Raw genomic sequence first — 55,261 nt, 5'->3', positions numbered from 1 at the left:
CGGCCTGGCTGGGAGCCAAGCTCACCCCGCCCGACTCGCCGTTCCTCGCCACCGAGCCGAACAAGCTCGCCGCGGAGTTCGCGAACGTGATCGACCAGGGGGACAAGAGCGAGTTCTACGACAAGTTCGACAAGACCGCGCTCGCGTTCGCGAAGTCGGTGCAGGAGAGCCGCGCCACGCTGCAGCAGGCCCTCAAGGACGCGAACGCCGACACCACCTCCAGCCTGACGTTCGCAGCGACCGCCGGCCGGGAGCAGCCGGTGTCGATGTCCAGCATCGACAGCGGGGCTGTCGTTGCGGTCACCGTCGACGACTCCCAGACGATCAAGCCGACCTCGGCGGATGCCGTGATCAAGCTCGACAAGAACCCCTCGGCAAAGGCGCTCACCGGTGTCGACCAGTCGGCGACGGGCTTCGTGTCGGTGTACGGCGTGCAGCTCTTCTTCGCCGTCCCGGCACAGGGATCCGAGGGCAAGATCACGCTGCTGGCCGCGTCCCAGCAGCTCCAGAGCGTGACGGAGATCAAATGACCGAGATGTCCGCAGCGGCCCTCCGAGGCGCCGTCGACCTGTCGTCCCTGCGCAACCGGCCGCCGGCTCAGGCCCCCGGAGCGCCCGCCGCCGGAGAGGCAGGGCCGATCCCGCTCGTGGTCGACGTCACCGACGCGACCTTCGGGCAGGTGCTCGAGCTCTCGCAGAGCGTGCCGGTGGTCGTGGACCTGTGGGCCGAGTGGTGCGGCCCCTGCAAGCAGCTGAGCCCCGTACTCGAGAAGGTCGTGACCGAGCTCGCCGGCCGCGTCGTGCTCGCGAAGGTCGACGTCGACGCCAATCCGCAGCTCGCGCAGGGGTTCCGGGCCCAGTCGATCCCGATGGTGGTGGCCCTGGTCGCGGGTCAGCCCGTGCCGCTGTTCACCGGAGCGGTGCCCGAGGAGCAGGTGCGCGAGGTCTTCGCCCAGCTGCTGGAGCTCGCGGCGCAGCACGGCGTGACGGGGACCATCCCGGTCGGCGAGACCGCGGCCGACGGCGATGCCCCGGAGCCGGAGGCGCCCCCGCTGCCGCCTCTGCATCAGGAGGCGTTCGATGCGATCGAACAGGGGGACTTCGCTGCGGCGATCGACGCGTACGAACGCGCGCTGACGGAGAACCCCCGCGATGAGGAGGCCCGTGCGGGCCTCGGCCAGGTGCGTCTGCTGCACCGCACCCAGGGCCTCGACCTCACCGCGGTCCGGGCCGCGGCGGCCGCGGCGCCGGCCGACGTCGATGCCCAGTTCGCCGTCGCGGACCTCGATGTCGCGGGCGGGCACGTGGCCGACGCCTTCGATCGTCTGCTCGACCTGTTCACGGCCGTTCCCGCCGAGGACCAGGGGCGGGTGCGCGAGCGCCTGGTGGAGCTCTTCGGTCTGGTCGGGGATGCCGACCCGCGGGTGCTCGCCGCACGTCGGCGGCTGGCGACGCTGCTCTTCTGAGCTGAGGCGCAGCGTTCCCGTCAGTCCGCGGACGGGACGGCCCGAAGCCAGCGTTCCACCTCGGTGGGGCGTCCGAACCGGAGGACGGTGAGGGCGGGGTAGTCGGCGCGGACGGAGGGCATCCTCTCCCGCCACGTGTCGCGGGTCTGCGCCTGCCAGCGCAGGATGTTCTCCTCGGGGTAGCGGCGGAGCATGTGCCAGATCGGCTTCTCGCGGTTGCCGTTCCACAGCTCGGTGCGCAGCAGGCTGCGGGAGACGGTGCGCCGCAGGAGCCGGGCGCGGGCGACCGCGTACGGGTAGTCGAGCCAGATCGCCAGATCGGCACGGGGCGCGAGGATCGGATCCGTGCCCCTCCCGCTGTACTGCCATTCCGTCACCCAGCGGTCGGATGCGGCGAAGGCGCGGACGTCGTCGAGGAACGATTCGCGCGGCGTCCACTCCGGTCCGTGGAACAGCGCGTCCAGCTCGACATGCGGCAGGCCGCGTCGTGCCGCGAGCCGTCGGGCCAGCGTGGTCTTGCCGCTCCCGGTGATGCCCGCGATGAGAATGCGCTGCGCGGAGAACGGCGGCGTCGCGGGATCCACGGGCATCGGATGAGGCTAGCACCTGGAATACCCACCCGGAACATGCGGTTGAATCGATGTGTGAGCGAACCCATCTCGATCGACATCTGGTCCGACATCGCCTGCCCGTGGTGCTACATCGGCAAGCGCAACCTCGAGGCGGGGCTCGCTGCCACCGCCGAGGACGATGATGCCCCCGAGGTCAGCATCACTTTCCATTCGTTCGAGCTCTCGCCGGATACGCCGGTCGACTTCTCCGGCGACGAGGCCGACTTCCTGATGGGGCACAAGGGCATGCCGCGCGCGCAGGTCGAGCAGATGCTCGACCGTGTCACGGGCATCGCGAAGGACGCCGGCCTGGAGTACCGGTTCGACCTGCTCCAGCACACCAACACGGTCAAAGCCCATGAGCTGCTGCACCACGCCAAGGCGCAGGGTCGCCAGCACGACATGGAGGAGCGGCTCATGTCCGCGTACTTCACCGAGGGGCGGCACGTCGGACGGATCGAGGATCTGGCCGACCTGGCGGCGGAGATCGGCCTCGACCGCGATGCCGCGCTGGAGGCGCTGCAGACCGAGCGGCACCTCCAGGACGTGCGCGCCGACCAGGCGCAGGCGCAGGCCTACGGCATCCAGGGCGTGCCGTTCTTCGTGATCGACGGTCAGTACGGCGTCAGCGGCGCGCAGCCGCCGGAGGCGTTCGCCGGCGTGCTGCGGGAGCTGTGGGCCAAGCGCGGGCAGGACGCCGAAGCCGAGCCTGCCGCCGGCTGAGCCGCGACTGCTTTCAGCGAGACCGAACTCCCGTCCCGAGACCGTGCGAATATGCGCGAGTCTCGGGGCGGGAGTTCGGTCTCGTGGTCAAGAGGCGCGACTCGCCCGAGCGCGTCCGCGAGCCCGAGCGACTCGCACGAGCGCGTCAGACGAGGGCGCTCTCGATGGCGGCTACGATCTCGGGGGCGTCCGGGACCTGGCGCGGACGGAACCGCTGCACGGATCCGTCCGGGGAGACCAGGAACTTCTCGAAGTTCCACTCCACGCGTCCCGACTTGCCGTTGCCGTCCGGCGTCGTCTTGAGGGTCTTGTACAGGTCGGCCGCGCTGCGCCCGTTCACCTTGACCTTGTCGTTGATCGGGAACGAGATCCCGTAGGTCGTGGAGCAGAACTCGAGGATCTGATCCATGGAACCGGGCTCCTGACCGAAGAACTGGTTGCAGGGGAAGCCGACCACGGTGAGGCCGCGATCCCCGAAGCGCCGCTGCAGCTCCTCGAGCTGGGCGTACTGAGGGGTGAGACCGCATTTCGACGCGACGTTCACGACGAGCACAGGGCCGGTGCCGTAGTCATCGAGCGTCCGCGTGGCGCCTTCGGCGTCGGTGAAGGGGATCTGGCGCAGAGGGGTGGCAGACATGTGCACAAGCCTAGGCGCGGCGGGCATCGCGGGCGCCGGATCTGGGACAATGGAGAGGATATGACTCTCGCCCCTGCTTCCGTCCGGCCCCTGCAGATCGGCCCGCTGCGCATCGACGTCCCCGTCGTGCTCGCGCCGATGGCGGGCATCACCAACACCGCGTTCCGTCGGCTGTGCCGCGAGTACGGCGCCGGCCTGTACGTCAGCGAGATGATCACCTCGCGGGCGCTGGTCGAACGCAACGCGATCACGATGCGCCTCATCCAGCATCACGAGAGCGAGACGCCGCGATCGATCCAGCTCTACGGCGTGGATCCGGGAACGATCGCGGAGGCGGTGCGGATCATCGTCGCCGAGGACCGCGCCGACCACATCGACCTCAACTTCGGCTGCCCGGTGCCCAAGGTCACCCGCAAGGGCGGCGGTGCGGCGCTGCCCTGGAAGATCGGCCTGTTCTCCGAGATCGTCGAGCGCGCGGTGAAGGCGGCCGGCGACGTGCCGCTCACCGTGAAGATGCGCAAGGGCATCAACAAGGACCACCTGACCTTCCTCGACGCGGGGCGGGCCGCGGAGGACGCGGGCGCGGCCGCCGTGGCGCTGCACGCGCGCACCGCGGGGGAGTACTACTCCGGGCACGCGGACTGGTCGGCGATCGGCGAGCTCAAGCAGGCGGTCACCTCGATCCCGGTGCTCGGCAACGGTGACATCTGGAGTGCGGACGACGCCGTCCGGATGATGGCGGAGACCGGCTGCGACGGCGTGGTGGTGGGCCGGGGATGCCTCGGTCGCCCCTGGCTGTTCGGCGAGCTCGCCGCCGCCTTCGGCGATGAGCGCGCCGTGCAGGTCGATGCGACGCTCGGCTTCGTGAAGGACGCGTTCCGCCGGCACGCCGAACTCCTCGTCGAGTTCTTCGAGGACGAGGACCGCGGCTGCAAGGACGTCCGCAAGCACGTCGCCTGGTACTTCAAGGGCTATCCGGTCGGCGGCGACATCCGCGCGGCGCTCGCCCGTGTGTCGACCCTGCAGGAGATCGACGACATCCTCGGCACGCTCGGCGACGCGCCGTACCCCGGAGCCCCGGCGGAGGGGCAGCGGGGCCGGGCCGGGACGCCGAAGCGCACGGCGCTGCCCGACGGCTGGCTGGATTCGCGCGAGGTCGCCTCCGAGGTCACGGACATGATGCGCGGCGCCGAGGTCGAGAACAGTGGCGGCTGAGCCGGGGAGCGCGGACGTGGCGGGAGTCGCCTCCGGCTACGACGCGCATGACGCCGCGCGCTTCTTCGCCGAGACCCACCGTTCGGAGCGCGACGACTTCGCCCGGGATCGCGCCCGGGTGCTGCATTCGGCGGGGCTGCGCCGGCTCGCCGCGAAGACGCAGGTGCTGAGCCCCGCGTCGACGGCAGACTTCGCGCGGAACCGCCTCACGCACTCCCTCGAGGTCGCGCAGGTCGGGCGCGAGCTCGCCGTCGCGCTCGGCGTGTCCGCCGACGTGGTCGACACGGCGTGTCTGAGCCACGATCTCGGTCATCCGCCGTTCGGGCACAACGGCGAGCGCGCGCTCAACGACTGGGCCGCCGACATCGGCGGGTTCGAGGGCAACGCGCAGTCGCTGCGGATCCTCACCCGACTCGAGGCCAAGGTGCTCGACGATCGGGACCGCTCGGTCGGGCTCAACCTCACGAGGGCCAGCCTCGACGCCACCTGCAAATACCCGTGGACCGTGAACAGCCCCGTGCCGGATCCGGGCGGGCGCCTGAAGTTCGGCGTGTACCCGGAGGACGAGGACGTGTTCCGATGGATGCGCGAGGGCGCGCCGGGGCGGCTGCGATGCATCGAGGCCGAGATCATGGATCTCTCCGACGACATCGCCTACTCCGTGCACGACTTCGAGGACGCGATCGTCAACGGTTACCTCGACGTCGCCCAGCTCGCGGATCCGGCCGAGCACCACGCGCTCGTCGGGCGGATCCAGCAGTGGGTCGGCTACGACTACACCCGCGAGGATCTCGCCGATGCGCTCTACCGGTTGACTCGTCAGCCGATGTGGCTGACGTCGTTCGACCGTTCCCGGCGCGACCTCGCCCGTCTCAAGAACCTGACGAGCGACATGATCGGGCGCTTCGCGCGGGCAGCGGTGTCGGCAACCCGCGAGGCGTATCCGGGTCCGAGCCTCGCGCGCTACAACGCGCACGTGGTCGTGCCGAAGGTGATCGAGGCCGAGATCGCGGTGCTCAAGGGCATCATGGGGCAGGCCATCGTGACGATCGACGCCCGCCGCGGGGTCTACAAGGAGCAGCGCCGGGTGCTCAAGCGTCTCGCCGACGCGCTCTGGTCGACGGATGCGCTGTGGACGGCCGGCGCCGACGTGCTGGAGCCGGCCTTCGCCGCCGACTTCCACGACGCCGGGTCCGATGGGGAGCGCGCCCGGGTCGTCGTCGACCAGGTCGCGAGTCTCACGGACCAGACCGCGGTGGACTGGCACAACCGCCTCGTCGGCGACATCGATCCGGCCGAGGTCGGAATCTGGACGCCGCGGCACGCCAGGCCTCGTGCGGCGCACGCCGGGCGCGCCACGTCGGAGGCCCTCCTCGCGACCGACGGCGGCCGCTGATGCCGCGGATCGCACAGGCGGACGTCGACGAGGTCAAGGCCCGCACGAACATCGCCGACATCGTGGGGGAGCGCGTCTCCCTCAAGTCCGCCGGCGTCGGGTCGATGAAGGGCCTGTGCCCCTTCCACGACGAGAAGAGCCCCAGCTTCCACGTGCGACCGCAGGTCGGCTACTACCACTGCTTCGGCTGCGGGGCATCCGGCGACGTCTACTCGTTCCTGCGCGAGATGGACCATGTGAGCTTCACCGAGGCCGTGGAGCGGCTCGCCGCACGCGTCGGATACACGCTGCACTACGAGGACGGCGGACCCGCCCCCGAGACGAGCGGTCGGAGCAGGCTGTACGCGGCCAACACCGCGGCGGCGGAGTTCTTCCGGAGCCGGCTGCTCAGCCCCGAGGCGGAGTCGGCACGGGCGTTCCTCGGGCAGCGGGGATTCGACGCCGGCGCCGCGGCGCACTTCGGCGTGGGCTATGCGCCGCGCGGCTGGGACGGCATGCTCAAGGCCCTCAGCGCCCAGGGCTTCACCCGGGACGAGCTCACCGCCGCCGGCCTCGTGTCCGCTGGGCAGCGGGGCGTCTACGATCGCTTCCGCGGTCGTGTGGTCTGGCCGATCCGGGACGTCACGGGGCAGACGATCGGCTTCGGCGCGCGCAAGCTCTACGACGACGACCAGGGCCCGAAGTACCTGAACACCCCCGAGACGCCGATCTACAAGAAGGCCCAGGTGCTCTACGGCCTGGATCTGGCCAAGCGCGACATCTCCCGGGGAGACCCCAAGCGCGTCGTCGTCGTCGAGGGCTACACCGATGTGATGGCGTGTCACCTCGCCGGGGTCACCACGGCGATCGCCACCTGCGGCACGGCGTTCGGCGCGGAGCACATCAAGCTGCTGCGCCGGGTGATGGGGGATGACTCCGCGGCAGGTGAGGTGGTGTTCACCTTCGACGGAGATGAGGCGGGTCAGAAGGCGGCGCTGCGGGCGTTCACCGAGGACGACCGGTTCAATGCGCAGACCTTCGTCGCCGTGGCCCCCGACGGTCTGGATCCCTGCGATCTGCGTCTGCAGCGCGGCGATCAGGCGGTGCGCGGACTCATGTCCACCAAGGTCCCCATGTTCGAGTTCGTGATCGACCGGAAGATCGGCTCCTTCGACCTCGGCACCGCCGAGGGACGGGTGGGTGCGCTCCGCGCCGCGGCCCCGATCGTGGCCGAGATCCGGGACGCGCTGCTGCGACCCGAGTACGAGCGCATCCTGGCGCGCCGGCTGGGGATGGATCCGACCGACGTGCACGCCGAGGTGCGTCGTCACGAGCGTCGCCGCCGCGACGGCGCCGGCGCGCGCGAGCAGCAGACGACTCCCACCGCGTCGTCGTCGCCGGCCGCGAGCGAGGCGGCGACGACGGTCCCCGTGGTGACCCTGGCGACGCTGCCGCGGACCGGAGACGCGCCGCTCGAGCGGGACGCGCTGATGGGCGCCTTGCAGTACGGGCATCAGCTCGACGCGGAACTGCTGCAGCGGGCCGTCAGCGCGCCGTTCTCCGTGCCGGCGCTGGACGCGGTGCGCGAGGCCATCGGTCAGGTGCCGGACCGGCAGCGACCCGGATGGGCGCTGCAGGCGGTGGACTCTGTGCGGGAGCCCTATCGCGGGCTCGCCGGGGAACTGCTCATGGCGGCGTTCCCGGCGCGCGACGAGCAGGGAGCGAGGGCGTCGGCGACGGATCTCTGCCGACGGCTCATCGTCCGCGGTCTGGAGCGCGAGAAGAGCGAACTGCTCGGTGCGATCCAGCGCCTGCCCGCCGATTCCGACGGGGCCAGGGCGATCGCACGCAGGCTCGTCGAGATCGACTCCGAGCGGCAGCGGTACAACGAGTCCTGAGGCCCGCCGGAACCCGCTCCCCAGGTCGGGGAGGGTTCGGGCAGGATGGAGTCATGGCACGTTCGAGCGGTGATCCAGCGGCGGCGATCGTCTGCGAGGATGTCGTGATCGACCGGATCGGCCATTCCGCGCCCACGCGTGCGATCGACGGAGTGACGTTCACACTGCCTCCCGGCGAGCTGATCTGCATCGCGGGCGCGACAGGTTCGGGGAAGTCGACGCTGGTCGGTGCGCTGGCGGGTGCTCCGGACCCGTCGATACGCGTGGTCGGGGGTTCGGCGACGGTCTGCGGAGTCTCGGTGCGCCACCCTGGCCGGCGCCTTCGGGAACTGACCTACCGTGCCGGGTACCTGCCGCAGAATGCCGGGGCGCTGCTGACGCCGCAGCTGACGGTCCACGAGATCATCGCCGAACCGATCCTGCAGCGTGAGCGCAAGGTGAACGTCAAGGCGCTGTCCATCCGGGTCGCGACGCTCCTCGACGAGCTGCACCTGCCGCTGGGCCTCGCCTCCTCGTTCCCCTATGAGCTGAGCGCCGGGATGCGCCAGCGCGTCGCGATCGCGCGCTCGCTGGTGCTGGATCCGCTGGTGCTCATCGCTGACGAGCCACTCGCGAACCTCGATCTGGAGGTGCGGCCGGTGGTCTTCGACGCGATCACGCGGCGCCGCACCGGACGGGGGATGGCGGCTCTGCTGGTGAGCAACGACGCCGCCTTCGCACGCGAGCTGGGTGCGGCGACCCTGATGATCCGCGAAGGGCATGTGGTCGCACGCGGCGTCGGCGCCGATCTGCTGTGGACGCCCGGGGCGGACCACGCCGTCTGACGGGGGGCCGTGCTGCGCCCGCGCTGAGGCGAACGCATCTCGCGCCGGGAACCTCGTCCTCGCCGTGACGACCGGATGTCCGGTCTACGGGCGGATGACAGGCGGACGACTCCGCCAACGACGAAACCCCGTCACGAGGACGGGGTTTCGGGGGATTGCTCCCCGGCTTGGACTCGAACCAAGAACCTGCCGGTTAACAGCCGGCTGCTCTGCCAATTGAGCTACCGAGGAATGTCTCCCGCTGCGCGGGCAACTCGTCAACTATAGCAAACGTTCGCGGTGCTTCCCGCCTCGGGCCGGCGCCCGGGCGCGTCGCGCCGCGGCGCCTGGCGCTCAGCCTTCGAGGTTGTCGACGCCGGGCAGCCAGCGTGCGCCTGGACGGCCCCAGCCGCGCTTGCGGGAGATCTTCTGCACGGTCTTCCAGTCGCCGTCGTCCAGACGGTCGACGTACAGGATCCCGTCCAGGTGGTCGAACTCGTGCTGCATGATCCGGGCGCGCCAGCCGTCGACCTCGATGCGGACGTCGTCGCCATTGAGGTCGGTCCCGGTCACGAGGACGCGCTCGGATCGGCGCAGCGGGAAACGCTCGCCGGGGAACGACAGGCACCCCTCCGATTCGAGATCGGGGTCGGGGGAGCCGGGCTCGAGCGGCGCCATCCAGAGCACCGGATTGATGATCTCGCCGCGCCAGGGGTTCTCGTCATCGTCGACGTACGAGTACACGTAGATCCGCAGACCGACTCCCACCTGCGGGGCGGCGAGGCCCACGCCGGGAGCGATGTCCATCGTCTCGTACATGTCCGCGACGAGGGTGCGGATGTCGTCGGTGATCTCTCCGACGGGGTCGGCGGGGGAATGCAGGACGGGATCGCCCATGATGCGAATCGGAAGCACAGCCACGCGTCAACCCTAGTCGGCGCCGTGCGGCGGGTAGGCTCGAAGGGTGCTTGAGGAGCTGACGCGGAACATGGGGGCGGCAGACGTCGGCGAACACCTCGCCGGCGTGTTCGCCAACCCCGGCCTCTTGATGGGCATCCCGCTGGCGCTGGCGGGTGCGGTGTTCATGTCGCTCGGCGCCCAGTACCAGCACCGCGGGGTCGAGAAGGTCGAGCGGCTGAGCGGCTCCGACGCGGCCACGGGCCTGAGCTGGCAACAGGTGAAGGGGCTGCTGACCCGGCCGTCCTGGATCGTCGGCACCCTCATGCTCGGTCTCGCGATCGTCTGCCAGCTCGCCGCGCTCACCAAGGCGCCGCTGATCGTGGTCCAGCCGCTCGGAGCCATCGCGCTCGTGATCACGACCCTGCTCAACGCGCGGGTGAGCGGTGTGGCGCCGACGAAGCGCTCGCTCGTATCGATCTTCGCCTGCGTGGGCGGCATCTTCATCTTCGTGCTCTTCGCCGCGCTGTTCGCCGTCGAGCGCGATATCAGCGAGATCCAGCTGTTCACGATCCTCACGATCCTGCTCCTCGTGATCATCCTGCTCGGCGCCTGCTGGCTGATCCTCCGGCATCGCATGCGTGCGCTGTTCTACGTCACCGGCGCGGGCATCCTCTACGGCTTCGTCGCGACGCTGGCCAAGGCGGTCCTGGTCCGGATCCAGTCCGGTCAGTTCGACTGGCTCACGGCGGTGTGCGTGATCGCGCTCATCGCGGCCGGCGCCGCGGGCGCCTACTTCGTGCAGACGGCATACGGGTCCGGCCCGCCCGACCTCGTGATCGCGGGCCTCACCGTCATCGATCCGATGGTCGCGGTGCTCATCGGCCTGCTCGTGCTCCAGGAGGGCGCTGCGGCCCCGGTCTGGGTGTTCGTCGCCTTCGGGATCTCCGGAGCCATCGCCGGATGGGGCGTGGTCACGCTCGCCCGCTACCATCCGCAGGTCGTCAGCGAGAGCCAGGAACTGCCCATCACCCGCGGGAGCAGCGGAGGGGCCGCCCCGTCGTCGGGGAGCCGCCACACGCCGGAAGCGCAGGGCGATGACGCAACGGCGCCCTCGGAAGGCCATCCCGACTCGCCGGCATGGCCGTCGAACGTCGCTCCGCTCCGGCGCGAAGAACCGCCTCGTACCGGGGGCGACGCCGACGAGCGCGGGAACGGATCCGCCGGACGCTGATCCGGTGGATCGGCGTCGACGTCCGCAGTCGCTGATCCGGTGGATCGGCGTCGACGTCCCCAGTCGCGGCGTCGGTCAGTAGTCGACGTCGATGAGATCCGGCGCGACCTCTGCCGCGGCGGCCTCGTCCACGAAGAACACGGTGCGCTTGCGTCCCTTGGCTCCTGCCGCCGGCACGTTCTCATAGTTCGCGCCGGCCAGTGCCAGCCCCAGCGCCGAGGCCTTCTCCGCTCCGGTCAGCACGAGCCAGACGCGCTTCGAGGCGTTGATGACGGGACGGGTCAGCGTGATCCGCTCCGGCGGGGGCTTGGGGGAGTCCCGCACCGGCAGCACGGCGGCATCCGACACCGTGATCTCCGGGCGGTCGGGGAACAGCGAGGCGACATGCCCGTCGGGGCCGACACCCAGGAAGCACACCGCGAACGACGGCCAAGGGCGCTCCGCGTCCCCGAAACGCGCGAGCTCCGCGGCATACGCGTCCGCACCCTCGTCGAGCGTGAGGCCCTCATCGCTCGCCGCCATCTCGTGCACGTTCTCGGCCGGAACGGGGATCCGGTCCAGGAGTGCGGCCCTGGCCTGCCCGGCGTTGCGATCGGGGTGATCGCGCGGGACGAAGCGCTCATCGCCCCACCAGAAGTGCACCAGGGACCAGTCCAGCTCGGCGGTGCGTGGATCCTCCGCCACCGCCTGCAGCACGGCGGATCCCATGCTTCCGCCGGTCAGTGCGATGTGGGCGACGCGGCCGTCCCTGATCCGCGCCTGGACGCGCACCAGGAACCGGTCTGCGACGAGGCGGGCGAGCGAGGCCGGATCCGCGCCGATCACGACGCGCTTGGCGGGGGAGTCGGAGGCCATGTCAGGCGACCGGCTCCGGCGCTTCGAGCAGCTCCCAGCCCTCGGTGATCACGCGGCCGTACAGCACGTCCGGATCGAGGCGGCGGAGCTCCTCCGCCAAGCACTCGCGCAGGGTGCGGCGGGGCAGGTGCAGCTCGTGGTCGGGCTGACCGGGCTGCGTGAGCACGGCGGAACCCGGCACCGGACGCTCGAGCAGGATGTCGCCGTCCGCCCGGGTGAGCCGCACCGACTTGATGCCCTCCTGCCACACGTCGGGGCTCTCGTACGCCCAGCGGACCGGTACGTCGAGGGCGAGCCGCAGCCACGCCGCCAGCAGCGCGGTCGACGGCGATGCCGCGGCACCGCGCACCTCGACGGCGGTGACGTCGTCGTACGGCGGCTGGTCGAGCACCGCGGCGAGCTGCTCGCGCCAGTGCGTGAGCCGGGTCCAGGCGAGATCCGTGTCGCCGGGCACGTGCGTGCGGCCGAGCACCTCGAGCTGAGCGCGCACGTCGGAGGCCGTCGCGGCGTCTGTGATGCGGCGCTGAGCGATACGGCCGAGGGGCGAGGCCGCGGGCGCCTCCGGCGCCTCGCGCGGCCACCACACGACCACGGGCGCATCGGGCAGCAGCAGTCCGGTGACCAGGCTCTCCTCGTTGCTCGCGGCGTCGCCGTAGGCGTGCAGCACGACGACCTCGCTCGCGCCGGCGTCGCCGCCCACGCGGATCTGCGCGTCGAGGTGCGCCTCGCCCTCGCTCGTGGTGAGCACGATCACGCGCATCGGGTGCTCGCGGGAGGCGTCGTTCGCGGCGTCGATGGCCGACTCCGCGACGTCGTCGGTGGCCGCGATGATCAGCGTCAGCACGCGTCCGAGCGCGACGACGCCGCCCTCCTCGCGCGCCTTGACCAGGTTCTTCGCGATCTGGCTGGTGGTGGTGTCGGGCAGATCGATGATCACGGGCGCCTCCAGACACGTCCGTCACGGGCGAGCAGGGCGTCGGCGGACGCCGGGCCCCAGGATCCGGGAGCGTACTGCTCCACCGGGCCGCCTTCCGCGGCCCAGAACTGCTCCACCGGATCCAGGATCTTCCAGCTGAGCTCGACCTCTTCGTGGCGCGGGAACAGCGGCGGGTCGCCGAGGAGCACGTCGAGGATGAGACGCTCGTAGGCCTCGGGGCTGGCCTCGGTGAACGCGTGCCCGTAGCCGAAGTCCATGGTCACGTCGCGCACGTTGCTGCCGTTGCCGGGAACCTTCGAGCCGAACCGCAGGGTGACGCCTTCATCCGGCTGCACGCGGATCACCAGGGCGTTCTGCCCCAGCTCGGAGGTCTGCGCTCCGCCGAACAGGTGCTCGGGGGCGCGCTTGAACACGACCGCGATCTCCGTGACACGGCGTCCGAGACGCTTGCCCGTGCGCAGGTAGAACGGCACGTCGGCCCAGCGGCGGGTGTTGATCTCGAGCTTCACGGCGGCGTAGGTCTCGGTGGTGGATTCCGGATCCATGCCGTCCTCGTCGAGGAAGCCCGTGACCTGCTCGCCGCCCTGCCAGCCGCCGGCGTACTGTCCGCGCGCCGTGGCGAGGGACAGATCGTCGGGGAGGGAGACCGCGGCGAGGACCTTCTCCTTCTCGGCGCGCAGATGCTCCGCCGACAGGCTGATCGGTTCCTCCATGGCCGTCAGCGCGAGCAGCTGCAGCAGGTGGTTCTGGATGACGTCGCGCGCGGCGCCGATGCCGTCGTAGTAGCCCGCACGTCCGCCGACGCCGATGTCCTCGGCCATCGTGATCTGCACGTGGTCGACGTAGTTGCGGTTCCAGATCGGCTCGTAGAGCTCGTTCGCGAAGCGCAGCGCGAGGATGTTCTGCACCGTCTCCTTGCCGAGGTAGTGGTCGATGCGGAAGATCGAATCGGCGGGGAACGTGCCCTCGAGCGCGTCGTTGAGCGCCCGCGCCGAGGCGAGATCGTGCCCGAACGGCTTCTCGATCACGACGCGACGCCAATGGTCGGCGTCCTCATGCCCCTCGACCAGCCCGGAGTCGCGCAGCTGCTGCGCGACCAGCGGGAACTGGTTCGGCGGGATGGAGAGGTAGTACGCGTGGTTGCCCATGGTTCCGCGTTCGACGTCGAGCTTCTCGACCGTCTCCCGCAGCCGGCGGAAGGCGTCCGGGTCGCCGAACTCGCCGGAGACGAACCGGATGCCCTGCAGGAGCTGGGCCCAGGTCTCCTCGCGGAACGGGGTGCGCGCATGCTCCTTGACGGCGTCGTACACCACTTGCGCGAAGTCCTGGTCCTCCCAGTCGCGGCGGGCGAAGCCCACCAGCGCGAAGCCGGGGGGCAGCAGACCGCGGTTGGCGAGGTCGTAGACGGCAGGCATGAGCTTCTTGCGCGACAGGTCGCCGGTGACGCCGAAGATCACCAGGGCGCTGGGGCCCGCGATCCGATTCAGCCGGCGGTCGTCGGGATCGCGCAGCGGGTTGTGGCCGCGGGAGACGGGGACAGACATCAGTGGGGGATTCTCCTGAGGTTCGCGGGGACTACTGGGCGGCCTCGAACAGGTCGAGCACGTCGTCCTGGGGCTCGGTGATCGTGAGCGTCACGACCGGTCGGCCGTGCGCGGTCAGCACGCCGGCGTCGCCGGCGGCTTGCGCCTCGATCAGCTGACCGAACGTGAACGGGCGATCGGGGATCTCCAGATCCACATCGGTCCGCTCCAGGATCTGCAGGAACACGCCCTGTGCGGGTCCGCCCTTGTGATACTGGCCGGTCGAGTGGAGGAAGCGCGGGCCCCACCCAAACGTGGTGGGACGACCGGAGTCGGCGGCGACGAGCTCGCGCAGTCCCTGCAGCTGCGGCATCTCGAGCCGGTCGACGTAGGCCTGGATGCTGACGTAGCCGTCTTCCGGCAGCTGCGCCCACAGCGCGTCGAGCACGCCCGCGATGGTGCCGGAGGCGAGCAGCGCCGGGTCCGAGGCGCGCACCTCGACGCCGTCCTGTTCGAAGGCGGCCGGGGACGCCTCGGGGCGCGCGTCGAGCAGGCCCCGGGCGGCGACCTTCGCCGACTCGACGTCGGGCTGGTCGAACGGGTTGATGCCGAGCAGGTACCCGGCGACGGCGGTGGCGTACTCCCACACCAGGAACTGCGCGCCGAGCGTGCCGCTGACGAGGATCTCGCCCGGGTGGCGCTCGCGCAGGTGGAACTCATCGGCCTCGTCGACGAGACGCACCAGCTGCAGGTCGGCGGGCGCCGCCTCGACCTCGGGGGAGACCGGGAGCAGCACGACGGGAAGGATCCCCGTGCCCTCCTTGCCGGTCGACTCCGCGACCAGCTGCTCGATCCAGTCGGGCAGGCCCACGATGTGCGTTCCGTCGGTGATCAGGCCGAGCTTGTCGCGACGTGGTCCGTCCGGTGTCTGCCGCGAGGCGGCGATCGCCGCGCCGAGCAGCAGCGCGGGGTTCTCCGGGGAGTCGATCGCGACCTGCAGCAGCGTGGCCTCGGCCTCATCGAGCAGTTCGTCGATGTCGACGCCGGCCAGCCCGGAGGGCACCAGGCCGAAGGCGGTGAGGGCGGAGTACCGGCCGCCGACGTTCGGGTCCGCGTTGAACACCCGATAGCCGGCCTCGCGGGCCGAGGTGTCGAGCGGCGAGCCGGGGTCGGTGACCACGACGATGCGCTGCACCGGATCGATTCCGACGTCGCGGAACGCGGCTTCGAAGGTGCGGCGCTGCGAGTCGGTCTCGACGGTCGATCCGGACTTCGAGGAGACCACGAGCACGACGTCCGAGAGTCCGGCGTCGATGGCGGCGAGCACCTGTCCAGGAGCCGTGGAGTCGAGGATCGTGACCTCGATGCCGGCCGTCTGCGAGATCACCTCGGGGGCGAGCGAGGATCCGCCCATCCCGGCCAGCACGACCCGGTTCACGCCCTGGGCGGCGAGCTCGTCGCGCAGGGCGATGATCTCCGGGACCAGGGGGCGCGACACGGATACCGCGTCCACCCAGCCGAGCCGGACGCCCGCCTCGGCCTCGGCGCTCTCGCCCCACACCGTCGGGTCGGCGTTGGTGATCCGGGAGGCGATCAGCTCGCCGACCAGTCGCGGGACGACCTCGTCGATGGCCGCCTTCGGCGCCCCGGAGGTGTGGATCTCGAAGCTCACCGCTGCGCTTCCAGTCCTTCGCGGACCTGGCGGAGCAGATCGTGCCAGGAGTCGATGAACTTCGCGACGCCCTCGTCCTCGAGCACCTGGGTCACATCGGCGAAGTCGATGCCGACCGCGGCGAGTCCCGCGAAGACCTCCCGGGACGCGTCGTAGGTGCCGGTGATCGTGTCGCCGGTCACGACTCCGTGGTCGAAGGTCGCCTCGAGCGTCTTCTCCGGCATCGTGTTGACGACGTCGGCGGCGACGAGTTCGGTGACGTACAGGGTGTCCGGGAGCGCCGGGTCCTTGACACCCGTGGACGCCCAGAGCGGGCGCTGCCGGTTCGCGCCCGCGGCCAGCAGCGCGGCAGCGCGCTCACCGGCGAACGTCTTCTCGTACAGCTCGTAGGCGAGGCGGGCGTTCGCGAGCCCCGCCTTGCTCCTGAGGGCGGTGGCCTCGTCGGTGCCGATCGCGGCGAGGCGCTTGTCGGTCTCGGTGTCGACGCGCGACACGAAGAACGACGCGACCGAGTGGATCGTCGAGAGGTCGATGCCGGCGGCCTTCGCCTGCTCCAGGCCCGCAAGGTACGCGTCGATGACCTCGGCGTAGCGCTCCAGGCTGAAGATGAGCGTGACGTTGACGCTGATGCCCGCGGCGATCGCCGCGGTGATCGCCGGCAGCCCCGCCTTGGTCGCCGGGATCTTCACGAGGAGGTTGGGACGGTCGACCTTGGCCCACAGCTCCTTGGCCTGGGCGATGGTGCCGTCGGTGTCGTGGGCGAGGTCGGGGGAGACCTCGATCGACACGCGGCCGTCGACGTGACCGGTCCGCTCCCACACCGGGCGGAAGACGTCGAGGGCGTCGCGGACGTCCTGCGTCGTGGCCTCGGTGATCGCCTCTTCGGCCGTCGCGCCGCGCGCGGCGAGCTCGGCGACCTGCGCGTCATAGGACGTGTCGTCGGGGTTGGTGATCGAGTTGGCGAAGATCGTCGGGTTCGTCGTCACGCCGACGACGTCACGGGACGCGATGAGCTCGGCGAGGTTGCCGGAGTGGATGCGGGTGCGGGACAGGTCGTCGAGCCAGATGCTGACGCCGGCGGCGGAGAGGGCGGCGGTGGGGGTGGTCATGCGGATCTCCTCGTACGTGGTGCTCAAGCGGCCGCGGTGGCGGCGATGGTCTCGTGGGCGGCCGCGATGACGGCCTCGGTGGTGATGCCGAACTTCTGGAACAGGGTCTTGTAGTCGGCGGAGGCGCCGAAGTGGTCGATCCCGACGGACCGGCCGGTCGAGCCGACGATCCCGTGCCAGCTCAGGGTGGATCCCGCCTCGACGGAGACGCGCGCCTTGATCGCGGACGGGAGCACCGCCTCGCGGTAGGCCTCGTCCTGCTCGGCGAACCACTCCAGCGACGGCGCCGACACCACGCGGGCGTTCACGCCCTCGCCGGCGAGGGCCTCGCGGGCGGCGACGGCCAGCTGCACCTCGGAACCGGTGGCGATGAGGAGGACGTCGGGCGTTCCGTTCGGCGCCTCGGCGAGGACGTAGGCGCCCTTGGCCGTGTTCGAGGCCGCCGCGAACGTCTCGCCGGACGCCTCGCCGGTGCCGCGCGCGAAGTTCGGCACGTTCTGGCGGGTGAGCGCGATGCCCGTCGGGCCGCCGTGCCGGCGCAGGATCTCCAGCCATGCCGCGGCCGTCTCGTTGCCGTCGGCGGGGCGCACCACCGCGAGGTTCGGGATGGCGCGGAGCGACGCGAGCTGCTCGATCGGCTGGTGCGTCGGGCCGTCCTCGCCGAGCGCCACGGAGTCGTGCGTCCAGACGAACACACTGGGAACGTTCATCAGGGCGGCGAGGCGCACCGGCGGGCGCATGTAGTCGCTGAAGATGAGGAACGTGCCGCCGAACGGGCGGGTGGGGCCGTGCAGCACGATGCCGTTGAGGATCGAGCCCATGGCGTGCTCGCGGATCCCGAAGTGCATCACGCGACCGTAGGGGCTGCCGTCCCAGTCGTGCGTGGACCAGGACGCGGGGATGAACGACTTCGCCCCGGCGATGGTGGTGTTGTTCGAGCCGGCGAGGTCGGCGGATCCGCCCCACAGCTCGGGCAGCTCGGGCGCCAGGGCGTTGATGACCTTGCCCGAGGCCGCGCGGGTGGCGAGTTCGGTGCCGGCCTCGAAGACCGGCAGGGCGTCCTCGATGCCCTCGGGCAGCTCGTGCGCCTCGAGACGGTCCAGGAGCGCCTTGCGCTCCGGGTTCGCGTCGGCCCAGGCGTCGAAGCCCTGCTGCCATTCGGCGCGCTCCGCGGCGGAGCGGGCGCCGAGCTCGCGGGTGTGCGCGATGACCGCGTCCTCGACCACGAAGCTCTTGTCGGGATCGAAGCCGAGCACGACCTTGGTCGCGGCGACCTCGTCGGCCCCGAGCGCATTGCCGTGCACCGACTCGGTGCCCTTCTTGTTCGGCGCGGGCCATCCGATGATCGTGTTCAGGATGATCAGCGACGGCTTCGAGGTCTCGGCCTTGGCCTGCTCGATCGCATCGAAGAGCTCCTGCACGTCTTCGACGTAGGTGCCGGTGCGCACCCAGTCCACGTGCAGCACCTGCCAGCCGTAGGACTCGTAACGAGCACGGACGTCCTCGGTGAACGCGACGTTGGTGTCGCCCTCGATGGAGATGCGGTTGGAGTCGTAGATCGCGATGAGGTTGCCGAGCTGCTGGTGGCCGGCGAGCGAGGAGGCCTCGCTGGTGACGCCCTCCTGCAGGTCGCCGTCGCCCGCGATCACGTAGACGTGGTGGTCGAACGGGCTCGTCCCCGCAGCGGCCTCCGGGTCGAACAGACCGCGCTCGTAACGGGAGGCGTAGGCGAAGCCGACGGCCGAGGCGAGACCCTGTCCGAGCGGGCCCGTCGTGATCTCGACGCCCTTGGTGTGCCCGTACTCCGGGTGCCCGGGGGTCAGCGAGCCCCAGGTGCGCAGCGCCTCGAGGTCGCCGAGCTCGAGGCCGAACCCGCCGAGGTAGAGCTGGACGTACTGGGTGAGCGACGAGTGGCCCACCGAGAGGATGAACCGGTCGCGGCCGATCCAGTGGGTGTCGGCCGGATCGTGCCGCAGCACCCGCTGGTAGAGCAGGTAGGCCACGGGGGCCAGGCTCATCGCGGTTCCCGGATGGCCGTTGCCGACCTTCTGCACGGCATCCGCCGCCAGGATCCGGGCGGTGTCCACCGCGCGCCGATCGATCTCATCCCACAGCAGTTCCGACACTCCAGAGCCCTTTCAAGACAGTGAGAGCGCCCGATCGTCTGCGCGCCGACCGCTACTTCACGGAGGGGCGAGGCACGTTGACGGGCGCGCGAGCAGTTTCAGCATAGTGGCGTCGTGTCGCGCCCGGGCCGGTCGGGACGAAGTGTTTCGAGGGGCAGAAAGCGCATTCCACCTGTCGCCCGCTCGCGATCGGGGGCGCGGTCGCGGTGCCTCGTCGTGTTCTCCCCGGTGGCATAGAATGGGTGGCGTTGCCCTACGCATGAAGGAGGCGGTCAGCATCGCGACCACCATCGAGTCCGTCGCCGCCGAGCGCTCTCTGAAGCGGACCATCAAGGGCTACATCGAGCTGACCAAGCCGCGGGTCCTCGAGCTGCTGCTCGTCTCCACCGTCCCGGTCATGTTCCTGGCCCAGCAGGGCCTGCCGAACCTGTGGCTCGTCGCGGCGACCGTCATCGGCGGATCGATGAGCGCCGGATCCGCTGCCGCGTTCAACATGTACATCGACCGCGACATCGACGCGCACATGCACCGCACCGAGAAGCGCCCGCTGGTGACCGGGGAGGTCTCCCCGCGCGGCGCGCTGGTGTTCTCCTGGGTGCTCGCGGTGCTGTCCACCGTCTGGCTCTGGGTGACGACCAATTGGGTCGCTGCCGCGCTGTCCGCGGCGGCGATCTTCTTCTACGTCGTCGTGTACACCCTGATCCTGAAGCGCCGCACGGAGCAGAACATCATCTGGGGCGGCATCGCGGGGTGCTTCCCGGTGCTGATCGGCTGGGCCGCGGTCACCGGATCCCTCGACTGGCCGGCCTTCGTGCTGTTCGTCCTGGTGTTCCTGTGGACCCCGGCGCACTACTGGCCGCTGTCCATGAAGTACAAGGACGACTACGAGGACGTCGACGTCCCGATGCTCGGCGTCACCCGCTCCGCCTCGCAGGTGGGACTGCAGGTCATCCTGTACGCCTGGGCGACGCTGGCCTGCTCGCTGCTGCTCATCCCGGTCGCCGGCATGGGCCTGGTCTACACGGTCTCCGCGCTCGTCTTCGGCGGATGGTTCGTGTACGAGTCGCACCGGCTGTACGCGCAGGCGGTGAAGGGCGCATCGGCGCGGCCGATGCGCGTCTTCCACGCCTCCATCACCTATCTGACGCTGATCTTCGTCGCCGTGGCGGTCGACCCGCTGCTGCCGTTCTGAGTCCCCTCTTCGTCGGCGTCGCCGGCTTCGTCCGCCGCGCGCGCGTTCTCGTCCGACTCGGCGGGGGCGAGTTCGTCCGCGGCGGCGGGGGCATCGAGCGCTCCCTCGGGATCTCCGGCATCATCCGTCTCCACGGCGGGCAGCGGCGCGAGCGCTGCGAGCGGCGTGGACGCGGCGCCGACGATGCTCGACACGACGGCCAGCGCCAGCGAGACGAGGAGCCCGAGCACCCCCGCGCCGAGGAGGGCTGCGCCGATGACGATCCAGGACTGCCCGGCGTAGACCTCGAGCCCCGTGGCGCTGCCGTTCTTGAGAGTGGCCGTCATCGTGCCGAGATGATCGAGCGCCACCACGGCGCCGGTGGCGGTGAGGGCGACCGAGGCGGCCAGGAGGATCCAGAACGAGATGCTGCGGTTCATTGCGCGTGTCATGGGACCCACCCTCCGGGGTGAAGTCGTGCGTGTCTTCTGAACCGGCTATGCGCCGCATATGCGTCGCGCGATGGCCCTGTCCCGGGGGAGAGGTCCCGGGTGTTCGGTCACCCGGGACCGGCGTCCCCAGCAGCCTGCGATCCACGGATCCGTCCCCAACGGGATCCTCCTGCTAGCGTCCAGTCTCATCCAACGGACCTGATCAGGACGACGCAAGGACCGGTTCCTGCGTTGTCCGCAAGAGGACACATGATGAGCGACGACGACCTGCTCGACCTTCTGCTGCGGGAACGACTGCGCGGTGTCGCCGACGTGGCCGCCAGGACGGGGCTCGGCCACGGCGGCGCCCGCGCGGCACTGCAGCGACTGGCGGAGGCGGGCAACCTCTCCCTGCGCGACGACGACGTCGTGCTGCTGAACCCTCCGCTGCACGCGGCCGCGATCGCGATCGAGCGGCTGCTGCTGGCCGAGCGCGCCGAGGCCCAGGCGCGCAGCGAGAGTCTGGCGGCGATCATGGAGGGCGTCGCGCGCCGTACATCGTCGTGGAACTTCGGCGAGGCCGTCGCCCAGGACCGGCTCGTGCTGCAGAGCGCCCAGGGACCGCATGCCGCGGAGGATCTGTGGTTCGCGGTCCAGGCCTCGCGGGTGGGCGCCGGAGGGCGGGTGCGGGCCGTGCTCACCGACCTGGACCGTTACCAGGCCAGCGGTCCCGAGCGCAGTGCGGCCTTCGCGAAGGCGATGTCGTCCTACTCGGCGGTCCAGGCGATCCTGCCCGCGGTCGCCCTCGACGACAAGCTGCTCGCGATGGTGCAGCGTTTCCAGGCCGCGGGGGTCGAGTTCCGCATCCTCCCGGATCCGCCGAGCTGGTTCTGGGTGGACGACGAGGAGGTGACGGGGCTGCCGCTGCTCTGGGGCGACCTGGCGCCGCAGAGCGTGCTCGCGGTGTCGAGTCCGGTGATCGCCGGCCTCGCGCGGGCCTACTTCGAGGGGCTGTGGCAGCAGGCGCGACCGGTCGAGAGGGATCCCGGCGGATACGGACAGCTGCTGCATCGCATGCGTCGGGGGATGACCCTGGACGCGGCATCCCGTTCCCTCGGCATCACGCCGCGGACGGGCCGCCGCCGGATCGCCGCGGCGATGGAGCGCTACGGCGTCGCGACGCTGTTCGCGCTCGGCGCCGCCTGGGCGCAGGACGGGAGCCCCGGGGTGGAGCGGCCGCAGGACTGAGGGACGCCGGCGGGTTCAGGATGCGGTGCGGACTGCAGCCTCGGCCGCCGCCGACTCGGCCGGTCGCTTCAGCCGGAGCACGAGCACGGTGCACGCCGCGACGAGCACGGCCGCGAGCACCATGTGCACGCCCACCGCCAGCGGGAACAGGGCGTTGCGGGCCTGATACAGACCCACGGCGATCTGCACCAGCTCGATGGCGAGCAGGGCGATCACCGCGCTCCGGATCTCCGTGAGGCCGGTCGCCAGGCTGATCACGAGCAGCGTGAGGGTGAGCGCGAAGAGCGCGTAGGCGGGCCAGGAGTGCACGTGCTCGAGGAGCGTCGCGTCGAAGCCGTTGCGCAGCGTGACCTCCGGATCGCCCGAGTGCGGGCCGGCGCCGGTGGTGAGCACTCCGACGAGCACGGTGAGCGCCAGGACGAACGACGTGACGTGCACGAGGATCGCGACGCCCTTCGGCACGGCCCGCTCGCGCGCTCCGCGCGGCTGGCCCATCCGCACCAGGAAGGCCGCGGACACGGCGACGAGCGCGAGCGAGACAAGGTAGTGGAAGGCGACCATGTTCGGGTGCAGGGCGAAGATCACGAGGATCCCGCCGACCGCGGCCTGCAGGAGCACCCCGGCGAACACGATCCAGGCCATGGTCCAGAGGTCCCTCCGCGCGGCCCTGAAGCGCGAGACGAAGACGATGACGACGATCGCGGCGAGACCGACGAAGAAGCTCAGTCCGCGGTTCCCGAACTCGATGAGGGAGTGATAGCTCTGCTCCGCGGTGGGGAACAGCGAGTCCGGCGTGCACAGCGGCCACTCGCACCCCAGGCCGGAGTCGGTGAGCCGGACCGCTCCGCCGGTGCCGACGATCGCGACCTCGAGCACGAACGACACCCAGGCGGCGATCTTCACGCGGAGATCCACGCGGTCGGGGAGCCAATCGTGGACTCGGCCCAGGAATCCGGGGCGGGTGCGGGGCGCGGGCGGTGTCGCGATCTCGGGCATGGGTCCTCCGGATCCCTCCGCGCGAGGCCGAGAGGGCCCGGATGTCGGAGGGAACCTGTAGAATCGGGGGTGTGTGGCGATGACCGCGGAACTCGCGGACAGCATCCTGCACAAGTTTAGGCGCGATTGCTTTGCGTCCATGATGAGGGCCCCAAGCGGCACCCGCTCTCCGCAGACTCGGCGGGATCGGCGGTGTGCCGGGGCGGATGAACCGTTACGGCCCAAGAGGAGAGTGTGATGTCGGATGTGCTGATCGACCGCCCGGAGCTGGATGGGCTGGGGGTGTACGAGTTCGGCTGGCACGACCCCGATGCCGCCGGCGCCAGCGCGCGGCGCGGCCTGAGCGAGGCCGTCGTGCGTGACATCTCGGCGCTCAAGAACGAGCCCGAGTGGATGCTGAAGACCCGTCTGAAGGGTCTGCAGCTGTTCGGTCGCAAGCCGATGCCGACCTGGGGTGCCGACCTCAGCGAGATCGACTTCGACAACATCAAGTACTTCGTGCGCTCGACCGAGAAGCAGGCGCAGAGCTGGGAGGACCTCCCGGAGGACATCCGGGAGACCTACGAGCGCCTCGGCATCCCGGAGGCGGAGCGCCAGCGTCTGGTCGCGGGCGTCGCCGCGCAGTACGAGTCCGAGGTCGTCTACCACCAGATCCGCGAGGACCTGGAGCAGCAGGGCGTCATCTTCATGGACACCGACACCGCGCTGCGCGAGCACCCCGAGTTCTTCCAGGAGTACTTCGGCACGGTCATCCCGGCCGGCGACAACAAGTTCGCCGCGCTGAACACGGCCGTGTGGTCCGGCGGATCCTTCGTCTACGTCCCCAAGGGCGTGCACGTGGAGATCCCGCTGCAGGCCTACTTCCGGATCAACACCGAGAACATGGGCCAGTTCGAGCGGACGCTGATCATCGCCGACGAGGACAGCTACGTGCACTACATCGAGGGCTGCACCGCCCCGATCTACAAGAGCGACTCCCTGCACTCGGCCGTGGTCGAGATCATCGTGAAGAAGAACGCCCGCGTGCGCTACACGACGATCCAGAACTGGTCGAACAACGTCTACAACCTGGTCACCAAGCGCGCCGTGGCGCACGAGGGCGCGACCATGGAGTGGGTCGACGGCAACATCGGCTCCAAGGTGACGATGAAGTACCCGTCGATCTACCTCATGGGCGAGCACGCGAAGGGCGAGACGCTCTCCGTCGCCTTCGCCGGCCCCGGTCAGCACCAGGACGCCGGCGCGAAGATGATCCACATGGCGCCGTACACGCAGTCGTCGATCGTCTCGAAGTCGATCGCCCGCGGCGGCGGCCGCGCCGGCTATCGCGGCGAGGTCCGCGTGGACGCGAACGCCCACCACTCCGCGAACACCGTGCGCTGCGATGCCCTGCTCGTGGACACCAAGTCCCGCAGCGACACTTACCCCGCGATCGACATCCGCGTCGACGACGTGCAGCTCGGCCACGAGGCGACGGTCTCGAAGGTCAGCGAGGAGCAGCTCTTCTACCTGCAGTCCCGCGGCATGCCCGAGGACGAGGCGATGGCGATGATCGTGCGCGGCTTCATCGAGCCGATCGCGCGCGAGCTGCCCATGGAGTACGCGATGGAACTGAACAAGCTCATCGAGATGGGCATGGAAGGATCGGTCGGCTGAGATGACGGCCCCCACTGCCGCGCCCGTCGAGGCGCAGGACACGCACGCCCACATCGACCCGGCCGCCCAGGTCTTCTCCGCGGACAAGACCGTCCCGGTGCAGACCCGGTCGGAACGGCCGTCTTCGTTCGACCCGGCCGACTTCGGCACCCCCACGGGGCGCGAGGTCAACTGGAAGCACACACCGGTGGCCCAGCTCGCCGGGCTGCTGACCGACGAGGCCGGTGACGACTCCGCGCTGTCGATCGATCTCGATGACGTCGAGGCCTTCCTCGTGCCGGATGAGACCGACGCCTACGGCGAGTTCTTCCGCCCGGAGGATCTGCCGAGCGCCCTGGCCTGGAAGCACGCCCGCCGCGGCCTGCACATGCGCATCCCGCAGGACGGCGAGATCGACGCGCCGATCGTCCTCCGCGTCGACGGCACGGACGCGGGCAAGCGCGCGTTCGGTCAGATCCTCATCGAGGCGATGCCGAACTCCCGCGCCACGGTGGTCCTCGACCACCACGGCGCGGCGCAGTACGCGCAGAACGTGGAGATCATCGCCCGGGACGGGTCGCAGCTCACGGTCGTCAGCGTGCAGCGCTGGGCCGATGAGGCGATCCATGCGGCCGCCCACCAGGCCCGCGTCGATCGCGACGCGTCGCTCACGCACTTCGTGGTGAGCTTCGGCGGCGGCATCGTGCGCGTGAACCCGAATGTGGAGCTCTCCGGATCCGGCTCCGAGGCCCGGCTCTACGGCCTGTCCTACGCCGACGCCGGTCAGCACCTGGAGAGCCAGGTCTACCTGCACCACAAGGGCGCGCACACGGTCGGCGACGTGCTGTACAAGGGCGCGCTCCAGGGCGAGAGCGCACACAGCGTGTGGATCGGCGACGTGCTGATCGGGCCGGATGCGACCGGAACCGACTCCTACGAGGCCAACCGCAACCTGGTGCTCACCGAGGGCGCGCGCGCCGACTCGATCCCGAACCTGGAGATCGAGACCGGCGACATCCTCGGGGCCGGTCACGCCAGCGCCACCGGGCGCTTCGACGACGAGCAGCTGTTCTACCTCCAGGCTCGAGGCATCACGGAGGAGGAAGCGCGCCGTCTCGTCGTGCTCGGCTTCCTCAGCGACATCGTGCAGCGACTGGGCCTTCCCTCCCTGGAGGAGGAGCTCCTCGCCGCGATCGAGCTCGAGCTGCAGGCGGTGAACGCGTGACCGCGCAGCGGGCATGCGCGGTGAGCGAGCTGCAGGAGGACACTCCGCTGCGCGTCGAGCTCGACGGCGTGCCGATCGCGGTCGTGCTCGACTCCGAGGGCGAGATCCACGCGATCGGCGACACCTGCACGCACGGCGACATCTCGCTGTCGGAAGGGTTCGTCGAGGGCAAGACGCTCGAGTGCTGGGCCCATGGATCGGCCTTCTCGCTGTGCTCCGGCAAGCCGCTGAACCTGCCGGCCTACGAGCCCGTCCCGGTCTATGTCACGGAGATCGTCGGAGACGACCTCATGATCGACCCCGCCGTCACGAAGGACGTCAGCGCTCTCTGAGCCCGTGCCCGAGCACGAGGCCGCGCGCGGCATCCACACGAAGCTTCACGAAAACCACGAAGGAATCATCCATGTCTGTCCTGGAGATCACCGATCTGCACGTCACCGTCGAGACCGAGGCGGGAACCACGCCGATCCTCAACGGCATCACCCTCACCATGCGCACGGGCGAGACCCACGCGATCATGGGCCCGAACGGCTCCGGCAAGTCGACCCTCGCCTACACGATCGCGGGCCACCCGAAGTACACCGTCACGGGCGGCACCATCACGCTCGACGGCGAGGACGTCCTCGCGATGAGCGTCGACGAGCGCGCCCGCGCCGGTCTCTTCCTCGCGATGCAGTACCCGGTGGAGATCCCCGGCGTCACCGTCACGAACTTCCTGCGCACGGCCAAGACCGCGCTGGACGGCGAGGCGCCCTCGATCCGTCAGTGGACCAAGGACGTCAAGGAGTCCATGGCGAACCTGCGCATGGACCCGAAGTTCGCGCAGCGCAACGTCAACGAGGGCTTCTCCGGCGGAGAGAAGAAGCGTCACGAGATCCTCCAGCTCGAGGTGCTCAAGCCGAAGATCGCCGTGCTGGACGAGACCGACTCCGGCCTCGACGTCGACGCGCTGAAGATCGTTTCGGAGGGCGTCAACCGCGCCAAGGAGCACACGAACCTCGGAGTGCTGCTCATCACGCACTACACCCGGATCCTGCGCTACATCCGCCCCGACTACGTGCACGTGGTCGTCGCGGGCAAGATCGTCGAGGAGGGCGGCGCGGAGCTCGCCGACCGTCTCGAGGACGAGGGGTACGACCGGTTCCTCGACCCCAGCGCTCCCATCGAAGCGTAGGCTGGAAGCCATGACGGCAACGCTGACCGGAGAGAAGTACGACGAGGTCACCGAGGCGCTCAAGGACGTCGTTGATCCCGAGCTCGGGATCAACGTCGTCGACCTCGGTCTCATCTACGACCTCTCCTGGGACGAGGAGAACGACGCCCTCGTCATCCACATGACGCTCACGAGCGCCGGGTGCCCGCTGACCGACGTGCTCGAGGAGCAGACCGGTCAGGCGCTGGACGACGTCGTCGACCGCTTCCGCATCAACTGGGTGTGGATGCCGCCGTGGGGCCCCGAGCGGATCACCGACGACGGGCGCGACCAGATGCGCGCCCTCGGCTTCGCGATCTGACCTGTAGACGCACACGACGACGGCTCGACGCTGCAACACGGCGCCGGGCCGTCGTCGTGTCGGGCCGCCACGCCGCACGAGGACTGCCTGCATCCGAGGTCTGACGCCGTGTGACGCGGGCTGCCCGCTCGCCGTTGCGGCGTCGATAGGCTCGGAGGGTGACCACCGCCGCCCGTACCGCACTGCGCGCCCTGCCGCTCGATCAGCTCCGCCGCCGCACCAGCACCAAGTGGCGCACCTACCCGGAGGACGTGCTCCCGTTGTTCGTCGCCGAGACGGACTTCCCCCTCGCGGACGCGATCACGGCACGGCTGCGCACCGCGGTGGAACTGGGGGACACGGGCTACACGCCGCCGGACCCCGGGATCCGCTCCGCCTTCGCGGCCTACGCGGAGCGCCGTTTCGGCTGGACCGTGCAGCCCGAGCGGATCCGCTCCACCTGCGACGTGATGATGGGCGTCGTCGAGATCCTGCGGGCCGTGCTCGCCCCGGGCGACCGCGTGATCGTCGCGCCGCCCGTCTACCCGCCCTTCTTCGACTGCGTGGAAGAGGCCGGCGGCGTCGCCGAGCGCGTTCCCCTCGTCGATGTCGACGGATCCTGGGTCTTGGATCTGGCGGCGATCGAGCGGGCCCTGGCCCGCGGCGCGCGCGCCGTGCTGCTCTGCAACCCGCACAACCCGACCGGCACCGTGCACAGCAGAGCGGTACTGGCACGCCTCGCCGAGCTCGCCGCCGCGCACGGAGCGGTCGTCGTGAGCGATGAGATCCATGCCCCGCTCGTGCAGCCGGGCATCGACTACACGCCCTTCCTGGCCGCCTCGCCGGTCGCGGCGGAGATCGGCTACACGGTCACGAGCGCGAGCAAGGCGTACAACCTCGCGGGTCTCAAGTGCGCGGTCATGGTGACGGCGAGCGAGAAGACGGCGGCGGTCGTCCGCGGGCTCCCGCCCGAGGTCGAGTGGCGCACGGGCCTGTTCGGCGCGTTGGCGGCGGTGGCCGCCTGGGCGCCGGAGAGCGACGCGTGGCTGGATGCGCTGCTGGTGGCGCTCGATGACAACCGGCGACTCCTCGGGCGGCTGCTCGCCGAGCACCTGCCGGAGGCGGGGTACCGTCTTCCCGATGCCGGCTATCTCGCCTGGGTCGACCTCAGGGACCTCGGCTGGGGCGATGATCCCGCCGGGCGGATCCTCCGGGAGGCCCGTGTGGCGCTCAACCGCGGACCGACGTTCGGCGAAGAGGGACGAGGCCACGTGCGCATCAATCTGGGATGCTCCCCGGAGGTGCTCACCGAGGCCGTGCTCCGCATCGCTGCCCTGGTGCGTCGGTGACGGCGGCCGCGGCTGCGGCGACGATCTGGGACCGGGATCGCCTGGGGATCACCGTCGGCTCCGTCGTGCTGATCTTCCTCGGAGCGATCGAGGCGCTGGCGGTGACCACAGTCATGCCACTGGTCGCCGCCGACCTGCACGGCGAGGCGCTCTACGCGGTCGCCTTCGCCGGGACGCTGGCGACCGGCGTGATCGGCATGGTCTCCGCGGGAGCGTGGAGCGACCGATCGGGACCCCGGGCGCCGCTGTACACCGCGGTCGTGCTGTTCATCGTCGGCCTGCTCATCGCCGGGATCGCGACGGACATGTACGTGCTGATCCTCGGACGCCTCATCCAGGGGCTCGGGGCCGGCGGCCAGGTCGTCGCCCTGTATGTGGTCGTCGCGCGCGTGTACCCGCCCCACCTCCACGGAGGGATCTTCGCCGCCTTCGCCGCCGCCTGGGTGGTCCCGTCGATGATCGGGCCCTTCCTTGCCGGCGCGGTCGCGCAGTTCCTGCACTGGCGCTGGACCTTCCTCGGCGTCGCCGTGCTGACCGCGGTCGCCTTCGCGCTCGTCGCGGTGAAGCTCCGCGCGGTCGACCTCGACGCCCATCCGCAGAACGGTGCGGGCACTGAACCGGCCGCGGTGGAGGGCGACGCCCGGTCCGGCACCACGACCGGCGGGATCGCGCGCCGCATCCTGCTCGCCGTCGTGGTCGCGATCGCCGCCGTCGCGGTCGGGTTCGCGGCCGAGGCGCCGGCGCCGTTCGGATGGCCGCTCGCCCTCGGATCCGTGCTCGTCATCGTGCTCTCGATCCGGCCGCTGCTCCCGAGGGGGACACTGCGCGCGGCACCGCGCCTGCCGAGCGTGATCCTGATGCGCGGCCTGATCGCAGGGGCGTTCTTCGCGGCGGAGACCTACGTCCCGAAGATGCTCATGGAGCGCTTCGACTTCACGCCGACCATCGCCGGCCTCTCGCTCACTGCGGCGGCCCTCGCGTGGTCCTCCGCGTCGGCCGTGCAGGGGAAGTACGGCGACCGCCTCGGCAGCCGCCGCACGGTGCTCATCTCCACGGCAGGATTGCTCGTCGCCCTCATCGGCCTGGTCCTGGTCGCGGCGACGGCGACGATGCCCTGGGCCGTCGTCGTGCTGTGGGGGATCGCCGGCGGCGCGATGGGACTGGTCTACCCGCGCCTCAACGTGCTGATGCTGGCGTACTCGACGCCCTCGGACGAAGGGTTCAACTCCTCAGCATTGTCGATCTCCGACTCCACGGGGTCGGCCGTGACCATCGCGGTCGCAGGGCTGCTGTTCTTCGCTCTGCCGATCACCGGCTCCGGCTTCCCCGCCGTGTTCGCTCTCGCGTCCGTCGTGCTGCTGCTCGCGGCGATCCCGGGCTCCCGGATCGGAGACGGTCCCCGTCCAGCGACCGTCAGTGCAGCGCCGGAGCCGCCCCGAGGCTGAACAGGGCGATCCCGGTCGCGAAGACGGCGGCGTCCCGCGCGTCGTCGTCGAGCACCTCCGTCGTGCGGGCTGCCCCGTAGCTCTCGCCGTGCATGCGCTGCTGGACGAGCGTCGTGTGCCCCAGCACGAACTGCAGCACCGCGGTGGCCGCGAGGTCGGGGTCGTCGAGATGCGACGGCAGCGCACGCAGCAGCACGTCCTGCGCCCGCGAACGACCGGGGCGCAGCGCCGCCGAGCTGATCACGATCTCTGCGCCGTCGCGATGGGCGAGGAGCGCATCGCGCACCGCCCGCGCCGCGTCGATCAGCGGCTCGCCCTCGGCGGGTTCGGGGATGCGCGCGAGGATGCGATCGGAGACGGCGGCGAGCAGGTCCTGCTTGCTGTCGAAGTGCCAGTACAAGGCGCTCGCCTGCACGTCGAGCTCGGTCGCGAGGCGGCGCATGGTCAGATCGGGCAGCCCGTAACGGTCCAGCAGCTCGAGCGCGACGCCGATGATGTGCTCGCGGTCGTGTCGACCGGTGCGCGGAGGAGTCATGCTCCGAGTATAGTGAACACCGTTCAGGTGAACAGTGTTCAGGACTGGCCCGCAGGGGCCGAGCACACGACTTCAGATCCGAAAGGGACCGCCATGACGACGAACGCCCGCCCGTGGGGTGCCGACGCCGCCCGTATCGCCGTGTTCGCGGCGCTGATCATCGCTCTGGGGCTCGTGATCGTCCCGTTGCCCGGGGGAGTGCCCATCACCGGCCAGACCCTCGGGGTGATGCTCGCCGGGCTCATCCTCGGTCCGCGCCTCGCCCCGCTCGCCGTCCTCGCCGTGCTCGCCCTCGCTGCGGCCGGCCTGCCCGTGCTCGCCGGCGGCCGAGGCGGCCTGGGCGTGTTCGTCGGCCCCAGCGCCGGCTACCTCCTGGGGTGGCTCGCGGGAGTGGTCGTGATCGGCCTCATCCTGGGCACGCGGCGCATCACCTGGTGGCGGGCGGGAGTCGCCGCCATGGTGGGCGGAATCGGCGTCGTGTATCTGTTCGGGATCCCGGTGCAGGCGCTCGTGACGGGCGTGCCCCTGGCGCCCACGGCGCTGTCCAGCCTCGTGTTCCTCCCCGGAGACCTCATCAAGGCCGTCGCGGCCACCGTGCTCTGCGTCGCGCTGCAGCGGGCCTATCCGCGTGCCTTCGCGCGGACGGCGCTTCGTGTCGCCTGACATCGAGCTGCGCTCGGTCACGCTGGGGGTGGAGGGGCGCACGATCCTCGACGACGTCTCGGTGCGGCTGACCGCACGCCGGACCGCGGTGATCGGCGCGAACGGATCCGGCAAGTCCAGTCTCGTCCGTCTGCTCAACGGCCTGCAGGTCGCGACCTCGGGAACGGTGCGCGTGGCGGGGCTCGACCCGGCACGCGACGTGCAGGCGGTGCGGCGCCATGTGGGGTTCGTGTTCGCGGATCCCGAGGCGCAGATCCTGATGCCGACCCCGGCCGAGGACCTCGCGCTGTCGCTGCGCGGCGTCCCAGCGCAGGAGCGGACGGCGCGGGTCGACGAGGCGCTCGATCTGTGCGGGCTCGCGACGCTGCGCGACGCGCCCGTGTCCGACCTGTCCGGAGGGCAGAAGCAGCTGCTCGCGCTGGCCTCGGTGCTGATCGGCCGGCCGGGACTGGTCGTCGCGGATGAGCCGACCACGCGCCTCGATCTGCGCAACAGCCGGCGCATCGGCGACGCCCTGATCGAAGACCTGCCGGTGCCGCTCGTGCTCGTCACCCACGACCTCGATCTGGTGCGCCGCTGCGACGAAGCCGTCCTCATCGAGGGCGGTCGCGTTCACGCACAGGGTGCGCCGGACGACGTGATCGCGGACTACCTGCAGTTGTGCGGCTGAGAGCGTCGTCATGATCTCGCTGTATCGCCCCGGATCCGGACTGCTGCATCGCACCCCGGCCGGGGTCAAGCTCGCGGTTCTCGCGGTCGTCGCCTTCGGCATCTCCTTCCTCCCGGCGGCACCTGCGATGATCGTGCCGATCCTCGTCGGCGTCGCCGGCGCGAGCCTGCTCTTCCCGCTCGCCGGTCTCGGGATGCGCGAGCTCGGCGCGGTGTGGTGGCGGCTGCGCTGGCTGATCCTCATCCTCGGCGCCGCGCTGGGCGTGTTCGTCGGAGCTCCGGCGGCCATCGTGAACACGGGCCGGCTCGTGATCCTCCTGCTGCTGGCGGAGCTGCTCACCCGCACCACCCGGACGAGCGCGCTCATGGCGACGATCGTCCGGCTGCTGCGCCCTCTCCGGGCCCTGGGAGTCGACGTCGAGGCCGTGGCGCTCGTGCTTTCGCTCACCCTGACGATGGTGCCGGTGGTCGGCGGCTTCGTCCACGCCGTGCGTGAAGCGCAAGACGCCAGGGGGGTGCGGCTCGGTCTGCGTTCGGCACTCCCGATCCTGGTGCGGACGATGCGCCACGCCGATGCCGTGGGGGAGGCACTGGCTGCACGCGGTCTGGCGCCCTGAGCCGGCGGGCGCGTCGGCGGTCGGTCGGCGTCCTCCCGGACGCGCGGCCTATACTGGGAGGCTGGCCATCCGGCCGCCCACCCCCTGCTGAAGAACGGACGTCTGCTGTGCTCGCCGTGCACGACCTCGAGATCCGCGTGGGAGCGCGACTCCTCATGGAGAACGTGTCCTTCCGCGTCGCCGACGGCGACAAGATCGGTCTCGTCGGCCGCAACGGCGCGGGCAAGACCACGCTGACGAAGGTGCTCGCGGGGGACCTCATCCCCGCCGACGGGAAGGTGGAGCGCAGCGGCGAGCTCGGATACCTGCCGCAGGACCCGCGATCCGGGGATCCGGAGATGCTCGCGCGCACCCGCATCCTCGACGCGCGCGGCCTGGGATCCCTCACGCTGCGGATCCGCGAGGCCTCCGAGGCCATGGGATCCGAGGACGCGGCGGTGGCGGAGAAGGCCATGCGGCAGTTCGGCAACCTCACCGAGCGCTTCGAGGCGCTCGGCGGCTACGCAGCCGAGGCGGAGGCCGCCTCGATCGCGCACAACCTCTCGCTGCCGGACCGGATCCTCGACCAGCCTCTGAAGACCCTGTCCGGCGGTCAGCGCCGGCGCATCGAGCTCGCGCGGATCCTGTTCTCCGACGCGGAGACGATGATCCTCGACGAGCCCACGAACCACCTCGACGCGGACAGCGTCGTGTGGCTGCGCGAGTTCCTCAAGGGGTACAAGGGCGGGCTGATCGTGATCAGCCACGACGTCGAGCTCGTCGGCGAGACCGTGAACCGGGTGTTCTACCTGGATGCGAACCGTCAGATGATCGACATCTACAACATGAACTGGAAGAACTACCTCCGCCAGCGCGTCGCCGATGAGGAGCGCCGCAAGAAGGAGCGCGCCAACGCCGAGAAGAAGGCGACCTCGCTGCAGCAGCAGGCGGCCCGCTTCGGCGCCAAGGCCAGCAAGGCCGCTGCCGCCCACCAGATGGTGGCCCGCGCGGAGAAGCTGCTCTCGGGGCTCGAGGAGGTGCGCCAGGTCGACCGGGTCGCCAAGCTGCGCTTCCCGAAGCCCGCCCCGTGCGGCAAGACGCCGCTCATGGCATCGGGACTGTCGAAGTCCTACGGCTCGCTGGAGATCTTCACCGATGTGGACCTCGCGATCGACCGCGGCTCCAAGGTCGTCGTGCTGGGCCTCAACGGCGCAGGCAAGACGACGCTGCTGCGGATCCTCGCGGGAGTCGATCAGCCCGACACCGGGCAGCTCGAGCCGGGCCACGGCCTCAAGGTCGGGTACTACGCGCAGGAGCACGAGAACCTCGACGTGTCCCGCTCCGTCCTGGAGAACATGATGTCCTCCGCCCCCGATCTCAACGAGACCGAGGCGCGCAAGGTGCTGGGCTCGTTCCTGTTCACCGGCGAGGACGTGCACAAGCCCGCAGGCGTGCTCTCGGGAGGCGAGAAGACCCGTCTCTCGCTCGCGACGCTCGTCGTCTCCGCGGCCAACATGCTGCTGCTCGACGAGCCCACGAACAACCTCGATCCGGCCTCTCGCGAGGAGATCCTCGGCGCGCTGGCGCACTACGAGGGTGCGGTCGTGCTCGTCTCGCACGACCCCGGTGCCGTGGAGTCGCTCAACCCGGAGCGCGTGCTCATCCTGCCCGACGGTGTCGAGGACATCTGGAGCAAGGAGTATCAGGAGCTCATCGAGCTGGCTTGATCGAGATCCCCGGGCCCTCGTTCGCGCGGAGTCCCGGGGTCAGCGCGTCTCGACGGCGTCGAGGAGCGCGTCCTCGTCGTCCATGTCGCGGTCGCGCCGGCGTCGGGGACCTCGCGGCGGCCGACCGGCGGCCTCGTCCCGATGCTTGTGCACCTCCGTGCGGATCACGTATCCGATGAAGATGAAGCCCATGATCGCGAAGAGGATCCACTGGATCGCGTAGGACAGGAACGGGCCCGGATCATCGGACGGCGCCTCGAACGCGTGCGGACGTGTGGCCGGCGCAGGGGACTCGCTGACGAGCTCGCCGTAGGCCCCGGTGTCGACGGCCGCGCCGTCGCCGATCTTGTCCGCCACGAGGGCGAGGTTGATGCTGGGAACCTGGCCCTCTGGCGCGCCGCGTCCCGAGGGAGGCAGCGGCTCGGCCGGGCGCAGCCGGGCGATGACCGTGGTCTCGCCCGACGGCGGCGCCGGGATCGACGTCGGCACGTCGGATCCGTCGCCCGCGATGACCCAGCCCCGGTTCACGATGAAGACCCGCCCGTCGTCGGTGCGGAACGGCACGAGGACCTCGAAGGCGCTGGTGCCGCCGTGCGGGCGATTGCGCACCAGGAGCTGTCCTGCAGGCTCGTACTGCCCGTGCACCTGCACGGGGTGCCACTGCGACTTCTCCGGGAGAGCTTCGCCGGGGGAGAGCAGCTGACCGAGCGGGACGGGCTTCGCGTCGTAGTTGCGCTGTACGAGCTCGAGCTGGGTCTGACGGCCTTCGTTGCGTGAGAACTGCCAGTTCGACAGGTACGCGCAGACGATCGCGAACACGATCGCCACGGCGAGGTAGGCGCTCCAGCGGAGCAGGCGCTGGCGCATCATTCGTGCTCGCCCTCTCCGACGGCGGCGTCGATGCGCGCCGGGAAGTCACGGGCCCGCAGATAGTCGTAGAGGAATCGAAGGTGCTCGTCGCATGCGAGCCAGACCTTCTCGCGCTCAGGCCCGTGGATGCGCGGGTTGCGCCAGACGATGCGGTGCGTCGCCGCGGCGCGGCACCCCGCCCGGGAGCATTTCAGCTCCGGATCCGGCGCGTTCATGCGTTCGGCTCGGCAGACCGCGCGGGCGTCTCGGCGAGGGTGATCACCTGACGGTCGGGGGAGGGAGCATCGCTGCGCTCAGCCGGCCGCTCGAGCTCGATGAGCGGCGACTCGACCTCGGTCGGGACCGAGTCGTCCCCCGCGTTCGCGAAGACGACCGCGATGTAGGGGAGTACGGCGGCGGCGATCGCGAAGACCCAGGTCCACCAGCCCATCGGCTGCACGGTGAAGACGAGGATGAAGCACACCGTGCGGATCCCCATGGTGATCGCATAGTGGCGCACGCGGTCGCGCGCCTCGTCGCGCGGGGCGCGCGGGAGCGAAGTCACGGCGGCGTCTGGAGTCCTTCTCACGATGACTCCAGCCTACGCCGCCGTGACCCGCAGAGTCGTCTCCGCGACGCACTCAGTAGCCGCTGTTGGCGCCCTGGGAGATGCCGTAGACGATCAGCATGAGGAAGCCGATGCCGATGATCAGGTTGAGACCCGCACCGACGTAGCCGAGGATCACACCGGTCAGGGCGATGCCCTTCCCGCCGAGAGCCGGATCCCGCTTGACCCTCCCGAGCGCCATGTGTCCCGTGATGATCGCGGTCACGGCCGCCAGGAACGGCAGCACGATGTACGCGAGCCAGAACAACACCACACCGGCGATGCCGCAGATGAGCGCGGTGATCGCCAGCCCGTTGGACTTCAGCGGCGCCGGATAGGGCTGACCGTAGGGCGGCGCGTACGACGCGCCGGGGTATCCCTGCGTCGTGGGTGCGGCGCCCGGGTAGGCCTGTGCCGGCGGGGTGGCGCCGGGATAGACCGGCGCCGGCTGCTGGGGCGCGGCTCCCGGATAGCCGGGGGTCGGCTGCTGCTGCTGGGGAGCTGCGCCGGGGTACGCGGGCTGCTGGGGCGGCACCGGGGCGCCCGGATATGCGGGGGGCTGCTGCCCCGGGGGCGGGTACCCGCCGTTGTCGTTGCTCATGCGCTTCCTCGCCGTCGTTCGTAAAGATCGTGTTCACCACAAAGATTTCCGTGCCGTCAGGGCCGTGTCAATTCCTGACGCCGAGTCGGCTCGCTAGGCTTGCCTGCCGTACACCTCGATTCTTGGGAGCCCCGCATGAGCACTGATCGCGTCGTCCTGGTCACCGGCGGAAACCGCGGCATCGGCCGCGCGATCGCCGAGCGCTTCGTGCGGGACGGCTATCGGGTCGCTGTCACCGCGCGCAGCGGCGAGGGCCCGGAGGGAACGCTCACCGTCCGCGCGGACGTGACGGACTCCGCGGCCGTGGATGCGGCCTTCACCGAGGTCGAGCAGAGGCTCGGCCCTGTCGAGATCGTCGTCGCGAACGCGGGCATCACCAAGGACACCCTGCTGCTGCGCATGTCGGAGGACGACTTCGACACCGTCGTCTCCACCAACCTCGGCGGGTCCTTCCGGGTCGTGAAGCGCGCGTCGAAGGGAATGCTCAAAGCCCGCTTCGGTCGCGTGATCCTCATCTCCAGCGTGGTCGGCCTGTACGGCTCCGCCGGGCAGATCAACTACGCCGCGTCCAAGAGCGCCCTCGTCGGCTTCGCGCGGTCCCTCACCCGGGAGCTGGGCGGGCGCGGCATCACCGCGAACGTCGTGGCCCCCGGCTTCATCGAGACCGACATGACGGCGGAGCTCCCCGAGGAGACGCAGAAGCAGTACAAGGCGAGCATCCCGGCGGGCCGCTTCGCATCGGCCGACGAGGTCGCCGGCGTCGTCACCTGGCTCGCCTCGGACGACTCCGGCTACATCTCGGGCGCGGTGATCCCGGTCGACGGCGGCCTCGGCATGGGGCACTGACGCTCCGGTCGACGCGACCGCGGCCGGTCAGCGCGTGGCCGCCACGAGCAGCTCGGCGAGCCGCTCGGGAGCCGAGAATTGCGGCCAGTGACCGGATCCGATGCGCACGACCTCCGCGTCCTTGATGCTGCGGTACTCCTCCCAGTAGGACTCCCACTGGCCGAGGAAGGACTCCAGCTCATCCTGAGTGGGCGAGCCCATGAGCAGGGTGACGGGGACGTCGTAGCGGCGCCCGTCCGCGAGGGGGATCGGGTCCGTCGGCACGTGCCGGGGCACGCTCTTCGCCGTGAGGGCCTTGGCCGCCCTGGTCGGCTCATCGAGGTCGGCGACGTCGTCGGCGTCGAAGAACCCCCATCCGGGGAACGGGATGACGCCGTCGACGACGGGGAACTCGCTGATCCCGCTGCCGGGCGGAGGCGGGACGGTGTCGACGAACACCGCGCGCCGGACGCGGTCGGCGCGGGCGTCCGCCGCACCCCAGATGACGTTGCCGCCGCCGGAGTGCCCGACGAGGACCACGTCGCCCGGAGCGGCGTCGATGGCGGCGACGACCGCAGCGATCCAATCCGTGAGCCGGATGTCGGAGGAGCCGGCAGCGGGCGATCCGACACCCGGCATCGTGAGCGCGTGCGGTTCGTGCCCGGCGGCGCGGAGAGCGGGGAGCACGGGCTCCCAGGAGTCGGCGTCGAGCCAGAGACCCGGAACGAGGATGATGTCCATGCCTCGACGCTAGGGGGAGCCGCCGACATCGCGCCAGTGCCACCGGCGCGGAGGACGCTCGTCAGGGGAGCAGCGGTACGACCTGGGCGAGGTCGACGGGGCCGATCACGAGCGACGCGGCGGCACGCACCGCCGGCTTCGCGTTGAACGCGAGGCCGAGCCCGGCGGCCGCCATCATCTGCAGGTCGTTCGCGCCGTCGCCGATCGCGATGGTGGCGTGCGGAGCGACGCCGAGTTCCGCCGCCCACTCGCGGAGCGAGGCCGCCTTGGCCGCCGCATCCACGATCTCGCCCTGCACGCGTCCCGTCAGCGCATCGTCGTGCACTTCGAGCCGGTTCGCGCGCCAGCGGTCGACGCCGAGCGCGGGCGCCACCGCGTCCAGGATCTCGTGGAAGCCTCCGGACACCACGCCGACGACGCCGTGACGGGCGTGGACCTCGTCGATCAGCGTGCGCACGCCGGGGGTCGGCTCGATCCGCTCCCGCACCCGGTCGAACGCGGTCGTCGGCACCCCGGCGAGAGCCGAGACGCGGGAACGGAGACTCGTGGCGAAGTCGACCTCGCCGCGCATCGCCGCCTCGGTCGCCGCCTGGACCTCGGCGCGACGTCCGGCCTCGTCGGCGAGGAGTTCGATCACCTCGTTGCGGATGAGCGTGGAATCGGCATCGAGGACGACGAGGAAGCGCGCGGAGGTCACCCGTCGAGGGTATCCGCCGCACCGGGCGTCATCGAACCGTGTGTCGCGCGCGGCGAGGTCAGCGCTCGATCCGCATGCCCTTGCCGACGACCGTGAGCCCCGTCTCCGTGATGGTGAAGCCGCGATCGAGGTCGCGTTCGCGGTCCACGCCGACGGTCGCCCCGTCCAGCAGCACCACGTTCTTGTCGAGGATGGCGCGATGAACGCGTGCGCCCTGTCCGACGCGCACCCCGTCGAAGAGCACGGAGTCGGTGATCGTCGATCCCCCTGCCGCGAGCGTCCACGGGCCCACGACGCTGCGTTCGAGATGGGTGCCGGAGAGCACCGAGCCGAGCGACACGATGGAGTCGATCGCGTTGCCGATCCGTCCGACCGAGTCGCGCACGAACTTGGCCGGCGGCGAGTTGACCGCCTGCGAGTGGATCGGCCACTCCATGTTGTAGAGGTTGAAGATCGGCAGCGTCGAGATGAGATCCATGTGCGCGTCGAAGAACGACTCGATGGTGCCCACATCCCGCCAGTAGGAGCGGTCGCGGGGGGAGGATCCCGGGACCTCGTTCTGCTTCATGTCGTAGAAGCCCGCTTCGCCGCGGTTCACGAAGTACGGCACGATGTCGCCGCCCATGTCGTGGTTCGAGCCGGCGAGCTCTCCGTCGGCCTCGACCGCCTCGATGAGCGCATCGGCGTCGAAGACGTAGTTGCCCATCGAGGCGAGCACCTCGTGCGGAGAGTCGGGCAGCCCGGTCGGGTCGGACGGCTTCTCCAGGAACTGGCTGATGCGCCCGGAGTCACCGTCCGCGATGTCGATCACACCGAACTGGGAGGCGAGGGCGAGGGGCTGCCGGATCCCCGCGACGGTCGCCCGCGCGCCCGAGGCGATGTGCGCGTCGATCATCTGCTGGAAGTCCATCCGGTAGACGTGGTCGGCGCCGATGACCACGACGATGTCGGGCTTCTCATCGAGGATCAGGTTCATGCTCTGCAGGATCGCGTCCGCCGAGCCCGAGAACCAGCGCTTGCCCAGACGCTGCTGAGCGGGCACGGAGGCCACGTAGGAGTCGAGCAGGGCCGACATCCGCCAAATCTGCGAGATGTGGCGGTCGAGACTGTGGGATTTGTACTGCGTGAGCACGACGATCTGGCGCAGACCCGAATTGATGAGGTTGGAGATCGCGAAATCGATCAATCGGTACTGCCCGCCGAACGGCACTGCGGGCTTGGCCCGATCCGCCGTCAGGGGCATGAGCCGCTTGCCCTCGCCGCCGGCGAGGATGATCCCGAAAACCTTCTTTGGTGCCGACATGCGTCCACCATAGAGCCACGTCGACGCGATGTACTACCTTCAGGACATGCGCGTCGACATCATCACCAAGGAGTACCCGCCGGAGATCTACGGAGGGGCCGGTGTGCACGTCGCAGAACTGGTGAAAGCCCTGCGTTCCGGCGCCGACGTCCGCGTGCGCGCCTTCGGGGCGGACCGGGATGAACAGGATGTGACGGCCTATCGGACACCTGTCGAACTCGCCGATGCGAACGCCGCTCTGCAGACGCTCGGCACGGATCTCGACATGGTGCCGGACGTCGCCGGCGCCGATGTCGTGCACAGTCACACCTGGTACGCGAACTTCGCGGGGCACATCGCCGCGCAGCTGCACGGCATCCCGCATGTCCTCACGGCGCACAGTCTTGAGCCCCTGCGCCCCTGGAAGGCCGAGCAGCTCGGCGGCGGCTACGCGGTCTCCAGCGGCATCGAGCGCCTGGCCTACGAGAACGCCGCCGCGATCATCGCGGTGAGCGGGGGGATGCGCAACGACATCCTGCGCGCCTACCCGCAGGTGGATCCTGCCAGAGTTCACGTGATCTACAACGGCATCGATGTCGACGCCTGGCATCCGGTCGACGACGCCGATGTGCTGGCGAAGCACGGGATCGACCCGTCGCGCCCCTCGGTGGTGTTCGTCGGACGGATCACCCGGCAGAAGGGGCTCCCGTACTTCCTGCGGGCCGCCGAGAAGCTGCCCCCGGAGGTGCAACTGGTGCTCTGCGCCGGCGCGCCCGACACGCCGGAGATCATGGACGAGGTGCGCGGCCTCGTGTCCGACCTCACCGCCACGCGCACCGGGGTGGTCTGGATCGAGGAGTTCCTGCCGCGCCACGAGCTGTCCGCGATCCTGACGGCTGCCACGACCTTCGTCTGCTCTTCGGTCTACGAGCCCCTCGGGATCGTGAACCTGGAGGCCATGGCGTGCGGCGCCGCGGTCGTCGGCACCGCGACCGGGGGCATCCCGGAAGTGGTGGTCGACGGCGTGACCGGGCGGCTGGTGCCGATCGAGCAGGTGCAGGACGGCACGGGGACCCCGGTCGACCCCGAGCGCTTCGTGTCGGACCTCGCCGCCACGCTCACCGAGGTCGTCTCCGACCCCGCGCGAGCGAAGGCATACGGGGAGGCCGGCCGGCAGCGGGCGGCGGCCGACTTCAGCTGGGCCGCGATCGCCGACACGACCCGGGCGCTCTACGAGGAGCTCACGGCCCGACGATAGGCTGAGGGCATGTCTGCCGTCCTCGAATTCTCGGACGTCGTGGTGCGCCGCGACGGTCGCAACATCGTCGATCACCTCTCCTGGACCGTCGAGGACGACCAGCGCTGGGTCGTGCTCGGGCCCAACGGCGCGGGCAAGACCACGCTCCTGCAGCTGGCGGACACGCTGATGCATCCGACGCAGGGGCGCGTCGACATCCTGGGCGAGACGCTCGGGCGCACCGACGTGTTCGAGATCCGCCCGCGGATCGGCTTCGCCTCCTCGGCGATGGCCCGCCGGATCCCGGCGGACGAGACCGTGCTCAACACGGTGATGACGGCGGCCTACTCCGTGATGGGCCGCTGGAACGAGTCCTACGAGTCGCTCGACGAGCGCCGCGCTCTCCGGGTGCTCGAGCAGTGGCATCTGGAGCACCTCGCCGCGCGTCATTTCGGGACCCTCAGCGACGGCGAGCAGAAGCGGGTTCAGATCGCGCGCGCCGTGATGACGGATCCGGAGCTCCTGCTGCTGGACGAGCCGAGCGCGAGCCTCGACCTCGGCGCCCGCGAGGAGCTGCTGGCCCTGCTCAGCGGGTTCGCCCAGTCCCCGACGACCCCGGCGATGGTGATGGTGACGCACCACGTCGAGGAGATCCCCGTCGGGTTCACGCATGTCCTGCTGCTGCGCGACGGTGCGATCGTCGCCGCGGGTCCCATCGAGCAGACGCTCACCGCGGAGGCGCTGAGCGAGGCCTTCGCGATGCCGATCGCCCTGGACCGGAGCGCGGGACGCTACGCGGCGCGCGCCGCTGGTTCCTGAGTCCGTCGGAGGACTGGTAGAATCGATCCTTGGTGCACTCTGCACCGCAGACTTCCCTCGCCCCTGGCACAATCCAGGGCACCACGTAAGGAATCCCATGAAGACTGACATCCACCCCGAGTACCAGGCCGTCGTTTTCCGCGACCTCGGTTCCGGAGACACCTTCCTGACCCGTTCGACGGTCACCAGCGACAAGACGATCGAGCTCGACGGCGTGGAGTACCCCGTCATCGACGTCGAGATCTCCTCGGCCTCGCACCCGTTCTACACGGGCAAGCAGCGCATCATGGACTCGGCCGGTCGCGTCGAGAAGTTCAACCAGCGCTTCAAGAACTTCGGCGGTTCCGGCAAGTAATCGCCCCTGCGAAGGCCCCGCTCCGGCGGGGCCTTCGTCGTTTTCCGGGGCGTGCCCGTCTCAGAGGTCGATGCGGATCCGGTCACCGTCGATGCCCCAGGGGGGATCGCCCGGAGCGGGGGCGGGTGCCGTCCGCCGCGTCTGCCGGTCGCGCTCCGATCCCGCCTCCGCCGAACTGGGGGAGAAGACACTGTCGAACGCGCCGCCGAGGCCCCCGCCGCGCGTGGGGTAGCGCTTCTCGAACGGTCCGGGACGGAGGAGCGTCCAGGCTGCGAATCCGAGAAGGTAGAGGCCGAAGGCGATCGGCAGCACCGCTGCGCTCCAGCCCAGCACCGTCTTCAGGACGCCGTCCATGCCTGCAGCGTACGCCCAACCGCTGAGCGGGGGATCCGTCCTCAGAGGGACATCTCGGAGGGGTCTCTGCGGCGCTGATCCCCTTCGCGCACCGGCCACCGGCCGTCGACGCGCTCCGTCGGATCGATGCGGCCGATCCGCACGAAGTAGTCGGTGAGACTCGCGGCCTGGGCACGGGCCCAGCTGATCTGCCGCGTGTGCAGCTCGCCTGCGCTGGCGGGGAGCGGGAAGCGCTGCGCGAGCGCCTGTGCGACCCGTCCGGCTGCGACGGCGTCGGCAGAGGCGTCATGCGCCCCGACGAGATCGACGCGGTAGTGGGCGGCGACGATCTCCAGCGTGCGCTTGCCGGGCCGGTAGCGGTCGTAGGCCTTGTCGATGACGAGCGGGTCGATCACCGGCGCCGGATCCTCCAGCGGTGCGATCCGGTGGCGGCGCGCCTCATGCGCGAGCAGGGAGAAGTCGAACGCGGCGTTGTACGCCACGACGGGGATGCCGCGCTCGAGCAGCGACCGCAGCGCCGCGACGACACCGGCGATGACCTGCGCGGCGGGAGCGCCGTCGCGCCGGGCGCGCTCGGACGTGATCCCGTGGATCGCGGTCGCGCCGGCCGGGATAGGCACGCCGGGATCGGCGAGCCAGGTGCGCGCGGCGATCTCTGATCCGTGCTGGTCGAGCACGCCCACATGCGCGGTGACGATCCGATCGCGGGTGACGTCGATACCGGTGGTCTCGAGATCGAACACGCCGACACGCGTCAGCCACGGAGGCAGAGGCGTCGACGGGGTCATGACGCCCACCGTAGGACGGGCTCCCGACATCCCGGCGGCGGCGCGCGGCGTCCAGGCGACGCACGGGCGGGGCGCGACGCCGACCGTAGACTCGACGCATGCCCGTTCCCTCGCCGTATGCCGCCCGCCTGGACCGCATCCCGGTGCAGCGCCACGAGGCCGAGGTGCTCGGCGGGCGCACCGCCTACTGGGTCTACGGCCCGGAGGACGCCGAGGCCACCGTTCTCGCCGTGCACGGCTTCCGCGGCGAGCACCACGGGCTCGAGCCCGTCGTGGCGCACCTCCCCGGGGTGCGGGTGATCATGCCGGATCTGCCGGGGTTCGGCGAGACCGCGCCGTTGCCGGGACGCGTGCACGACATCGACGCCTATGCCGCCTGGCTCACGGAGTTCGCCGGCACGGTGGCTCCGGGTGCGGTCGTCCTCGGACACTCGTTCGGTTCCATCGTCGCGTCTGCGGCTGTCGCGGGCGGGCTGCGGACACCGCGCCTGATCCTGGTCAACCCGATCGGCGCGCCGGCGCTCGAGGGCCCGAAGGCCGTGCTCACCCGGCTGGCGATCCTCTACTACGCGCTGGGGGCGCGGCTGCCCGAGGGGGTCGGGACCGAGCTGCTGCGCAACCGCGTCATCGTGCGCGTCATGAGCGTCGCGATGGCGAAGACCGCGGATCCGGAGCTGCGCCGCTTCGTGCACGATCAGCACGACACCTACTTCTCGCGGTTCTCCGACCGCGAGGTGCTCAGTCAGGCGTTCCGGACCAGCGTCTCCCACGACGTGCGCGAGTTCGCTCCGGGCATCGAGGTTCCCACGCTCCTCGTGGCGGCTCAGCGCGACGACATCACGCCGATCGAGGCGGAACGTCACCTGGCGACCCTGTTCCCCGATGCCGAGCTGACCGAGATCGCGCACGTCGGGCATCTCATCCACTATGAAACGCCCGCCGAGGCCGCCGGGGCGATCAGGCGGTTCCTCCGGCCTCTCGCCGTGCCAGCCCCATGAGACCGCCGACGCGGAACGGGATGACCTCGCCCATCGCGAGGGACGTCTCGGTCCTCTCGACGCCGTCGATGGACAGGATGCGCGCGTCGGTGTCGAAGAGATGGCGGGCATCCCGGCAGGCGACGAGGGCGAGCAGATCGATGGACCCGCTGAGCCCGTGCGCCTGTACGACCTCGGGCACGCGGGCGAGCTCGGCGATGATCCGAGGCAGCTCGGTCTGCCGCACGCCGATGCTGACGAACGCCTGCAGCGGGTAGCCCAGCACCGCGGGGGAGAAGGCGCGTTCGTACGGCAGGAACACCCCGGTCTGCTCCAAGCGGGCCATGCGCGCCTGGATCGTGTTGCGGGAGAGCCGGAGCTTCTCGGCCATCGCGACCACCGTCGTGCGGGGGTCGGCGGAGAGCATCTCGAGAATGTCGAGATCGGTGCGATCGAGGGTTGCCATGTTGCCAAAGGCTAGCAGTCGACGATGGCGCCTGACTTGGCAACATGCTCAAGCAGAGCGTCATTGCTTGAGCGACGTGTGAACCAGACGTACGCTCAAGCCACAGCGAAGACGCATCGGATCCGGCTCACGAGGGCGGATCCACTGAGGAGGACGAAGATGTCTACCCACCTTGATCCCATCACCGTCACCGGAATCGGGCTCGACGAGCCCGCCGCACTCATCGACGCCCAGGGCCGCCGCCGTGCGGATGCGCGTCTCGCCCCGTTCGCCGCCGACGTCACCTCCGACCAGCTGCTCTCGCTGCTCCGCGACATGGTGGTGCTGCGCCGTCTGGACGCCGAGGGAGTCGCGCTGCAGCGCCAGGGCCAGCTGGGGCTCTGGGCCCCGTGTCAGGGGCAGGAGGCCGCGCAGATCGGCTCCGCCCGCGCGCTCCGCGACGACGACGTCGTGTTCCCCAGCTACCGCGAGACCGGCGTGATGCTCGCGCGCGGCGCGCAGCCGGGCGACTACGTGCGCATGTGGCGCGGCGAGGAGGGCGCGGCCTACGACCCCGCCGTGATGCACATGGCCCCGCTGCAGATCATCATCGGCGCGCAGACGCTGCACGCGGTCGGCTACGCCCTCGGCATCCTGCACGACGGTTCGGACCAGGCCGCCGTGACCTACTTCGGCGACGGTGCGACGAGTCAGGGCGATGTGAACGAGGCGATGGTGTTCGCCTCCTCCTACCGCGCACCGGTCGTCTTCATCTGCCAGAACAACCACTGGGCGATCTCCGAGCCGGTCGCGGTGCAGTCGCAGCACCCGATCGCCGGACGCGCCCCGGGCTTCGGCATCCCCAGCATGCGGGTGGACGGGAACGACGTGCTCGCCGTGTTCGCCGCCACGCGCTGGGCGCTCGATCAGGCCCGCGGCGGATCCCCGGCGTTCCTGGAGCTGGTCACCTACCGGATGGGGCCGCACACGACCGCAGACGACCCCACCCGCTACCGCGACCCCGCGGAGCTGGAGTACTGGCGCGGCAAGGATCCGCTGGCTCGGCTCGAGACCCTGCTGCGTGCGGAGGGCGTGCTCACCGACGAGATCGCGGCGGGCTTCGCCGCCGAGGCGGACGAGACCGCGATGCGGATGCGCAGCGCGTGCCTGAGCATGACGACGCGCGAGCCGCTCGCGGTCTTCGACGGCGTCTACGCGGAGCCGCACACCGGACTCGCCGAGGAGCGCGCGGACTACGCCCGCTACCTCGACACCCTCGCGGAGGCGTGACATGACGCAGATGACCATGGGCAAGGCGCTCGGCGCCGCCCTGGCGCAGTCCCTGGCCGACGACCCGAAGGTCGTGCTGCTCGGCGAGGACATCGGCAAGCTCGGCGGCGTGTTCCGCATCACCGACGGACTGCTCGACCGCTTCGGGCCGGAGCGGGTCATCGACACCCCGCTCGCGGAGTCCGGCATCGTCGGCACGGCGGTGGGCCTCGCGATGCGCGGCTACCGCCCGGTCGTGGAGATCCAGTTCGACGGCTTCGTCTACCCCGCGTTCGATCAGATCGTCTCGCAGGTGGCCAAGCTGCACTACCGCACCCAGGGAACGGTGCCGATGCCGATCACGATCCGGATCCCGTGGGGCGGGGGCATCGGAGCCGCCGAGCATCACTCGGAGTCGCCGGAGGCCTACTTCGTGCACACCGCCGGGCTGCGCGTGGTGGCGGTCTCCGATCCGCAGGACGCGTACACCTGCCTGCGTCAGGCCATCGCGAGCGACGACCCCGTGATCTTCTTCGAGCCGAAGCGGCTCTACCACGCCAAGGGCGAGGTCGATCTGGACACCCCGCTCGCCGACGCCGCGCCGATGGGGCTGGCCCGGGTGGTGCGCGAGGGCACGGATGTCACGGTCGTGACGTACGGGGCGATGGTGCGCACCGCGCTCGACGCCGCCGAGGCGGCCGAGGCGGAGGGCAGGTCGCTGGAGGTCATCGACCTGCGCTCGCTCTCCCCGGTGGACTACGGCACCGTGTGCGCCTCGGTGCGCCGCACGGGGCGTGTCGTCGTCGTGCACGAAGCCGCCCGTGAGGCGGGCGTGGCGGCGGAGGTCATCGCGAGCATCACCGAGAAGTGCTTCACCTGGCTGGAGGCGGCGCCGCTGCGCGTCACCGGCCACGACATCCCCTATCCGCCCGCGAAGCTGGAGAAGTTCCACCTCCCCGACCTCGACAGGATCCTGGATGCGGTCGACCGCGTCTGCGACGACGAGCAGCTGCTGGAGGGGGCGGAGCGATGAAGCAGGAGTTCCTCCTCCCGGATCTCGGCGAGGGCCTCACCGAGGCCGAGATCGTGCAGTGGCTCGTCGCCGAGGGCGACACGGTGACGCTGAACCAGACGCTCGCGGAGGTCGAGACTGCCAAGGCGATCGTCGAGCTGCCGTCGCCGCACGCGGGCGTGATCACGGCGCTCCACGCGGGAGCCGGCGACGTCGTCGCCGTGGGCGCGCCCCTGGTGGGCTTCGAGATCGAGGGTGCCGACGAACCGGCGCCGACGTCACCGTCGGCGGTCGAGGAAGGCTCGGGGCCGAACCTGGTCGGCTACGGCGCCGCGCCGTCGAGCGGGCGTCCGCAGCGCAGGGCGCGCCGTGCCGTCGCCGGCGCAGGGACGGTCGTCGCGACCGACGCCGAGGTGCGCGTCGCGGCCCCGCACGATGCGATCGACGTGCTCCCGGCGCCGCCGGTGCGCGGCGAGCGACCCCGGTCGACGCCCCCGGTGCGCGCGTATGCCAAGGGACTGGGCGTGGATCTGGTGCTCGTCGCCGCCGAGCTCGGCGATTGGGTCATCACGCGCCACGACGTCGACGCCTACCGGGAGCGGCTCGGCCGCCGCGTCAACGGGACCATTGCCGAGGCGGGGGCTGCCCCGGCCGCGACGACGGAGCGTGCACCGGACCGCCGTGCGGCGGGGCAGCGCGCCACCACGCGCATCCCGATCCGCGGCGTCCGCAAGCACACGGCCGAGGCGATGGTGCAGAGCGCGTTCACGGCGCCGCACGTGACGACGTTCCACACCGTCGACGTCACCGCCACGAGCGAGCTCATCGCCTCGTTGCGGGCGTCCGCGGCCCCGGACGCCCCGCGCATCGGCGTCCTCACCGTGGTCGCGAAGGCCGTCTGCCTGGCGCTCGGCCGCCACCCGGGGCTGAACTCGCGCTGGGACGGCGAGGCGGGCGAGATCGTGCAGCAGCACTTCGTCGACCTCGGCATCGCCGCGGCCACCGAGCGGGGACTGATCGTGCCGATCATCCGCGATGCCGAGAGCATGGCGCTGGGAGAGCTCGCAGGGGCGATCGCCGAGCTGACGCGCACGGCACGCAGCGGGAAGACCCCTCCGGCGGACCTCCTCGGCGGCACGTTCTCGCTGACCAACATCGGCGTCTTCGGCATCGACGCGGGCACCCCGATCCTGCCCCCGGGCCAGACCGGCATCCTCGCCCTCGGAGCGGTGCGCCGCCTGCCGTGGGAGCATCGCGGCGAGATCGCGCTGCGCGACGTGATGACGCTCAGCCTGTCGTTCGACCACCGCATCGTCGACGGAGCGGAGGGCGCGCAGTTCCTGAAGGCCGTGGCCGACGTGCTGCAGGAGCCGGGGCGGGCGATGCTGCTCGGCTGAGCGGACCCTCGGCGTTCAGTCCTGACGGGGGCGGCGGCCCAGGCCCAGCACGCGCCGGGTCAGCCGTCGTTCCCGCACGATGAACGCCGTGCCGATGAGCCACAGCGGCACCTGGGTGAGGAAGGCCCAGCGGAACGCGTCGAGCGTGTAGGTGGCGGGCGTTCCCGCGCCCTGCAGATCGAGTGCCAGGCCGATGAGGAAGATCGCCACGAGCGCTGCGAGGAAGCCGCCGCCGTTCACGACGCCGGTGGCGGTGCTCAGCCGATGCTGGGGATTGTGGGTGCGGGCGTGGTCGAACGCGACCATGGACGCGGGCCCTCCCGAGGCGAGGGCGATCGCGAGCACGATCAGCAGCCAGAGCGGGGCCGGTCCCGGCCAGAGGATCACGGCGAGCCAGACGATCACCTGGATCCCGATGGTCGGCAGCACGAGCATGAGGGAGCGACTCGTCGGGTGGCGCGCCGACAGCGTGCCCAGGACGGGCCCGAACAGGATCCCGAACAGGACGTAGACCGTCGTCACCAGGGACGCGGTCCCGATCGAGAGGCCCTCGCCGCTGGTGAGGAACGGGATGCCCCACAGCATCATGAAGGCGGTGCCGGCGAAGGGCGTCGTGAAGTGCGTCCAGAAGCCGAGGCGGGTGCCGGGGTGGGCGAGGGCCTCGCGCAGGGAGACCCGAAGATCGGCCTGGGACGTCACGACGCGGATCGCCCCGGTGTCCGTGTTGACCGAGACGTCCTCGGTGAACTCGGGCGGACGGTTGCGGATCAGCGCGAACACGAGCACGGTGAACAGCACGCCGAGACCCGCCAGGCTGCCGAAGGCGACCGACCAGGTGGTCGAGTGCAGCAGCAGGGGCAGCGGGATGAGGGCGACGAGCTGACCGAGCTGGCCGACGATCCCCGTCAACTGCGCCATCAGCGGTCCGCGCTGGGCGGGGAACCAGATCGCGACGAGGCGGAGAACGCCAGGGAAGATCGCGGCGTCGCCGGCGCCGAGGATCATGCGCGCGACGATCGCGACGCCCACGTTGGGGGCGAACGCCATGACGAGCTGGCCGACGGACATCAGCAGCATCCCCGCGACCATGATCGGCCGGGATCCGAAGCGGTCCAGCAGCAGCCCGACCGGGATCTGCATGAGGCCGTACACCGCGAGCTGGAGGACCGCGAAGAGGGAGAGCGTGGAGGCGTCCGCCTGGAACAGGTGTGCGGCATCCACTCCGACGGCGGACAGCGAGGTGCGGTTCGTGATCGACAGCACGTAGGCCGCGACGCCGACGATCCAGATGAGCCAGGTCCGCCAGGTGGGTGCAGCGGCGGAATTCACGGCTCTCCTCGGGATCGGCGGCTCTTCGATCCTACGCCCGGATGCGTTCCGGTCCTGGCCGGCGCCCGGCGGTGCGCGGGCGCCGCTCAGACCGCGACGGCGTCGATCAGGCGGATGCCGCCGCCGTCGATCGCGAAGCGGTGCAGCGACCCGTTGCCGAGACGTTCCCCGGGAGCGGGGAGGGTCCCGCCCGATGCGTGCTCGAGGAGGGCGCGGATCACCCCGCCGTGCGTCGCCACGAGCACGGATTCGGTGCGCGGCGCGGAGCGGCGACGGGCGGCGAGCGCGATCCGCTCGAGCGATGCCAGCGCGCGGTCTGTGAGCTCCGCCGTGGTCTCCGCGCCGGGCACGTTCCCGCTGTCCGCTCGGAACCGGTCCCGGTACTGGTCCCAGAGCAGACCCTCGGCGGCCCCGAACTCGTGCTCGCGCATCCCGACGGCGATCAGCGGTGCGGGCAGGCCGAGTTCGCCCGCGATGATCTCGGCCGTCTCCCGCGCCCGCACGAGCGGGCTGGTGTACACGTGGTCGAAGCGGGTCCCTGCGAGTCGCACGGCGGCCGCCCGTGCCTGGGCGCGACCGGTGTCGTTCAACGGGATGTCGGTTGCTCCCTGGATCCGGCCTTCGAGGTTCCAGTCGGTCTGGCCGTGGCGGATGAGGGTGATGAGGGTCACGTGAGCAGCTCCTGGAGGGCGGGGAGGACGACGGTGGTGGACGCCGCGATGGTGGCGGAGGCCCAGGCGTCGGCGCGGGTGGGCTCGAGGTTGACGATGACGATGGGGAGCGCGCGGCGTCGCGCCCGCTCGATGATGCGGATGCCGGAGTTCACCACGAGGGAGGAGCCGGCCACGACCAGCGCATCTCCGGAGCGCAGCAGCGCCTCGGCGGTCGCGAACCGCTCTCCGGGGATGAACTCGCCGAAGAACACCACGTCGGGCTTGAGCGCTCCGTCGCACACGGTGCACACCGGCAGCGCGAAGCCGTCGGTGCTCTCGGGGCGCACGTCGCCGTCCGGGCCGAGGAGCACCTCATCGGGAACATCGAGCCAGGGGTTTCGCCGTTCGATCTGCGCGGCGACGGCGTCCCGGGAGAAGCTCTGACCGCACTGCAGGCAGAGCACGGTGCGCATGGTGCCGTGGAGCTCGACGACGCGCGCGGATCCCGCGGCGAGGTGCAGCCCGTCCACATTCTGCGTGATCACCCCTGCCGAGCGCCCGGCGCGCTCGAGCGCCGCGATCGCACGATGGCCGGGGTTCGCCTCGGCGGTGCCGAAGGAGCGCCAGCCGAGGTGCCCGCCCAGCCAGTAGCGGCGCTGGGCCTGCTCCGAACCGAGGAACGTCTGCACGGTCATCGGTGCGCGTCGGGGGGCGGATCCCGCGCCTCGATAGGCGGGGATCCCCGAATCGGTGGACAGGCCCGCGCCCGTGAGGAACGCGATGCGGCGGTCGGCGAGCAGGTCGGCGACAGGCTCGAGCTGCGCGTGCAACGACGGCATGCTGCTGTTCACGGAACCTCCCCGCCCGAGTCTACGGGCGCTCCGCAGGGAGTCGGCCGGGGACCGTGGGGCTCGTCGACGCACGTCGGCTCCCGACCTGGGAGAGTGGATCCGTGCACGAGATCCGCCTGGACGACCCCGCCGATCCCCGCCTCGACGACTACCGCGGACTGACCGACACCGCGCTGCGGCTGCGCAGCGACGCCGAGGGCGGCCTGTACATCGCCGAGTCGCTCAAGGTGATCGAGCGGGCGGTCCGGGCCGGGCACCGCCCGAGGTCGGTCCTCACCCAGGAGCGCTGGCTGGGCGGCATCCGCGACGTCGTCGGCGGCGCCGACACCCCGGTGTACGTCTGCCCGGACGATGTGGTCGAGGCGGTCGCCGGGTTCCCCGTGCATCGCGGTGCTCTCGCGGCGATGCACCGCCCGGCGCTGCCGGAAGCCGCGACGGTCCTGCGCGGGGCGCGCACGGTGGTCGTGCTGGAGGACCTCGTGGAGCATGCGAACGTCGGATCGGCGTTCCGCGCCGCGGCGGCCCTCGACGCCGATGCAGTGCTCGTCTCCGCACGGTGCGCGGACCCGCTGTACCGCCGCAGTGTCAAGGTCAGCACCGGGGCGGTCTTCCAGGTGCCGTGGACGCGATTCCGCGGCTGGGGCGAGCTCGCCCCGCTGCTCCGTGCCGAACGCATCCAGCTCGCCGCACTCGCGCTGAGCGACGACGCGGTGTCGTTGGAGGCCTATGCGGCCGCGCGCCCGGAGCGGGTCGCCCTCGCCTTCGGGTCGGAGGGGCCGGGGCTGACCGACGCGGCACTCGCGGCGGCCGATGAGATCGTGACGATCCCGATGTCGGGCGGAGTGGAATCGCTCAACGTCGCCTCGACCGCCGCCGTCGCGCTCTGGGCGCTGCGGCACCCGCCGGCGTCGGAGGACTGACCGCCCGAGGCGAGCGCTCAGTCCTCGTGCGGCAGCAGCACCGGCGCCGGTTCGGGGCGCTTGGCCTCGATCGAATCGCCGGACGACTGGTGCCGCAGTCTGCGCAGCACCCACGGCACCAGGTGCGTGCGCGCCCACACCAGGTCCTCGTTGCGGGCTTCGCGCCAGGTGCGGTTCGGGAAGGGATCGGCCACCATGTCCTGCAGGTCGTTCGGCACGTTCAGCGCGCGCAGCACCATCCGGGCGACCTCGTGGTGGCCGAGGGGATTCATGTGCAGGCGGTCGTCGGCGAAGAAGCGCGGATCCTGGATCGTCTTCAGCCCCCACTGGTCGGCGACGATGCAGTCGTGCCGATCCGCCACGGCGCGCACGTTCTCGTTGTAGATCGCGACCTTGCCGCGGAACGGCCGGAACACGGGGGTGAAGTTCGTGTCGATGCCGGTGAAGAGCACGATCGCGGCGCCGGTGCGGGCGAGGCGGGTGACCATGTCGTCGAGCTGCGCCGCGATCTCATCGGGATCGGTGCCGGGGCGGATGACGTCGTTGCCGCCCGCGCACAGCGTGATCAGATCCGGGTTCAGCGCGATCGCGGGAGCGACCTGCTCGTCGGAGATCTGCGCGATGAGCTTGCCCCGGACCGCGAGGTTCGCGTAGGCGAAGTCGTCGCTCTGCGCGTCGAGCACCTCGGCGACGCGGTCCGCCCATCCCCGGTGTCCGCCGGGAGCGCTCGGCTCGGGGTCCCCGATGCCCTCGGTGAACGAGTCGCCGAGGGCCACGTAGCGGTGCCACGGGTGCGGCGTGTCGTTCGGGATGTACGGGGTGCGCGGTTCGTGGCCGGACATGATCCTCCTCCTGGGAGCCGTGCGTTCGGCGCGGCACCGGATCCGAGACTACCCGCGTCGCGGCGTCACTGGCTGGTGTCGCCGTTCGAGCACGTCTGCTGCGCCGCCGTGCTGCCGCGCACGTTGTCGGACAGCGGAACCGCGCTGGGCGCCGGGGTGGCGGACGGGGCAGGGGAGGCGGTGCCGCTGGGGGCGGGGGTCGCACTCGGCGCGGCCGGCTCCACGGTGACGCCGTCGTTCACGGTGTTCTGGTGGGTGATCTGCACCGGCTGGTTCGCGGCGATCGCGGCCCAGAGCGTCTGGGCCGAGGCGTCGTCCTCGATGACACGGTTCGGGTTGTCGGGATCCGTGAGCGTCGGGTACTGGATGAACGTGATGTCCGAGGGCGGCACATCCTTGACGGCGAGCGCGAGCTGGACGATCGTCATCGGATTGGTGAGCGTCGTGCTGGCCTCGATGTTGCTCAGCGCGATGTTCGCGATGTTCAGCACCTCCGGCACGTTCGAGAGCACCTTGCCGCTGGACAGCGTGCGGGCGAGGCTGGCCAGATACTGCTGCTGGTTGCCGATGCGCGCGAGATCGCTGCCCGAGACCAGGCCGTGCCGGGTGCGCAGGAACTGCAGTGCCTGGAGCCCCTGGATGGTGTGCTCGCCGGCGCTGAGGTTCAGTCCCGTGTACGCGTCGTTCATCGGCGTGGCGAGGCAGACCGGCACGCCGCCGATGGCGTTGGTGATGTCGATCACGGTGCCGAAGTTCACGGCGGCGGCGAAGTCGACGTTCAGGCCGGAGAGCTGCGTCACCGTCTTGGCGACGCAGGACAGGCCGCCCTCGTCGTAGGTCGTGTTGATCTGCGCGCCGCTCTGCGCCGACACGGCGGTGCCGTCCTTCGCCGTGCACGAGGGGATCGGCATCACCAGGTCGCGCGGGAAGCTGATCACCGTGATGCGCCGGGGGGAGTCGGACACGTGCATGAGCACTGTGACGTCGTTGTTGACGCTCGACGCGTCGGGGCCGTCGCAGCGTCCGGGGAAGAGGTCCGCGTACTTCGCCTCGCAGGCGTCGATGCCGACGACGAGCAGGTTGAAGCCGCTCTTGTATGCGCCGATGTCGGGCGCGGCCGTCGGGCCGCCCTCCAGCTGCACGCTGTTGTGCGCGACTGCGGCCGTGAGATCCGAGACGATGTAGGCCGCGACGCCGGCCGTGCTGACCACGACGACGGCGACGCCGATCCCGATCGCGCGCAGGATCCGGGTCCAGATGCGCGGACCGGTCGCGCGGCCGTGCTGCGCGACCGGGCGCGCGGCGATGGGTCGTCTCATGGGTGTCCTCCGGGAGGGCGCTCCGGGCGGGAGGGCCGCAGGGGACGCTACTGCGACGCGCACTGGATCGGCTGTGCCGATCCAGTGCGGACGCTGTGACCGCACCGAGGGGCGTGGACGGGTATGTCGACGGCCTCGTCTATCGTGGAATCCCATGCTCTCCCCGTCCTTCCCTCAGCGCGCCCCTTGGGGAACCGCCGATCGGCTGCGGGCATGGCAGCGGGAGGCCCTCGAGGAGTACTTCCGGATCCCCGACCGCCGCGACTTCCTGGTCGCCGCCACCCCGGGCGCTGGGAAGACGACTTTCGCGCTGACCCTCGCGGTCGAGCTGCTGCGCACGAACGAGGTCGACCGGGTGATCGTGGTCGCCCCGACCGAGCATCTGAAGACCCAGTGGGCGGATGCGGCGGCCCGCGTGCACATCCGCCTGGATCCCCGGTTCCGCAACAGCCACTGGGCGCCGTCCCGGCAGTACCACGGCGTCGTCGTGACCTACGCGCAGGTGGCGGCGAAGTCCTCGGTGCACAAGCACCTCACGGAGGGGGCGCGCACGCTCGTCATCCTGGACGAGGTGCACCACGGCGGCGATGCGCTCAGCTGGGGCGACGCGATCCGCGACGCCTACGGGTCGGCGAGACGGCGGCTGCTCCTCAGCGGAACCCCGTTCCGCAGCGACACCGCGCCGATCCCGTTCGTGGAGTATCTGCCCGACGAATCGGGGGCTCGGATCTCGAGCACCGACTACGCCTACGGCTACGGCCGGGCCCTCCAGGACGGCGTGGTCCGCCCGGTGCTCTTCCACATGTACGCGGGCAAGATGCGCTGGCGG

The 55,261-nt window shown here is 70.7% G+C and carries 58 protein-coding genes and 1 tRNA gene (2 of these 59 only partly in view); 31 read left to right on the top strand and 28 right to left on the bottom strand.

Annotated elements, in window-relative coordinates:
• Together WFJ17_RS08710 and WFJ17_RS08705 are read left to right on the top strand one after the other, a co-directional pair.
• A protein-coding gene (locus WFJ17_RS08710; RefSeq protein WP_292886880.1) for a glycosyl transferase crosses the window boundary here: on the top strand, positions 1-530 show its 3' end. Its footprint begins 1,345 nt before the window's first position; only the last 530 of its 1,875 coding nucleotides appear in the window; its start codon lies beyond the left edge, outside the window; it ends in the stop codon at positions 528-530.
• Complete coding sequence (locus WFJ17_RS08705) at positions 527-1,465, top strand: tetratricopeptide repeat protein (protein WP_251440347.1); 939 nt, start codon at positions 527-529, stop codon at positions 1,463-1,465. The genes WFJ17_RS08710 and WFJ17_RS08705 overlap by 4 nt, the downstream gene beginning before the upstream one ends.
• 20 nt (positions 1,466-1,485) lie before the next feature.
• On the opposite strand, the gene WFJ17_RS08700 is transcribed toward WFJ17_RS08705, so the two are convergent.
• A complete protein-coding gene (locus WFJ17_RS08700) occupies positions 1,486-2,055 on the bottom strand; it encodes an AAA family ATPase (RefSeq protein ID WP_251440344.1) in 570 nt (189 codons plus the stop codon).
• 54 nt (positions 2,056-2,109) lie between these two features.
• Between WFJ17_RS08700 and WFJ17_RS08695 the strand changes: the two genes are divergently transcribed.
• The gene (locus WFJ17_RS08695; RefSeq protein ID WP_251440342.1) at positions 2,110-2,799 is read left to right on the top strand and encodes a DsbA family oxidoreductase; all 690 of its coding nucleotides are present in this window, start codon (positions 2,110-2,112) and stop codon (positions 2,797-2,799) included.
• Positions 2,800-2,944: 145 nt separating this feature from the next.
• Here WFJ17_RS08695 and WFJ17_RS08690 read toward each other — a convergent pair whose 3' ends face one another.
• Positions 2,945-3,436 (bottom strand): glutathione peroxidase, encoded by a 492-nt coding sequence (locus WFJ17_RS08690; RefSeq protein ID WP_336648165.1) that lies wholly within the window; start codon positions 3,434-3,436, stop codon positions 2,945-2,947.
• A gap of 60 nt (positions 3,437-3,496) precedes the next feature.
• On the opposite strand from WFJ17_RS08690, the gene dusB reads away from it, so the two are divergent.
• From dusB to WFJ17_RS08670, 4 genes are read left to right on the top strand one after another with little or no spacing between them, the layout of a single operon-like run.
• Positions 3,497-4,651, top strand: a complete 1,155-nt coding sequence (gene dusB, locus WFJ17_RS08685) for a tRNA dihydrouridine synthase DusB (RefSeq protein WP_251440336.1) — start codon at positions 3,497-3,499, stop codon at positions 4,649-4,651.
• 16 nt (positions 4,652-4,667) lie between these two features.
• A complete protein-coding gene (locus tag WFJ17_RS08680; RefSeq protein ID WP_336648164.1) occupies positions 4,668-6,047 on the top strand; it encodes a deoxyguanosinetriphosphate triphosphohydrolase in 1,380 nt (459 codons plus the stop codon).
• A complete protein-coding gene (gene dnaG / locus WFJ17_RS08675; RefSeq protein WP_336648163.1) occupies positions 6,047-7,924 on the top strand; it encodes a DNA primase in 1,878 nt (625 codons plus the stop codon). The genes WFJ17_RS08680 and dnaG overlap by 1 nt, the downstream gene beginning before the upstream one ends.
• Before the next feature lie 53 nt (positions 7,925-7,977).
• Complete coding sequence (locus tag WFJ17_RS08670; protein WP_251440326.1) at positions 7,978-8,748, top strand: ATP-binding cassette domain-containing protein; 771 nt, start codon at positions 7,978-7,980, stop codon at positions 8,746-8,748.
• Positions 8,749-8,906: 158 nt separating this feature from the next.
• On the opposite strand, the gene WFJ17_RS08665 is transcribed toward WFJ17_RS08670, so the two are convergent.
• A tRNA-Asn gene (locus WFJ17_RS08665) sits at positions 8,907-8,979 on the bottom strand.
• Between the two features lie 102 nt (positions 8,980-9,081).
• Entirely contained in the window at positions 9,082-9,648 is a 567-nt protein-coding gene (gene def, locus WFJ17_RS08660) for a peptide deformylase (RefSeq protein WP_251440323.1), read from the bottom strand.
• Positions 9,649-9,715: 67 nt separating this feature from the next.
• On the opposite strand from def, the gene WFJ17_RS08655 reads away from it, so the two are divergent.
• Positions 9,716-10,858, top strand: coding sequence for a DMT family transporter (locus WFJ17_RS08655; RefSeq protein WP_336648194.1), 1,143 nt, complete (start codon positions 9,716-9,718; stop codon positions 10,856-10,858).
• A 75-nt stretch (positions 10,859-10,933) separates the two neighbouring features.
• Here the strand turns inward: WFJ17_RS08655 and pgl are convergent, their stop codons facing one another.
• From pgl to tkt, 6 genes are read right to left on the bottom strand one after another with little or no spacing between them, the layout of a single operon-like run.
• Positions 10,934-11,713, bottom strand: a complete 780-nt coding sequence (gene pgl, locus WFJ17_RS08650) for a 6-phosphogluconolactonase (RefSeq protein ID WP_251440320.1) — start codon at positions 11,711-11,713, stop codon at positions 10,934-10,936.
• A 1-nt stretch (position 11,714) separates the two neighbouring features.
• On the bottom strand, positions 11,715-12,650 hold the full coding sequence (locus tag WFJ17_RS08645; RefSeq protein ID WP_251440294.1) for a glucose-6-phosphate dehydrogenase assembly protein OpcA: 936 nt from the start codon (positions 12,648-12,650) through the stop codon (positions 11,715-11,717).
• Positions 12,647-14,194, bottom strand: coding sequence for a glucose-6-phosphate dehydrogenase (zwf, locus tag WFJ17_RS08640; protein WP_251440290.1), 1,548 nt, complete (start codon positions 14,192-14,194; stop codon positions 12,647-12,649). Before zwf ends, WFJ17_RS08645 begins: the two co-directional genes overlap by 4 nt.
• 31 nt (positions 14,195-14,225) lie before the next feature.
• The gene (locus WFJ17_RS08635; RefSeq protein ID WP_336648162.1) at positions 14,226-15,845 is read right to left on the bottom strand and encodes a glucose-6-phosphate isomerase; all 1,620 of its coding nucleotides are present in this window, start codon (positions 15,843-15,845) and stop codon (positions 14,226-14,228) included.
• Positions 15,842-16,954, bottom strand: coding sequence for a transaldolase (gene tal / locus WFJ17_RS08630; RefSeq protein ID WP_336648161.1), 1,113 nt, complete (start codon positions 16,952-16,954; stop codon positions 15,842-15,844). The genes WFJ17_RS08635 and tal overlap by 4 nt, the downstream gene beginning before the upstream one ends.
• Positions 16,955-16,977: 23 nt before the next feature.
• Positions 16,978-19,080: a transketolase gene (gene tkt, locus WFJ17_RS08625; RefSeq protein WP_251440267.1), complete on the bottom strand. Its 2,103-nt coding sequence runs from the start codon at positions 19,078-19,080 to the stop codon at positions 16,978-16,980.
• 259 nt (positions 19,081-19,339) lie between these two features.
• Between tkt and WFJ17_RS08620 the strand changes: the two genes are divergently transcribed.
• Positions 19,340-20,272 (top strand): heme o synthase, encoded by a 933-nt coding sequence (locus tag WFJ17_RS08620; protein ID WP_336648160.1) that lies wholly within the window; start codon positions 19,340-19,342, stop codon positions 20,270-20,272.
• Here WFJ17_RS08620 and WFJ17_RS08615 read toward each other — a convergent pair.
• On the bottom strand, positions 20,218-20,703 hold the full coding sequence (locus WFJ17_RS08615) for a hypothetical protein (protein ID WP_336648159.1): 486 nt from the start codon (positions 20,701-20,703) through the stop codon (positions 20,218-20,220). The two genes, WFJ17_RS08620 and WFJ17_RS08615, sit on opposite strands and share 55 nt — an antisense overlap.
• Before the next feature lie 252 nt (positions 20,704-20,955).
• Here WFJ17_RS08615 and WFJ17_RS08610 point away from each other — a divergent pair, with 252 nt between their 5' ends.
• The gene (locus tag WFJ17_RS08610) at positions 20,956-21,930 is read left to right on the top strand and encodes a hypothetical protein (RefSeq protein ID WP_336648158.1); all 975 of its coding nucleotides are present in this window, start codon (positions 20,956-20,958) and stop codon (positions 21,928-21,930) included.
• A gap of 15 nt (positions 21,931-21,945) precedes the next feature.
• Here the strand turns inward: WFJ17_RS08610 and WFJ17_RS08605 are convergent, their stop codons facing one another.
• The gene (locus WFJ17_RS08605) at positions 21,946-22,833 is read right to left on the bottom strand and encodes a COX15/CtaA family protein (protein ID WP_336648157.1); all 888 of its coding nucleotides are present in this window, start codon (positions 22,831-22,833) and stop codon (positions 21,946-21,948) included.
• A gap of 330 nt (positions 22,834-23,163) precedes the next feature.
• Between WFJ17_RS08605 and sufB the strand changes: the two genes are divergently transcribed.
• The 7 genes from sufB to WFJ17_RS08570 all read left to right on the top strand — a co-directional run bounded on the left by sufB (position 23,164) and on the right by WFJ17_RS08570 (position 30,073).
• Complete coding sequence (gene sufB / locus WFJ17_RS08600; protein WP_251440253.1) at positions 23,164-24,582, top strand: Fe-S cluster assembly protein SufB; 1,419 nt, start codon at positions 23,164-23,166, stop codon at positions 24,580-24,582.
• A gap of 1 nt (position 24,583) precedes the next feature.
• On the top strand, positions 24,584-25,786 hold the full coding sequence (gene sufD, locus WFJ17_RS08595) for a Fe-S cluster assembly protein SufD (protein WP_336648156.1): 1,203 nt from the start codon (positions 24,584-24,586) through the stop codon (positions 25,784-25,786).
• Complete coding sequence (locus tag WFJ17_RS08590) at positions 25,783-26,118, top strand: non-heme iron oxygenase ferredoxin subunit (protein ID WP_251440247.1); 336 nt, start codon at positions 25,783-25,785, stop codon at positions 26,116-26,118. The genes sufD and WFJ17_RS08590 overlap by 4 nt, the downstream gene beginning before the upstream one ends.
• A gap of 71 nt (positions 26,119-26,189) precedes the next feature.
• Positions 26,190-26,960: a Fe-S cluster assembly ATPase SufC gene (gene sufC / locus WFJ17_RS08585; protein ID WP_292886926.1), complete on the top strand. Its 771-nt coding sequence runs from the start codon at positions 26,190-26,192 to the stop codon at positions 26,958-26,960.
• A gap of 10 nt (positions 26,961-26,970) precedes the next feature.
• Positions 26,971-27,300, top strand: coding sequence for a metal-sulfur cluster assembly factor (locus WFJ17_RS08580; protein WP_045252088.1), 330 nt, complete (start codon positions 26,971-26,973; stop codon positions 27,298-27,300).
• A gap of 158 nt (positions 27,301-27,458) precedes the next feature.
• The gene (locus WFJ17_RS08575) at positions 27,459-28,628 is read left to right on the top strand and encodes a MalY/PatB family protein (protein ID WP_251440240.1); all 1,170 of its coding nucleotides are present in this window, start codon (positions 27,459-27,461) and stop codon (positions 28,626-28,628) included.
• Positions 28,625-30,073: an MFS transporter gene (locus WFJ17_RS08570; protein WP_251440219.1), complete on the top strand. Its 1,449-nt coding sequence runs from the start codon at positions 28,625-28,627 to the stop codon at positions 30,071-30,073. The genes WFJ17_RS08575 and WFJ17_RS08570 overlap by 4 nt, the downstream gene beginning before the upstream one ends.
• Here WFJ17_RS08570 and WFJ17_RS08565 read toward each other — a convergent pair.
• Positions 30,042-30,608, bottom strand: a complete 567-nt coding sequence (locus WFJ17_RS08565; RefSeq protein ID WP_251440198.1) for a TetR family transcriptional regulator — start codon at positions 30,606-30,608, stop codon at positions 30,042-30,044. The genes WFJ17_RS08570 and WFJ17_RS08565 overlap by 32 nt on opposite strands.
• A 93-nt stretch (positions 30,609-30,701) precedes the next feature.
• On the opposite strand from WFJ17_RS08565, the gene WFJ17_RS08560 reads away from it, so the two are divergent.
• From WFJ17_RS08560 to WFJ17_RS08545, 4 genes are all read left to right on the top strand, one after another.
• Positions 30,702-31,271, top strand: coding sequence for a biotin transporter BioY (locus tag WFJ17_RS08560; protein ID WP_336648155.1), 570 nt, complete (start codon positions 30,702-30,704; stop codon positions 31,269-31,271).
• Positions 31,261-31,941, top strand: a complete 681-nt coding sequence (locus WFJ17_RS08555) for an energy-coupling factor ABC transporter ATP-binding protein (RefSeq protein ID WP_251440192.1) — start codon at positions 31,261-31,263, stop codon at positions 31,939-31,941. The genes WFJ17_RS08560 and WFJ17_RS08555 overlap by 11 nt, the downstream gene beginning before the upstream one ends.
• Positions 31,942-31,951: 10 nt before the next feature.
• Positions 31,952-32,557: a CbiQ family ECF transporter T component gene (locus WFJ17_RS08550; RefSeq protein ID WP_251440189.1), complete on the top strand. Its 606-nt coding sequence runs from the start codon at positions 31,952-31,954 to the stop codon at positions 32,555-32,557.
• A gap of 107 nt (positions 32,558-32,664) precedes the next feature.
• Positions 32,665-34,263: an ABC-F family ATP-binding cassette domain-containing protein gene (locus WFJ17_RS08545; protein ID WP_292886949.1), complete on the top strand. Its 1,599-nt coding sequence runs from the start codon at positions 32,665-32,667 to the stop codon at positions 34,261-34,263.
• Between the two features lie 39 nt (positions 34,264-34,302).
• Here WFJ17_RS08545 and WFJ17_RS08540 read toward each other — a convergent pair whose 3' ends face one another.
• From WFJ17_RS08540 to WFJ17_RS08525, 4 genes are all read right to left on the bottom strand, one after another.
• Positions 34,303-35,133 carry an SURF1 family cytochrome oxidase biogenesis protein gene (locus WFJ17_RS08540; RefSeq protein ID WP_251440187.1) on the bottom strand — a complete coding sequence of 277 codons (831 nt, stop codon included), beginning with the start codon at positions 35,131-35,133 and terminating at the stop codon, positions 34,303-34,305.
• Positions 35,130-35,348 (bottom strand): hypothetical protein, encoded by a 219-nt coding sequence (locus tag WFJ17_RS08535; RefSeq protein ID WP_251440184.1) that lies wholly within the window; start codon positions 35,346-35,348, stop codon positions 35,130-35,132. Before WFJ17_RS08535 ends, WFJ17_RS08540 begins: the two co-directional genes overlap by 4 nt.
• On the bottom strand, positions 35,345-35,677 hold the full coding sequence (locus WFJ17_RS08530) for a DUF3099 domain-containing protein (RefSeq protein ID WP_251440181.1): 333 nt from the start codon (positions 35,675-35,677) through the stop codon (positions 35,345-35,347). Before WFJ17_RS08530 ends, WFJ17_RS08535 begins: the two co-directional genes overlap by 4 nt.
• Before the next feature lie 76 nt (positions 35,678-35,753).
• On the bottom strand, positions 35,754-36,320 hold the full coding sequence (locus WFJ17_RS08525; protein ID WP_251440178.1) for a DUF4190 domain-containing protein: 567 nt from the start codon (positions 36,318-36,320) through the stop codon (positions 35,754-35,756).
• 135 nt (positions 36,321-36,455) lie between these two features.
• Between WFJ17_RS08525 and WFJ17_RS08520 the strand changes: the two genes are divergently transcribed.
• Complete coding sequence (locus WFJ17_RS08520) at positions 36,456-37,166, top strand: beta-ketoacyl-ACP reductase (protein WP_336648154.1); 711 nt, start codon at positions 36,456-36,458, stop codon at positions 37,164-37,166.
• A gap of 27 nt (positions 37,167-37,193) precedes the next feature.
• Here the strand turns inward: WFJ17_RS08520 and WFJ17_RS08515 are convergent, their stop codons facing one another.
• The 3 genes from WFJ17_RS08515 to WFJ17_RS08505 form a co-directional block, all read right to left on the bottom strand.
• Complete coding sequence (locus tag WFJ17_RS08515; RefSeq protein WP_251440172.1) at positions 37,194-37,886, bottom strand: alpha/beta fold hydrolase; 693 nt, start codon at positions 37,884-37,886, stop codon at positions 37,194-37,196.
• 61 nt (positions 37,887-37,947) lie between these two features.
• Complete coding sequence (serB, locus tag WFJ17_RS08510; RefSeq protein ID WP_251440170.1) at positions 37,948-38,583, bottom strand: phosphoserine phosphatase SerB; 636 nt, start codon at positions 38,581-38,583, stop codon at positions 37,948-37,950.
• A gap of 58 nt (positions 38,584-38,641) precedes the next feature.
• A complete protein-coding gene (locus tag WFJ17_RS08505) occupies positions 38,642-39,886 on the bottom strand; it encodes a glucose-1-phosphate adenylyltransferase (protein ID WP_336648153.1) in 1,245 nt (414 codons plus the stop codon).
• 46 nt (positions 39,887-39,932) lie between these two features.
• Here WFJ17_RS08505 and glgA point away from each other — a divergent pair, with 46 nt between their 5' ends.
• From glgA to WFJ17_RS08490, 3 genes are all read left to right on the top strand, one after another.
• On the top strand, positions 39,933-41,123 hold the full coding sequence (gene glgA / locus WFJ17_RS08500; protein WP_336648152.1) for a glycogen synthase: 1,191 nt from the start codon (positions 39,933-39,935) through the stop codon (positions 41,121-41,123).
• Between the two features lie 9 nt (positions 41,124-41,132).
• The gene (locus WFJ17_RS08495) at positions 41,133-41,921 is read left to right on the top strand and encodes an ABC transporter ATP-binding protein (RefSeq protein ID WP_251440162.1); all 789 of its coding nucleotides are present in this window, start codon (positions 41,133-41,135) and stop codon (positions 41,919-41,921) included.
• A gap of 97 nt (positions 41,922-42,018) precedes the next feature.
• Positions 42,019-42,276 (top strand): type B 50S ribosomal protein L31, encoded by a 258-nt coding sequence (locus WFJ17_RS08490; RefSeq protein WP_292886977.1) that lies wholly within the window; start codon positions 42,019-42,021, stop codon positions 42,274-42,276.
• 60 nt (positions 42,277-42,336) lie between these two features.
• Here WFJ17_RS08490 and WFJ17_RS08485 read toward each other — a convergent pair whose 3' ends face one another.
• Entirely contained in the window at positions 42,337-42,630 is a 294-nt protein-coding gene (locus WFJ17_RS08485) for a hypothetical protein (protein ID WP_251440085.1), read from the bottom strand.
• Between the two features lie 41 nt (positions 42,631-42,671).
• The gene (locus tag WFJ17_RS08480; RefSeq protein WP_251440082.1) at positions 42,672-43,418 is read right to left on the bottom strand and encodes a 3'-5' exonuclease; all 747 of its coding nucleotides are present in this window, start codon (positions 43,416-43,418) and stop codon (positions 42,672-42,674) included.
• Positions 43,419-43,516: 98 nt separating this feature from the next.
• Between WFJ17_RS08480 and WFJ17_RS08475 the strand changes: the two genes are divergently transcribed.
• A complete protein-coding gene (locus WFJ17_RS08475; protein ID WP_336648151.1) occupies positions 43,517-44,416 on the top strand; it encodes an alpha/beta fold hydrolase in 900 nt (299 codons plus the stop codon).
• Here WFJ17_RS08475 and WFJ17_RS08470 read toward each other — a convergent pair.
• Complete coding sequence (locus WFJ17_RS08470) at positions 44,376-44,861, bottom strand: Lrp/AsnC family transcriptional regulator (RefSeq protein WP_251440065.1); 486 nt, start codon at positions 44,859-44,861, stop codon at positions 44,376-44,378. The two genes, WFJ17_RS08475 and WFJ17_RS08470, sit on opposite strands and share 41 nt — an antisense overlap.
• 159 nt (positions 44,862-45,020) lie before the next feature.
• On the opposite strand from WFJ17_RS08470, the gene WFJ17_RS08465 reads away from it, so the two are divergent.
• From WFJ17_RS08465 to WFJ17_RS08455, 3 genes are read left to right on the top strand one after another with little or no spacing between them, the layout of a single operon-like run.
• Entirely contained in the window at positions 45,021-46,130 is a 1,110-nt protein-coding gene (locus tag WFJ17_RS08465) for a thiamine pyrophosphate-dependent enzyme (RefSeq protein WP_292886989.1), read from the top strand.
• Position 46,131: 1 nt separating this feature from the next.
• On the top strand, positions 46,132-47,142 hold the full coding sequence (locus WFJ17_RS08460) for an alpha-ketoacid dehydrogenase subunit beta (protein WP_251440059.1): 1,011 nt from the start codon (positions 46,132-46,134) through the stop codon (positions 47,140-47,142).
• The gene (locus WFJ17_RS08455) at positions 47,139-48,518 is read left to right on the top strand and encodes a dihydrolipoamide acetyltransferase family protein (RefSeq protein ID WP_336648150.1); all 1,380 of its coding nucleotides are present in this window, start codon (positions 47,139-47,141) and stop codon (positions 48,516-48,518) included. Before WFJ17_RS08460 ends, WFJ17_RS08455 begins: the two co-directional genes overlap by 4 nt.
• A 15-nt stretch (positions 48,519-48,533) precedes the next feature.
• On the opposite strand, the gene WFJ17_RS08450 is transcribed toward WFJ17_RS08455, so the two are convergent.
• From WFJ17_RS08450 to WFJ17_RS08440, 3 genes are all read right to left on the bottom strand, one after another.
• Complete coding sequence (locus WFJ17_RS08450) at positions 48,534-49,847, bottom strand: MFS transporter (protein ID WP_251440053.1); 1,314 nt, start codon at positions 49,845-49,847, stop codon at positions 48,534-48,536.
• Positions 49,848-49,933: 86 nt separating this feature from the next.
• Positions 49,934-50,518: a histidine phosphatase family protein gene (locus WFJ17_RS08445; RefSeq protein WP_251440051.1), complete on the bottom strand. Its 585-nt coding sequence runs from the start codon at positions 50,516-50,518 to the stop codon at positions 49,934-49,936.
• Positions 50,515-51,339, bottom strand: a complete 825-nt coding sequence (locus tag WFJ17_RS08440) for a Sir2 family NAD-dependent protein deacetylase (RefSeq protein ID WP_251442356.1) — start codon at positions 51,337-51,339, stop codon at positions 50,515-50,517. The genes WFJ17_RS08445 and WFJ17_RS08440 overlap by 4 nt, the downstream gene beginning before the upstream one ends.
• A 113-nt stretch (positions 51,340-51,452) precedes the next feature.
• Between WFJ17_RS08440 and WFJ17_RS08435 the strand changes: the two genes are divergently transcribed.
• Positions 51,453-52,271: a TrmH family RNA methyltransferase gene (locus tag WFJ17_RS08435; protein ID WP_336648149.1), complete on the top strand. Its 819-nt coding sequence runs from the start codon at positions 51,453-51,455 to the stop codon at positions 52,269-52,271.
• Between the two features lie 17 nt (positions 52,272-52,288).
• On the opposite strand, the gene WFJ17_RS08430 is transcribed toward WFJ17_RS08435, so the two are convergent.
• On the bottom strand, positions 52,289-53,113 hold the full coding sequence (locus tag WFJ17_RS08430; RefSeq protein ID WP_251440032.1) for an SGNH/GDSL hydrolase family protein: 825 nt from the start codon (positions 53,111-53,113) through the stop codon (positions 52,289-52,291).
• Positions 53,114-53,178: 65 nt separating this feature from the next.
• Complete coding sequence (locus WFJ17_RS08425) at positions 53,179-54,432, bottom strand: LCP family protein (RefSeq protein ID WP_336648148.1); 1,254 nt, start codon at positions 54,430-54,432, stop codon at positions 53,179-53,181.
• Positions 54,433-54,586: 154 nt separating this feature from the next.
• On the opposite strand from WFJ17_RS08425, the gene WFJ17_RS08420 reads away from it, so the two are divergent.
• On the top strand, positions 54,587-55,261 hold the 5' end (the start) of the coding sequence (locus WFJ17_RS08420) for a DEAD/DEAH box helicase (RefSeq protein WP_292887006.1). Its footprint extends 1,068 nt past the window's final position; the window shows 675 of its 1,743 coding nt (coding positions 1-675); it begins with the start codon at positions 54,587-54,589; its stop codon lies beyond the right edge, outside the window.

Source organism: Microbacterium sp. MMO-10, assembly GCF_037148715.1.
In the GTDB taxonomy this organism is placed as follows: domain Bacteria; phylum Actinomycetota; class Actinomycetes; order Actinomycetales; family Microbacteriaceae; genus Microbacterium.
The sequence above is the reverse complement of the archived record's forward strand: the minus strand, read 5'-3'. Positions and strand labels throughout refer to the sequence as shown.

Coding starts and splice junctions, on each gene's coding strand:
- pgl (WP_251440320.1), bottom strand. CDS start 11,713: ATGGCCTCCGACTCCCCCGCCAAGCGCGTCGTGATCGGCGCGGATCCG.
- WFJ17_RS08670 (WP_251440326.1), top strand. CDS start 7,978: ATGGCACGTTCGAGCGGTGATCCAGCGGCGGCGATCGTCTGCGAGGAT.
- dusB (WP_251440336.1), top strand. CDS start 3,497: ATGACTCTCGCCCCTGCTTCCGTCCGGCCCCTGCAGATCGGCCCGCTG.
- WFJ17_RS08540 (WP_251440187.1), bottom strand. CDS start 35,133: ATGATGCGCCAGCGCCTGCTCCGCTGGAGCGCCTACCTCGCCGTGGCG.
- WFJ17_RS08610 (WP_336648158.1), top strand. CDS start 20,956: ATGAGCGACGACGACCTGCTCGACCTTCTGCTGCGGGAACGACTGCGC.
- sufC (WP_292886926.1), top strand. CDS start 26,190: ATGTCTGTCCTGGAGATCACCGATCTGCACGTCACCGTCGAGACCGAG.
- WFJ17_RS08700 (WP_251440344.1), bottom strand. CDS start 2,055: ATGCCCGTGGATCCCGCGACGCCGCCGTTCTCCGCGCAGCGCATTCTC.
- WFJ17_RS08655 (WP_336648194.1), top strand. CDS start 9,716: ATGGGGGCGGCAGACGTCGGCGAACACCTCGCCGGCGTGTTCGCCAAC.
- WFJ17_RS08430 (WP_251440032.1), bottom strand. CDS start 53,113: ATGTCCGGCCACGAACCGCGCACCCCGTACATCCCGAACGACACGCCG.
- WFJ17_RS08560 (WP_336648155.1), top strand. CDS start 30,702: ATGACGACGAACGCCCGCCCGTGGGGTGCCGACGCCGCCCGTATCGCC.
- sufD (WP_336648156.1), top strand. CDS start 24,584: ATGACGGCCCCCACTGCCGCGCCCGTCGAGGCGCAGGACACGCACGCC.
- WFJ17_RS08440 (WP_251442356.1), bottom strand. CDS start 51,339: ATGCCGTCGTTGCACGCGCAGCTCGAGCCTGTCGCCGACCTGCTCGCC.
- WFJ17_RS08565 (WP_251440198.1), bottom strand. CDS start 30,608: ATGACTCCTCCGCGCACCGGTCGACACGACCGCGAGCACATCATCGGC.
- WFJ17_RS08485 (WP_251440085.1), bottom strand. CDS start 42,630: ATGGACGGCGTCCTGAAGACGGTGCTGGGCTGGAGCGCAGCGGTGCTG.
- WFJ17_RS08535 (WP_251440184.1), bottom strand. CDS start 35,348: ATGAACGCGCCGGATCCGGAGCTGAAATGCTCCCGGGCGGGGTGCCGC.
- WFJ17_RS08480 (WP_251440082.1), bottom strand. CDS start 43,418: ATGACCCCGTCGACGCCTCTGCCTCCGTGGCTGACGCGTGTCGGCGTG.
- zwf (WP_251440290.1), bottom strand. CDS start 14,194: ATGTCTGTCCCCGTCTCCCGCGGCCACAACCCGCTGCGCGATCCCGAC.
- sufB (WP_251440253.1), top strand. CDS start 23,164: ATGTCGGATGTGCTGATCGACCGCCCGGAGCTGGATGGGCTGGGGGTG.
- WFJ17_RS08520 (WP_336648154.1), top strand. CDS start 36,456: ATGAGCACTGATCGCGTCGTCCTGGTCACCGGCGGAAACCGCGGCATC.
- WFJ17_RS08475 (WP_336648151.1), top strand. CDS start 43,517: ATGCCCGTTCCCTCGCCGTATGCCGCCCGCCTGGACCGCATCCCGGTG.
- WFJ17_RS08460 (WP_251440059.1), top strand. CDS start 46,132: ATGACGCAGATGACCATGGGCAAGGCGCTCGGCGCCGCCCTGGCGCAG.
- WFJ17_RS08615 (WP_336648159.1), bottom strand. CDS start 20,703: ATGACACGCGCAATGAACCGCAGCATCTCGTTCTGGATCCTCCTGGCC.
- tal (WP_336648161.1), bottom strand. CDS start 16,954: ATGACCACCCCCACCGCCGCCCTCTCCGCCGCCGGCGTCAGCATCTGG.
- dnaG (WP_336648163.1), top strand. CDS start 6,047: ATGCCGCGGATCGCACAGGCGGACGTCGACGAGGTCAAGGCCCGCACG.
- WFJ17_RS08470 (WP_251440065.1), bottom strand. CDS start 44,861: ATGGCAACCCTCGATCGCACCGATCTCGACATTCTCGAGATGCTCTCC.
- WFJ17_RS08505 (WP_336648153.1), bottom strand. CDS start 39,886: ATGTCGGCACCAAAGAAGGTTTTCGGGATCATCCTCGCCGGCGGCGAG.
- WFJ17_RS08455 (WP_336648150.1), top strand. CDS start 47,139: ATGAAGCAGGAGTTCCTCCTCCCGGATCTCGGCGAGGGCCTCACCGAG.
- WFJ17_RS08620 (WP_336648160.1), top strand. CDS start 19,340: ATGAAGGAGGCGGTCAGCATCGCGACCACCATCGAGTCCGTCGCCGCC.
- WFJ17_RS08465 (WP_292886989.1), top strand. CDS start 45,021: ATGTCTACCCACCTTGATCCCATCACCGTCACCGGAATCGGGCTCGAC.
- WFJ17_RS08525 (WP_251440178.1), bottom strand. CDS start 36,320: ATGAGCAACGACAACGGCGGGTACCCGCCCCCGGGGCAGCAGCCCCCC.
- glgA (WP_336648152.1), top strand. CDS start 39,933: ATGCGCGTCGACATCATCACCAAGGAGTACCCGCCGGAGATCTACGGA.
- WFJ17_RS08495 (WP_251440162.1), top strand. CDS start 41,133: ATGTCTGCCGTCCTCGAATTCTCGGACGTCGTGGTGCGCCGCGACGGT.
- WFJ17_RS08550 (WP_251440189.1), top strand. CDS start 31,952: ATGATCTCGCTGTATCGCCCCGGATCCGGACTGCTGCATCGCACCCCG.
- WFJ17_RS08425 (WP_336648148.1), bottom strand. CDS start 54,432: ATGAGACGACCCATCGCCGCGCGCCCGGTCGCGCAGCACGGCCGCGCG.
- WFJ17_RS08690 (WP_336648165.1), bottom strand. CDS start 3,436: ATGTCTGCCACCCCTCTGCGCCAGATCCCCTTCACCGACGCCGAAGGC.
- WFJ17_RS08705 (WP_251440347.1), top strand. CDS start 527: ATGACCGAGATGTCCGCAGCGGCCCTCCGAGGCGCCGTCGACCTGTCG.
- WFJ17_RS08490 (WP_292886977.1), top strand. CDS start 42,019: ATGAAGACTGACATCCACCCCGAGTACCAGGCCGTCGTTTTCCGCGAC.
- WFJ17_RS08580 (WP_045252088.1), top strand. CDS start 26,971: ATGACGGCAACGCTGACCGGAGAGAAGTACGACGAGGTCACCGAGGCG.
- WFJ17_RS08515 (WP_251440172.1), bottom strand. CDS start 37,886: ATGGACATCATCCTCGTTCCGGGTCTCTGGCTCGACGCCGACTCCTGG.